Here is a 56,911-nt window from a genome sequence, read left to right on the forward strand (position 1 = left end):
GACCTGGGTGGGGGCTTGGGACTGGGGCGCGTTCACCAGGTGAACTCCTCTTCGCTGACGGGCTGCGGCGCGGTCGGCGCCATTGGGACGGAAATGGTGGGTGAGGGGGACAGGTTAGCGGTTGGGCGGCGCTTTGCCACGGGTGGGCTCTTGCGCGCTGCAGCATCGCCGGAGCCGGCGGCGGCCGGGTCGGCCGCGCTGGCCGCCCCGTCCGTGCGCCGGCGCGGTTTGCGCGGCGGCCGCGGCCGCACCTCCGAGAGCAGGGTGGCCAGGGTGGCGGCGTCGATGTTCCCGCCGGAGACCACCGCGCACTTGCGCTTGCCGGCCACCCGGCGGCCGGCGGCCAGGGCCAGGGCGCCGGCGCCCTCGGCGATCAGGTTCTCCTCCAGCGCCAGCCGCACCAGGGTCTCGCGCAGCTCGGCCTCGCGCACGATGACCACGTCGTCGAGCAGGCGCGCGCACAGGCGGCGGGTGATGAAGCCCGGCACCTTGACCCGCACGCCGTCGGCCAGCGAGCTGGCCGGGGCGATCTCGCGGACGTCGCCCTTGATCGCGCGCGCCATGGAGTCCACGCCCTCGACCTGGGCGCCGACCACGCGCACGCGCTGGCCGCCGAAGCCCTGGCTGCCGGACAGGGTCGACAGCGCCAGGGCCACGCCCGAGGCCAGGCCCCCGCCGCCGATCGGGACGATCACCACGTCCGGCGCGTACGGGGCGATCTCCATGCCGATGGTGCCCTGGCCGGCGATCACGTCCGGGTCGTCGAACGCGGAGAGGAAGCGGTAGTCGTTCTGCTCGGCCAGCTGGCGGGCGAAGGCGTAGGCCTCGTCGTAGCTGTCGCCGTGCTGGCGCACGGTGGCGCCCCAGTGGGCGACCCCGGCGATCTTGGTCTCCGGCGCGCCGTGCGGCATCACCGTGATCGCCTGCACGCCCAGGCGGTAGGCGGCCCAGGCCACGCCCTGGGCGTGGTTGCCGGCCGAGGCGCAGATCACCGGGCGGCGGTCGCCGCGCTCCTGCGCGGCCAGCATCGCGTTGAGCGCGCCGCGGACCTTGTAGGAACCGGTGCGCTGCAAATTCTCCAGCTTCAGCATCACCCCGAAGCGCTCGGCGAAATGCATCGGCGTCACCGGCAGGTAGCGGCGCAGCCGCGACTGCGCGGCCAGCACGTCGGCGACCTCGACCGCGCGCCCGACGTCGCCGACGTCCGGCTCCTGGGCGCTGGCGCGGCCCGAATCAGGCATCGCGGCGGGCCTGCGGGCGATGGCGAAGAAGGCACCTCCGCACCGTCGCCTGCGCCGAGGCGGCGGCAACGGTGGCAGCGGCGGCGGTGCGCGGGTCCATCACGCCGCCTCCAGCGGAGTGTCGTCCAAGGGCACGATCTCGACCGACTCGCAGTCGTAGACCTTCTGCAGCTGGCGCTTGAGGGTCTCGGCCGGGCGGCCGCCATCGACCACCAGCTGCAGCTTCCAGCGGCCGTCGCCGTCGCCGGCGCCGCCGCTGATCGCGCGCGGCGCGAAGCCGCGGCGCTCGGTCATGCCGATCACGCGCACCAGTGCGCCCTCCACGGGCTTCAGCACCAGGTCAAGCCGGTAGCGCATGCGCGGACTCCGCCTTCGGTTCGTTGGGATTGGACTCGAGCATGTGGCTGTTGGCCGTGTTCGGCGGCACCAAAGGCCAGACGTTGGCGCGGGCGTCGATCTTCACGTGCAGCAGGGCCGGGCCGGGCGAGGCCAGCAGCTCGACCAGGGCGTCCTCGACCTGCGCGCGCTGCTCGATCCGGGTCGCGGGGATGCCGCAGACCTGGGCCAAGGCGGCGAAGTCCGGGTTGTCGGACAGGTCGATCTCGCTGTAGCGCTTGTCGAAGAACAGCTCCTGCCACTGCCGGACCATGCCCAGCGCGCTGTTGTCCAGCAGGATCATCTTCACTGGCAGCTTGCAGCGGGCGATGGTCACCAGCTCCTGCACGTTCATCATGAAGCCGCCGTCGCCGTTGACCAGCACCACCGGCCGGTCCGGGCAGGCGAACTGGGCGCCCATCGCCGCCGGCAGGCCGAAGCCCATGGTGCCCAGGGCGCCGGAGGTCAGGTGGTTGCGCGGATGGCTGAAGCGGCAGTGCTGGGCCACCCACATCTGGTGCTGGCCGACGTCGGCGGTGATCACCGCGTCGGGCGACAGCTCGCTCAGGCGCTTGAGCAGGGCCGGGGCGTAGATGTCCTGGCCGGGAGCGTCGTAGCGGGCGGCGTGCTTCTCGCGGTTCTTGGCGCAGCGCTGGCGCCAGCCGTCGCAGTCGCTGCGCGCAGCCGCCAGCGCGCGCAGGCCGGCGCCCAGGTCGCCCGGCAGGGCGATGTCGGCACCGCGCAGCTTGGAGATCTCGTAGGCGTCGGCGTCCAGGTGGATCACCCGGGCGAACGGCGCGAACTCGGCCAGCTTGCCGGTGGCGCGGTCGTCGAAGCGGGCGCCGACCACGATCAGCAGGTCGGACTCCTGCACCGCGATGTTCGCCGCGCGGGTGCCGTGCATGCCCAGCATGCCCAGGAACTGCGGGTGGTGGCCGGGCAGGGCGCCCAGGCCGCGCAGGGTCAGCACGGTCGGGATCGCGGTGGCCTCGACGAAGCGGCGAAAATCCTCCACCGCCTCGCCGATGCCGATCCCGCCGCCGCCGTAGACCACCGGCTTCTCGGCCGCGGCAATGGCGGCGATGGCCTCGGCCAGGGCCGCGTCGGCCGGAGCCGGGGTGGGCTCGACCTCGGCCGGCGCGTGCGCCGGCAGGTGCGCGGCCGGGCCGACCTGCACGTCCTTGGGCAGGTCGATCAGGACCGGCCCGGGTCGGCCCTCGCGGGCCAGGCGGAAGGCCTCGGCCAGCACGTTCGGCAGTTCGTCCACGCTGCGCACCAGGAAGCTGTGCTTGACGATCGGCATGGTCATGCCGAACACGTCCAGTTCCTGGAACGCGTCGGTCCCCAACAGCGCGGTGGCGACCTGGCCGGTGATGCAGACCATCGGCACCGAGTCCAGCAGGGCGTCGGCGATGCCGGTCACCAGGTTGGACGCGCCCGGCCCGGAGGTGGCCACGCAGACGCCGACCTTGCCGCTGGCGCGGGCGTAGCCGTTGGCGGCCAGGGCCGCGCCCTGTTCGTGGCGGACCAGGATGTGGCGCAGGTTCGAGTCCACCAGGGCGTCGTAGAACGGCATGATCGCGCCGCCCGGGTAGCCGAAGATGGTGTCCACACCCTCGGCCTCCAGCGCGTGCGCGACCCAGGCCGCGCCATTGCGCAGCCCGGCCGGCGTCGCTGTCGGGGATTTGGCGTTCATGCGGCGGCGGTCTTGTCGTCGGTGTCGGGCTGGGACGCGTTGGCCTGCAGCCACACCATCTTGGCGCGCAGCTGCTTGCCGACCTGCTCGATCGGGTGGTCCTTGTCGGCCTGCTGGAACTTCTTGTAGTTCGGCAGGCCGGCGTCGTACTCGGCCTGCCAGTTGCGGGTGAATGTGCCGTTCTGGATGTCGGTCAGCACGTCCTTCATCCGCGCCTTGACCGAGGCGTCGATGACCCGCGGGCCGCTGACGAAGTCGCCGTACTGGGCGGTCTCGGAGATGAACTCCAGCATGCGGGTGATGCCGCCTTCGTAGAACAGGTCGACGATCAGCTTCAGCTCGTGCAGGACCTCGTAGTAGGCGATCTCCGGCTGGTAGCCGGCCTCGACCAGGGTCTCGAAGCCGGCCTGGACCAGCGAGGAGGCGCCGCCGCACAGCACGGCCTGCTCGCCGAACAGGTCGGTCTCGGTCTCTTCCTTGAAGGTGGTCTTGATGATGTTGGCGCGGGCGCCGCCCAGGCCGCCGGCGTACTCCAGGGCCAGCTGCTCGGCCTTGCCGGACTTGTCCTGGTAGACGGCGTAGATGCAGGGCACGCCGCGGCCGATCTCGTACTCGCGGCGGACCAGGGCGCCCGGGCCCTTGGGCGCGACCAGGACCACGTCCAGATCCTCGCGCGGCTTGATCATGTCGAAGTGCACGTTCAGGCCGTGGGCGAACAGCAGGCAGGCGCCGGGCTTCATGTTCGGGCCGACGGCCTCCTCGTAGACCTTCTTCTGGACCATGTCCGGGGTCAGGATCGCGACCAGGTCGGCGTCCTTGACCGCCTCGGCCGGGGCCTTGACCACGAAGCCGTCGGCCTGGGCCTTGGCCTCGGTCGGACCGCCCGGACGCAGGCCGATGGTCACGTCGAAGCCGGAGTCGCGCAGGTTCAGCGCGTGCGCGCGGCCCTGGCTGCCGTAGCCGACGATCGCGACGCTCTTGATAAGCGCGGGGAGGGAGGTGCTGCTGGTCATGAGGGCGGTCCTGTGCGGTTGCGTTGGAGTGGGTGGTGCGATGGAAGGGGGTGGAATGTGCCGTAAACCGATCGTTTCTGCTGTTAGCGTCTGCGGCGATCGCGGCCAACAAAAAACCCCGCGCCTTTCGGTGCGGGGTTTTGCGAATCTGGCGTTTGTTTCTGCTTACGCGCCGGTTCGTCCCGCACCTGTTGGCGAGGTAATAAGGACGACGACAAGGACCGGCGCCACGCCATGCGGCGCGTCGGCGGAGGTCATCGGGGGCGTGTGGCGATGCAACATGGCCCGTAGGGAAGCACGCCCGTTAACGGCTTGTCAAGCACGGCCCGCGCGCGCTCTACTGTTGCACCTGCAACGGTGAAAACGCAGCACAATCCGTGCCTTCCCGCGGCCCGCGCGCAACATGGGCCGTCGTCCCCCGCATCTGCCCACGCCAGCCTCGCGCCAGCGGCCTCCGACCATGCCCGAATACCGCTCCAAGACCTCCACCCACGGCCGCAACATGGCCGGCGCCCGCGCCCTGTGGCGCGCCACCGGCATGAAGGACGACGACTTCCACAAGCCGATCGTCGCCATCGCCAATTCCTTCACCCAGTTCGTGCCCGGCCACGTGCACCTCAAGGACCTCGGCCAGCTGGTGGCGCGCGAGATCGAGCGCGTCGGCGGCGTGGCCAAGGAGTTCAACACGATCGCGGTGGACGACGGCATCGCCATGGGCCACGACGGCATGCTGTATTCGCTGCCCAGCCGCGAGCTGATCGCCGACGCGGTCGAGTACATGGCCAACGCCCACTGCGCCGACGCGCTGGTGTGCATCTCCAACTGCGACAAGATCACCCCGGGGATGCTGATGGCCGCCCTGCGGCTGAACATCCCGACCGTGTTCGTCTCCGGCGGGCCGATGGAGGCGGGCAAGACCCGTCTTGCGGACCACAAGCTGGACCTGATCGACGCCATGGTGATGGCCGCCGACCCCAGCGCCAGCGACGAGCAGGTCGCCGCGGTGGAGCGCAGCGCCTGCCCGACCTGCGGTTCGTGCAGCGGCATGTTCACCGCCAACTCGATGAACTGCCTGACCGAGGCCCTGGGCCTGTCCCTGCCGGGCAACGGCACGGTGCTGGCCACCCATGCCGACCGCGAGGCACTGTTCAAGAAGGCCGGGGTGACCGCGGTGGAGCTGTGCCACCGCTGGTACGGGGCCGAGGACGCCAGCGCGCTGCCGCGCGGCATCGCCACCTTCGCCGCGTTCGAGAACGCGATGACCCTGGACATCGCGATGGGCGGCTCGACCAACACCATCCTGCACCTGCTCGCCGCCGCGCAGGAGGCCGAAGTGCCGTTCGGCATGCGCGACATCGACCGCCTGTCCAAGCGCGTACCGCAGCTGTGCAAGGTCGCGCCCAACACACAGAAGTACCACATCGAGGACGTGCACCGCGCCGGCGGGATCATGGCGATCCTGTCCGAGCTCGCGCGCGGCGGCCTGCTCGACACCTCGGTGTCCACGGTGCACGAGAAGACCCTGGGCGACGCCTTGGCCAAGTGGGATGTCACCGCCACCGCCGACGAGGCGGTGCACACCTTCTTCAAGGCCGGCCCGGCGGGAATCCCGACCCAGGTCGCCTTCAGCCAGGCCACCCGCTGGCCGAGCCTGGACGTCGACCGCGCCGAGGGCTGCATCCGCGACATGGACCACGCCTTCTCCCGGGAGGGCGGCCTGGCCGTGCTCCACGGCAACATCGCCCTGGACGGCTGCGTGGTGAAGACCGCCGGCGTGGACGAGTCGATCCACGTGTTCGAGGGCAACGCCCGGGTCTACGAGAGCCAGGATGCGGCGGTGAAGGGCATCCTCGGCGACGAGGTGGTGGCCGGCGACGTGGTGGTGATCCGCTACGAAGGCCCCAAGGGCGGCCCGGGCATGCAGGAGATGCTGTACCCGACCAGCTACCTGAAGTCCAAGGGCCTGGGCAAGCAGTGCGCCCTGCTGACCGACGGCCGCTTCTCCGGCGGCACCTCGGGCCTGTCGATCGGCCATGCCTCGCCCGAGGCCGCGGCCGGTGGCGCGATCGGCCTGGTCCGCGACGGCGACCGCATCCGGATCGACATCCCGGCCCGGACCATCGACCTGCTGGTCCCCGAGGCCGAGCTGGCCGCGCGCCGCGCCGAACAGGACGCCAGGGGCTGGAAGCCGGCGCAGCCGCGCCCGCGCAAGGTCAGCACCGCGCTCAAGGCCTACGCCCTGCTGGCGACCAGCGCCGACAAGGGCGCGGTCCGCGACCGGGCCTTGCTGGACGGCTGATCCCACCTGGTGAAAACCGCGTGATGGGTTTCCGATGCTTTTCCCGGTATCCCCTATGGGGGATGCGGATGGCGCTTCCCCCGGTCCGTCACTCCAGGGGGAAGCCATGCAGCGTTCGATTCTTGCCCACGCCACCGCCGCGCCGGTGCCGCCCATCCGCCTGCTCGGGGCGCGCCGGCTGGGGGCCGGCACCCGCGAGGCCACGCTCCAGTACCGCAAGGGCTGGGCGCTGCTGGCCTACCTGGCGGTGGAGCGGCAAAGGCATCCGCGCGCGCGGCTGGCCGCCATGTTCTGGCCGGAGCTGGGCGAGACCGCGGCGCTGACCAACCTGCGCCAGGTGCTGTCCGACCTCAACCGCGCGATGGGGATCGCCGTGGGCGAGGGCGTGCTCCTGATCGACCGCGAATCGGTGCGGCTGTGCCCGGTCGCCTCGACCGGGCTGTTCGACGTCGACCTGCTCGACGCGGGCGCCGGCGCGAACGCAGGGGGCGGACCGGGGGATGCCCAAGGCTGGCTGGCCGATGCCGGCGAGCTGCTGGAAGGCCTGTCGCTGGACGCATGCGCCGCGTTCTCCGACTGGCTGGCCTGCACCCGCGAATGGGCCGCCCGGCGGGTGGCCGCGGGCATGGCCCAGCTGCGCGACGCCGCCACGGCCCGCGGCGAACGCCGCCTGGCCCTGGTCCTGGCCCGGCGCCTGGTCGCCCAGGACCCGTGGAACGAATTGCACCAGCGCGCGCTGATGCGCCTGCACGCGCAGGCCGGCGAGCCGGGCATGGCCCTGGCCGCCTACCAACAGCTGGTCCACCGCCTGAAGGCGGACCTGGGCGAGGCGCCCTCGCGCGAGACCGCCGAGCTGGCCGAGAGCATCCGCACCGCCGGCAGGCGCCAGGCGGTGGCGTCCTGGCGCGGCGGGATGGAGCGGATGGCGGCGCGGCCGGTGCTGGCGCTGGGGATGTAGGACCGGTCACCCGGTCCGGCTCCGGTCCCGGACGGGGTCGCCCCCGGTCGAGCGCTGCCACTCATGGAGTGGCGGTCGCCGCGCCGGGGTCGAAGCGGACCGCGCTGTCGCGTACGGCCGCGTCGGGGAACAGGCCGAGCATGTCCGCGCGACGGGCCTCGGTGGTGACGGCTTCTTCCAGCACTCCGGCCAGGCTCGGATAGTTGTCGGTGGTGGAGAACTCCTGCAGCAGGTCCCTGGAGCGGTTCTTGTAGGTGGTGGCATAGGCCTTCATGACCCCGGCGGCGACCATGCCGCCGACCGCCGAGCCGATGCCGACCGTGGCCACCGCCACGCGCCAGTTCCAGGCGCCGTAGGTCTCGAAGGTCTCGCCGATGGTGTCGAGCACGCCGGCGGTGGCGCTGGTGATCTGCGCGGCGGCGGCGACCAGGCCCGCATCGGCGCTGAGGTCGTTGGCCACGGCCAGGTCGTACATGATCGCCAGCTGCTCCTGGTAGTCGTGCATGGCCGGAGTGGCCAGGCGCGCGGCCACCGCCACGTTGGCATGGGCGTAGATGGCTGCGCCGTAGCTCTCGCCGCAGCGCAGCCGGGTCCAGAGCTGGTCCAGGCCGACGGCGCGGACCTTGTCGTGGTAGTCCCCGGCCGAGGGGCGGCGCGGCGAATGGAACGCCAGCGAGCCGCCGACGTGCTGCGGGGAGGGCGCCAGGCGATCGGTCATGGCCAGGGCATAGGCGACGTTGCCCGCCATCGCCGTCGGCGCATCCTCCTGCAGCGTGTGCAGGAAGCCGCTGCTGGCCGGCAGCAGCGAGGCGTCGCGGATCGCCTCGCAGAAGTCCAGGCCGTTGTCGCGCAGCTGCGGCAGGTCGTCGCAGGTGGGCGCATCGGCGGACAGGCGGTCGCAGTTGTCGTAGGACTGCACCCGGGCCGCGGCCCGGATGTCCTTGGAGTTGGCGATCACCTGCAGGGTCTGGGCGCGGTCGACGATGTGGGCCAGATCCGCATCCACGGCCTTGCTGGAGGTCTTGTCGTCCCACTCCGGCACGGTGAGGGTGCCGGTCCGCCGCAGCACGCCGTAGCGGATCGCGGTGGCGCGCCGGTCGGGCAGGCCGAGGGTGACGTAGGGCAGGCTGCCCACCGCCAGCGTACCGGCGCAGTCCTCGCGGCCGTCGGCATCGGCGTCGGGGCAGGGCAGGCGCGACTGGATCGCGGCGAAGCCCATCACTGCATCGTCGGCGCGCTGCAGCAGGTCGCGCTGCACGACCTGTTCCCGCTCGCTGGACTGGAGCTGGATCCAGCGCACCAGCAGGACCCCGATGATGCCCAGGATCACCAGGGCCACGGTGAGCTCGAGCAGGGAGAATCCGCCCTGGCGCCGGGCGTGGGGCCCGGCGTCTTGCTGGCGCGTGTCGCCTGGCATCGTCATTGCTCCACTCCCGCCTTGTCCAGCCTGATCGCGTTGAGGCTTGCGCTGGTGTAAAGGGCTTCCACCCTGGATTGCGAGGTCTCGGCCCGGTCCAGGTTGTCGTTGGCGTCGGTGATGCCCTGTTCGGCGCTTTTCAGGTCGTCGTCGGCGAGCTTGACCTGGTAGGCGGCAAAACCGATGGAGGCCAGGGCGACGACGTGCTCGCCGATGCCGATGGCGATGGCCAGGCCCTCGGGCGGCCATCCCGCCGCCGTCAGGGTGATGGCGATGGCCTCGTCGGCGATCGCCATCGCCAGCGCCACCGCGGCGAACGCCATGCCGGTCCTGGCCTGGTCCAGGGTCAGTTCGGCGACCTTGACGTCGAACCGGCGGAACTTCAGGTTGAAATCGGACATGCGCTTGGCGCTGTATCCGGCCAGCGCGCTCTGCGCGTTGCCCTGGGCGCGGGCCAGCCGGTCGGGACAGGCCAGGCGCGCGGCGAATTCGCCGGGACCCGCGGCGGCCAGCGCCACCGTCTCCGTCGTGGCACTGCCGGGAAGGGCCTGGACCGTAGCGTTCCAGGCCGCATCGGCGTCGGCGCGGTCCTGGCCGCTGCCGCCGGAATGGGCCAGGTAGTAGGCCACCGGCATCCCCAGTCCCGCCATGGGCGTGCCGCTGCGCTGGTCCAGCAGCAGGCGCATGCAGAAATCCAGGCCATTGACGGTGCCCGCGGTCTGGACGTCGTAGTCGGGCGAGAGCAGTGGCCGGAACAGGTCGGTCGGCGCCAGCAGCAGGTGCGGCTGCACCTGGTAGCGGATGCGCATGCGCGAGGACAGCGCCAGGTCGTGGACCGGCAACCATCCTTCCGCGCTACCGTCGGCCTTGCCGTCGCCGTCGCCGTCGGCGGCGGGCAGCTGCGAATGCGCGCGGGCGTAGCCCAGCAGGGCTTCCTCGGCCTGGGCCAGTTCCCGCTCCTGGTGTTCGCGGTCGAGGATCCTGCTGCCCAGCGGCAGCAGGGTGACCAGCAGCACCGTCAGCAGCGCGGCGATGACCAGGCCGACGGCCAGCTCGACCAGCGACCAGCCGTGCGGCCGCCCGGCGAACGCGGGGACGCGGCTCATGGCGTGGTCGCCTCGACGGGCCGCGGGCCGACCGAGCCACGCGCATCCGCGCGCTCCAGCGCCGCCTCGGCGCCGAAGCTGACGGGACTGGTGACCGCGCCGTCCGGACCCGCCAGCGCGGTATTGCGCAGCGCGTTGTACTCCCGTTCCAGGTTGTCGAACTCTCTGCGCAGGTCGTCGTAGGTCTTCTTGGCGGCGTCGGTGGCCTCCTGGGCGCGGATCCAGTCCTCGTAGGCGCGGCTGTACGGATAGCGCTGGCAGTAGATGCCATGGCGGTAGGCATCGCCCCAGCCCAGGTTCCAGGTGCCGTTGAAGAACTGGCAGAGCTCCTTGTTGTAGATCTCCAGGCTGGAGGTCACCAGCAGCGGAGGCGCGCCGAAGCCGTTGTAGGGTTCCGGTGCGTAGTAGGGCAGGGTCCGTTCGCGGTTCTCGTAGGCAGGCGGATCCAACGCCGCGTTCCAGTACAGGTAGGGCTCCTTGCGGGTGGAGGTCAGCCAGTCGTAGCGGATCGGGTTGCCGTCGGCGTCCTCGATGATCTCGATCGCCTGGTGGAACCAGGCCGACGGGTAGCGCATGATCGGCGCCGGCGCGCTCCCATAGGCGGTGGCCGCTCCGTCGCGGGCATCGACGCTGGCCTGCTTCTCGGCCTTGGTCGCCGCCAGCTTCTCGGCCATGCGCGGCTTGCAGGAGGCTTCCGGCCGGGTGTCTTCGACCATGATCTTGTTGCCCGTGGCCTGGTCGATGCCATCGGAGCGGATGCAGGTCTCGACGTAGGTGACGCCTTCTTTCGCGTTGTCGCACTTCTGCTTGTTGATCTGGTCGCCTTGCGGCAGCGCGCAGTGCTCGTCGCGCTCCTTCTTCATGCCGGTCAGGATCGCCTCGACCTGGCTGGTGCCGACGAACCACTGGTCCCAGTTGTCCTGCAGCTCCTCGATCTCGCGGTCGATCTCTCCCACGCGGAGGCTGCCCTTGGCCCATTGTTCGGCGAGCGTGCGCTTGACGATGGCCTCGGCGATGGCCTTGTCCCAATCGAACTCGTAGCGCTTCTCCTCGCGCCGGTCATACGCACCGTTCTTGACCGTGCTTTTGGTGCCATCCGGGGAGGTGACCTCGCTGCTGCCGACATGGACGCAGCTGCCGCTCTGCAGATCGTACTCGCCGTTGTTGGCGCCCACGTTGTCGCAGAACACGTCGATCACTTCCTTCCTGTAGCGCCCGCCGGACTGGTCCAGGTTGTAGCTGTCGGGCTGGATCCGGTCCTTGATGTGGTCGTTGTCCCAAGGGGTGATCCGGTTGTCGAGCAGCAGGGCGGAGTGGTGCTGGAGCGCCTCCCACTGGGCCTTGGCATCGTCGCGCTTATCGTCCAGGCCGGGCGGATCGCTGTCGGCCTCGTACTCGTACTCGTACAGCGGCACGCCGTTGGTGTCGAACAGCTGCCTGCCGTCCGCGTCGCGCTTGGGGATCGGATAGCCCTGCGCGTCAAGTTTCTTCACCGGCAGACCGTCGCTGCCGATCTTGACCTTGCTTTCGTTCTTGCAGGGGTTGTAGCCGAGGTCGGGAGGATCGATCCCGTACAGCTTGCAGGCCATCTCGTCGATCGCGCTCTTCAGGTCGGCCGGCTTCTCCTCGGCCGCCTTGGCGGCGCGGTCGCGGGCATCGATGGTCTCGGCCAGCGCCATCGCCGTGGGGATCAGGGCGCCGGCCTTGAGGCCGAGGGCGACCGCGTTGGTCGCCACCGAGCCGATCGACAGGCCGAGCGCGGTGGCCTTCAGCGGCACCTCGGCGCAGGTGGCGCCCAGAGAGGCGATGCAGGTGGCGACGGCGCGGACCAGGCTGGTCGCGGCGGTGACCATGGTCGAGACCGCATCGGTGACCTGGCCGGCCGCGAGCACGATCGCGGCGATCGATACCGCCTGGGCGAAGGCGGCCGCGGTCACCGAGGCGTTGGTGTTGCCGACGTTGTTTTCCTGCAGGGAGGCCAGCGTGTCGTGCATGGTGACGGCGGCGGCGAGCATGTCCATCGCCGCCAGCGAGACGTCGTAACCGGACGTTCCGGCGACGGTCGACGCCGCGGCGGCAGCGAAGGGCGCAGCCGCGGCCGCGGCGGAGGTGTTGCCGGTGCCGATCGCGAGCTGGCGGCAACCGAGCATCTGGCCGACGGCATCGAAGCTGCGGATACGGACCCTGTCGTCGTATCCGGAGCTCCATTCGCGCCAGGGCGCCTCCAGGTTGCCGGTGGCGTTGCCGTCGTCCAGCCTGGAAGCGGAGCCGGCCCGGGGGCCGGCCGCGGCGATCCCGTAGGCCACGTTGACCGGCAACCCGGTTCGCGCCTGCACGCTGGACAGGTCCGCATCGGGACTGGCGTCGATGGCCAGGGCCAGGGTGCGGCACAGGTCCAGGCCGTTGATGGCGGCGAACTCGCGGGTGACGTCCGGGTCGGTGCCGGTGCCCTTGGTGACCACGATCTCGCGGCTGTTGCCGTCCAGGCCCGCAGGCTGATAGGCATTGCCGGTCGCCGCGAGGTCGAGATGGTTGTCTGCATCGCCGCGGTAGACCATGTAGGCCATCGGCCCGACCTGCGGTCCGTTGCCGGTCGCGCCGACCAGGCTGCGCCACGGCAGCCAGCCCCTGGCGTGGTCGGGATCGCAGTCTTCGTAGCCGTTGGCGACCTGGGCGGGGCAGGGCAGCCGCGAGTTCGCCGCCGCGAACGCGGTGATCGCTTCGTCGGCCCAGCGCAGGCTCTGCTCCTGGGTCACCGCCTGGGTCGGCTCCGTCCTGGACTGCAGCAGGACGGCGGCGGCCCCAAGCGTGGCGGCGACCAGCAGCAGGATCAGCATCACCTGGACCAGGCCGATGCCGGACTGGCGGGGCGGACAGGCGCGCGCACGACGGAGAGGGCGCGCGGGTGGCTGCTGCGTGCTCATGGCGGGTGTCCTTGCGCTGACGGGCATGGCGGTGCAGTCGGATTACTGGTTCATCTTGAGATAGGCGGTCATCGTCTCGACCTGGCCATCGGGCCTTCCATCGCGGGTGTCGAGGTCGTCCTTGCTCCAGGGGTTGGGCGAGGGCGGGCTGCCGATGCTGCTGGTGTCGTCGTACTGGCTGTCTTCGCGCAGGCGGCCGAAGCGGGCGTCCACCCGGCCATCGATCCGGTTGTCGAGCTGGCGGGCGAGCTCGGGGGTCAGGCCTTCCAGGCGCATCACGTTGCGCGGGCGCCCGGTATAGCTGCTGCCGCTGGCCGGCTCGGCCCAGTCGACCAGGGTCAGGAAGCACACCCGGATCTCCTGCGGCAGGCCATTGGCGTCCTGGTAGGCGTAGCGGGACTCCATGCCTTCGGCACGCCCGGAAGGCAGGGAGATGCCGTGTTCCAGCATCTCGTCGCGCAGCTCCTGGGCACCGGTGGTGTCGCAAAGTTCGTTGCCGGTACCCTTGATCCGGCCGGTGGGATTGGACAGTGAGTCGCCGGGCACCGTGCCGACCTGGGCCACGTAGCGGTCGTAGGCGACGATCCAGGCCTGGACGAACTCGGTGCTGATGCGCTCGGCCACCGCGCTGCGGTAGACGTCGCGGCCGATGCTGACCGCACCGATGATCAGCGCGATCACCACCAGCACCACCGACATCTCCAGGATGGTGAAGCCGCCCTGGCGGCGCCGCGGTCGGAGGACTGCCATGGAATCTCCCTCGCTCATAGTTTCGGCCCGGTGATGGCCTGCTGGACCAGGTCGTACACCGGCAGCAGCAGGGCCACGATCAGGAACACGAACATGCCGCCGGCCAGCAGGACCACGACCGGCTTGATGATTTCCGACAGGTTGGTGATCAGCCGCTGCAGGCGCAGGCTGTACTCGGCCGACAGCCGGGCGAACTGCGAATCGAGCGTGCCGGTCTCCTCGCCCACGCCGATCATGCGCACCATCATCGAGGGGAAGCCGCCGACCTGGCGCATCGCCGAGGACACCCGGTCGCCGCGCTCGAGCACCTGGCGGATGGCGATGATGCGGTCGCGGTAGTACTCGTCGCGCATCGCCCGTTCCATCACCTGCAGGCTGCTGACCATGTCCACGCCGGCCTTGATCAGCAGCGACATGTACTCGGTGAAGAACGCCAGGCCCGAGGAGAACATGATCGTCTTGGCGATCGGCAGCTTGTGCAGGGTGTAGTGGATCGCGCGGCGGAAACTGCGGCTGTAGCGCCAGGTCACCCAGAACACGAACACGGCCAGCACCAGCCCGGCCAGGATCCAGGCGATGTGCGCGATCAGCCATTCCGAGCCGGCCATCACCGCGATGGTCAGCGGCGGCAGCTTGGCGTTCATCTGCTTGAACAGGTCGGCCAGGTTCGGGATCACGTAGTAGATCCAGAAGCCGCCGGCGGCGAAGATCGCCGAGAACACGAACGCCGGATAGATCAGCGCCTGGCGGGTGTCGGCGGTCATCTTGGAGATGCGCTCGATATGGTCGGCGGCCTCGCCCAGCATCCGGTCCATGGTGCCGGTCTCGTCGCCGATCATCACCAGGTTGCGCACCGTTTCCGGGAACGCGTCCGGGTAGCGCGAGAACGCGTCGCTGAGCGAGGCGCCGGCGTCCAGCTCCTCCAGCAGGCGCCGGGCCAGGCGAGCGGCGTTGGAGGGCCGGCCGGCGCCGACCTCGTTGGCCACCGCGCGCAGGGCCTCCAGCACCGGGATGCCGGCGCTGGTCATCACCGCCAGGTCGCGGAGCATGCCGGCCAGTTCCACCGGGCGGATGCTGGGCTTGACCAGGTGGCTGATCGAGCGCTGGGTCTCGGCCAGCCAGCCGGGCAGGCGGTACAGGGACAGCACCACCGCGTCGAAGTTCTTCTCCAGCCACATCCGCGCCGAGGCGTCGCGCTCGACCGACAGCTGGGTGATGCCGCTGCGCACGCGGCCGCTGGAGAGCAGCAGGCGGTAGTAGTAGACGTTCATGGCGCCGGCCCCACGCCGACCACGCGCAGCACTTCCTCGGAGGTGGTCTGGCCGGCGATCACGCGGTTGCGGGCGACCTGTTCGATGCCGCGGAAGCCGGCGTTCTGGGCCAGTGAGCGCAGGGCCTCGCGGCCGACGTCGTCGGCGATGCCGTTGGCCAGGGCGTCGTCGACCATCATGATGTCGTACACCGGAAGGCGGCCGTAGTAGCCGCTGCCGCGGCAGCGCTCGCAGCCCTTGCCGCGGCGGCCGCAGGTGCCGGGCGGCAGGTCCAGCCAGCGCAGCTCCTGCTCGGTGAACGCCGATTCCTCGCTGCAGAACGGGCAGTTCTGTCGGACCAGGCGCTGGTTGACTACCGCCAGCAGGTTGTCGGCGATCATCTGCGCCTCCAGCCCCAGCGGGCGCAGGCGCGGGACCACGCCGAACACGCTGGTCACGTGCAGGGTCGACAGCACCAGGTGGCCGGTGGCCGCCGCCTCCAGCGCGGCCTGCGCGGTCTCGGCGTCGCGCATCTCGCCCAGCAGGATCACGTCAGGATCGTGGCGCAGGAAGTGGCGCAGGGCCGAGCCGAACTCGTAGCCGGCGCGGCGGTTGACCTCGGTCTGGCCGGCGCCGGGCACCCGGTACTCGATCGGGTCCTCCACGGTGAGCACGTTGCGCTCGATCAGCGACTGCATGCGCAGGGCGGCGTGCAGCGAAGAGCTCTTGCCCGAACCGGTCGGGCCGGTGATCAGGATCAGCCCGGCCGGCTTGGCGAACAGCCGCTCCAGCGCGTTCACGTCCTCCTCGAAGAAGCCCAGTTCCTTCAGTCCGTCCAGGTCGCTGTGCTCGGGCAAAAGGCGCATGACCACGCGTTCGCCGGCATCGGTGATCAGGGTCGAGATGCGCACCGTCAGCGCCGAGTCCAGCACCGTGGCGCGGAAGCTGCCGTCCTGCGGCCGCCTCTGCTCGGAGATGTCCATCTCCGCGGCCAGCTTGATGTAGCCCAGCAGGCGGGTGAGGGTCGGCGGCATGGCGAACATCGGCCGCAGCACGCCGTCCACGCGGAACAGCACGTGCAGGCTGTTCTCGGATGGGGCGATGTGGATGTCGGTGGTACGCTCGCGCACCGCGTAGTGCAGCAGGTAGTCGAGCAGGCGCTCGGGGCTGTAGGCGTGGTCGCTGTCGGAGGACAGGCGCTTGATCTCGCGCTCGAGCAGGCTCTCGACCGGGTTCTGGGCGAAGTAGTAGGTGTGCCGGATCAGCCGGGTGACCTTGCCGTACTCGCCCTGGACGAAGCGGCAGCGCAGGCCGCAGCGCTGCAGCACCAGCTGCGCCACCGCCGGCGGATCGGCGTCGCCCAGCAGGACCTCCAGCGCGTCCTCGGTCCGGCGCAGCGGCAGGAACTGGCGCAGCTGGCACAGCTCGCGGTTGAACAGCGCCAGCACCTGCGGGTCGGGCACCGGCAGGGTGTCGACCTGGACGTATTCCACGCCCTGCAGCTCGGCCTGGGTGCGGACGATGTCCGACTCGTTGGCCAGGCCGTGCTGGATCAGCAGGCGGCCGAAGCTCTTCTGCTCGACCTGGTTCTTCTGCCGGGCGTAGAGCAGCTGGGCCGAGTCGAGCATGCCGCGTTCGTGCAGCAGTTCGCCCAGCCGCGACTGTTCGCGGCCGGCCGGGGCCGGCGCGGCGGGTCGTTCGGTCCGGGGATCAACCGTGGCCATGGTGCGTGGATTCCGTGGGAGTGGGAGAGGAGGCGGAGATGGTTGCGGGCGCGGACAGGCGCAGTTCCAGCAGCCAGAGGGTGGCCGGGTCCGGCGCGCCGGTGGCCGGCAGGCCCTGGTCGGCCTGGAAGCGGGCCAGCGCCTGGCGGGTGCGCGGGCCGTAGCGGCCGTCGAGCTCGCCGTCGTAGAGGCCGTCGCCGAGCAGCAAGGCCTGCACTTCGCGTACGCGCGCATCCTGGCCACCGGTGAGGAAGTGCTCGGCGCGCAGGGTCACCGGCCAGGCGGCGGTCCAGCCGTCGCCCTCGCGGCGCAGGCAGACGTCGTCGCGCCCTTGCAGGCGCTGCGCCCAGGCCTCGCTGACCGGCTGCAGGTGGGCCTGGTCGTGGGCGAAGCGCTGCAGGCAGGCCTGCCAGTGGGCGGCGATGGCATCCGTTGCCGGCGCGGCACCCGTACTGGCCGAAGCGGGAGTCGCCGTGGCGGTCGCTGCCGCGATCTCGGCACGCGAATCCGGGCTGCGCAGCGCCAGCCCGGCCAGGACCAGGCAGGCGACCACGCCGATCGAGGCCACCGCGGCCAGCGGCAGGGGCTTGCGCCGGCGTGCGGGCAGCGCCCCGGCCTCGGCGGCCGCGGCGCGGACCAGGCCTGCGCCGATCCGGCGGCGGCCGGCCGGCTGCGCGTACAGGCCGTACAGGCAGCGGTCCATGACCAGGTGGATCCGGCGCGGATTGCCGCCGCTGGCGCGGTGCAGCTCGGCGGCCGCGTCCGGCTCCAGCACGATGCCGTCGCCGGCGCCCGAGGCGGCCAGGCGGAAGGCGACGTAGCGGCCGACCTGGGCCGCATCCATGGGCTCCAGGCGCACGTGCTTGCAGATCCGGCTGGTGAGCTGGCGGATCCGCGGCTGGTCCAGCGCCTCGCGCAGTTCCGGCTGCCCGGACAGCACGATCTGCAGCAGCTTCTCCTGGCCGGTCTCCAGGCCGGTGAGCAGGCGCAGCAGTTCCAGGCTCTCCACGGTCAGGTTCTGGGCGTCGTCGATCACCAGCACGCAGGTGGCCTGCTTCTGCCAGCGCTCGACCAGGAAGCGGTTGAGCCGCTCGATGTCGGCGGCCGGGTTGCCCAGCGGCTCCAGGCCGAAGTCGCGCAGGACCGCGGCCAGCAGGTCGGCGCCCTGGAGGAAGGTGTTGAACACCAGCGACACCGCCACGCCCTCGCTTTCCAGCGAATGCAGCAGGCGGCGCAGGAAGGTGCTCTTGCCGGTGCCGACCTCGCCGGTCAGCAGGACGAAGCCGGCGCGGGTGCGCAGGGCATGCGCGGCCTCGACCAGCTCGCGTTCCAGCTGCGGGGTCTGGAAATACGCGGCCGCGTCCGGCGTGGGCGGGAACGGCGCGCGCTCCAGGCCCAGGGTCTGCAGGTGGCGGGCGAGCGCCGGGTTCATCGCCGGGCCGCGTCCAGTTCGGCCAGCGCCTGCACGATCTGCGGCGAGCGGGCGTTGCGCGCGGCCATCCGGTCCAGGCGCGCGCGGGCCTCGGCCATCTCGCCGCGGCGGGCGTCGAGCAGGGCCAGGTTGACCCCGGCGTGTTCGTCGTCGGGCACCCGGTCCAGGATCGCCCGGTACAGCTGTTCGGCGCGGGGATAATCGCCTTGGCCGTGCGCGGCCCAGGCGCGGGCGCGCAGCAGGGTCAGGCTTTCTGCCGGCAGCAGCGCCTGCAGGCGCGCGATCGCGGCGGCGGTGGCCTCGGCGTCGTGTTCGCCGACCGCGGCGTTGAGCTCGGCCATGGCGCCGCGCACGGCGTTGGCGTCGGCCTCCTCGCTTGCGGCGGCGCGGGTGCTGGCATCGGCCTTGCGCACGGAAAGCTGGATCTGCGAGGCGACCACCTGCACGTCGGTGCGCGCCGGCGCCTGGGCGGCGGGAATGGCGGCGGCTGCCGGCGCGGCGCTGGCGGCGACCGGCACCTGCGGCGATGCGGCCGCGGCGGTGATGCCGGGTCCTGGCGCCATGATGCCGCCTTCGGCTGCAGGCGCCGGCAAGCCGGCGACCGCCATGTCGGGCGTGATGCCGGTGGCCGCAGATGCCGTACCTGCTTCCGTCGCGGGCTGCGCCGGCAGGGCTGCAGTCGTGGCGGCAGGATTCGATGCCACGGGTGCCGAGGCTGCTCCGGCATCGATGGCGGGCACCTCCAGCGCGTTGCCGGTCGTCGATGGCATGGCCGTGTCGATCGCCGCGATGGTTGCCGGGATCGCCGGCACCGGCGCGCGCCCGGCTTCCTTCGCAGCGTCCGCATCCGCACCGACCTCCGCATCGGCGATCGTTTCCACCGCCGTATCCGCTGCCGGCCGCGACAGCAGGAACCCGACCGGCCCAGCCACCAGCATCCCGCACAGCAGCCACAGCGCCGGCCGGCGGTAGCCGGCCAGGGCCTGGGTCCAGGGCGCGGCGGCCTGCGGCGGCAGGCTGCCGGCGGCGACGACCGCGGCGTCCGTCGCCGGCTGGCGCAGCGCGTCGTAGACCAGGCTCATCAGATCACCTTCACCCGCAGCACCAGCACCAGTTCGCGGGTGTTGTGGGTCTTGCCGCGCGAGCCGAACAGCTTGCCCAGGCCGGGTACGTCGGACAGGCCGGGGATGCCGTTGTCGGTGGTGCTGCTGTTCTGGTCGATCAGGCCGCCGAGCATCACCGTGTCGCCGTCCCTGAGGTTGAGTGTGGTGGTGATGCCCTTGACGTTGATCCTGGGCAGGGTGACCGCGTTGCCGTTGGGGAACTGCTGCAGGACCAGGCTGTCCGGGTCGACCTGGGTCTGCATCGGATGCACCAGCAGCTCGACCGAGCCGTTCTCGTGGATCATCGGCGCCACGCCGATCACCACCCCGGAGAACAGCGAGTCGGTCTGGATGTCGGAGGAGGTGTTGAAGCCGTTGCCGCCGCTGGAGACGTTGGTGGTGGACTTGGTGACGTAGCGGATGTTGGTGCCCACGCTCAGGTAGGCCGGGCTGCCGTTGCGCACCCGCACCGAGGGGTTGGACAGGATCTTGACGTTGCCGAACCCGCGCAGCACGTTCAGCGCCGCCGAGAAGGTGTCGCTGACGTAGCTCAGGCCGGCGGCGCGGCCGAGGGTCGAGCCCAGGCTCTGGTTGGGGAACACGATCTGGCGGGCCTGGTCGCCATAGCGGCCGTAGCGCTGGTAGGGCAGCAGGTTCGGGTCGGCGGGGATGCCCAGGTCCGGGTCGCCCTCGGTGCCCGGGAACGGCAGGATGGTCGCCGGGTCGTTGCCGTACAGGCCGGCCACGCGGTTGCGCAGCAGCTGCCAGTCCACGCCTTAGTTGGAGTTGTCGTTGAGCGAGACGTCCAGGATCTGGGCCTCGACCAGCACCTGCCGGCGCAGCTTCTTCTTGCTGTGCTCGATCAGGTCCTCGACCGCGCGCATCTGCGAGGGCCGTGCACGCACGTACAGGGTGCCGCTGCCGGCGTCCAGGTTGAAGCGCGCGGTTTCCGGCGGCGGCGGGTCGTTCGGGCCGCGGGCCACGGCGGCCGCGCCCTTGTCGGCGCCGAGGATGGTCTCCAGCGCGGTGCCCAGCTGCTTGTAGGGATCGTTGTCCTTGCCCACCGTGCCGGACATGGTCAGGGTGCCGCGCAGCTGCTGGCCGCCGCCACCGCCGCCGCTCTGCATGCCGGCGCCGAACACGTCGCCGCCGGTGGACAGGTCCAGCGAGGTGTTGGAGTCGAGCATGTCGACGTTGAAGATGCGCTCGCTCATCTGCGACACCACCAGCGCGCCGCCGCGGACCTCGCCGTGCAGGTCGAAGCCCTCGAGGATGTGGTTGTAGACCTCGCGCGCGCTGACGTTGCTCAGGTGCAGGCTGGCGCGCTGGCGCTGCTCGAGCACCCGCGGGTCGACGATCAGGTTCATCTTCAGCTCGCCGGCCAGGGCCCACAGCAGCTGGCCGACGTCGGCGTCGTACATGCTGATACTGACCACGCTGTTCTCCAGCGGGTCGTATGCCGGAGCCACCGGCGCGGCGATCGCGGCCGGGGCGGCGAGCTTCTCGACGCTGGCGCGCACGCTGTCCTGCTGCGCCAGCAGCTTGGCCGATTCCTCGGCCACCGCGGTGGCGGTGCGCTCCAGCGCCTTGTACTCGGTCGGCGGCAGGTCCTTCACGCTGCGCGGCGGCATGTTGCTGCACGAGGCCAGCAGCAGGCCGCCGGCGGCGCCGGCGAGCAGCCGGAGCACGGGACGGCGGGAGTGCGGGGCGGTGGGGCGAAGGATCATGTCGGTGGGCCTTGGAGGAATGCGGGAAGGGCGGATCGGTCTTTCGGTCGGATCAGCGGGAGACGGTGGTGAGCCAGCCAAGCAGGGCGGTGCTGCTCTCGGCCACCACCACGTCGTCGTAGGCGGCCGTGGCGGGGCGCGTCGGCGCCGCCACGCAGGTGTCGGTGCCTTCGGCGAAGCCGCGGTTGGGGGCGTCGAAGCCGGTATGGGTGCCGCCGCTGAGGTCGCGGTCGGTCGCCGGGGCCACCAGCACGAAGGCAGGGTTGACCAGGTCGGTGCCGCTGCAGGCCGTCGAGGCGGCGGTGGCGGAACTGGCGGCGTAATAGGGCGATGCCGCGGACGGCGCGGCGGTGGCGGCCTTGGCCAGCGCCGTGGACAGGCCGGCCAGGCCCTCCAGGTCCGGACCTTCGACCGCGCCCGGCACCGGCGCGACGAGGTCGGCGCCGCTGCCGCGGTACACGCCGTAGCGCAGCCGTTGCGCGCGGACCGGGACCTGCAGGCCCAGGCTCTCGTACGGCAGCCAGCCCACGCCCAAAGTGCCCGGGCAGGCGCTTGCGCCATCGGCCTCGCGGCCACGGTCGCCATACAGGCTGCCGTCGGGGCAGGGCAGGCGCTTGTTGCGCAACAGGAAGTGACGCAATGCCTGGCGCGCGGCTTCGGCGTGCGCCTGGGCGTTGTTCCGCTCGCGCGCCTGGCCCATGCCTTCGAAGGCCGAGGTCATGGTCAGCGCCAGCAGGCCGAGGATGCCCGCCACCACGGCCACTTCGACCAGGGTGAATCCGGCATGGCGACGGCGCGGCGGACGGCGCATCTCATCGGCTCCCGCCGGACGGGGCGGGCGCGGCGCCGGGGCCGCCGACGTCGTAGCGCAGCTGCGACTGCAGCTGCTGCAGTTCGCGGGGGATGTCCTGGATGCGCTGTTCGCGGCCCGCCGTCTCGGGCTTCTGGGTCAGCTCGGCCACCTCGCGCGCCAATGCCTGCGCCCGCTTGGACACCAGCAGGTTGTTGCGGAGGGCATCCAGGTTGACGCCGGGCGGCGCCTGGCCGCTGGCCTTCATCGCATCGATCTGGCGCAGCAGTTCGTCGGCATTGCGCTCGTTGCGGGCCGCCTGTTCGCGGACCTGGACCACCGCCTGCGCGACCGTGGCGGCGTCGGGCGCGGGCTGGCCCGCGGCCTGGCCGGTGCGCGCGGCCGCATTCGGGCCCTGGGCGCCGGCAGGCGCCGCAGCCATCCAGGGAGGCGTGTCGGTCGCCGCCGCGGCCGCGGCGGGCTGTGGCGGCGAGCTGGCCGGGACGGCGTCCGCCGTCGTTGCCGGCGCCTGCGCGGCGCCGGCAGCGTCAGGTTCGGTGGTGCCACGCACCAGCGCGATCAGCAGCACCCCGGCGAGGACGATCGCGCCCAGCCACAGCAACGGTTTGGCGGCTTCCAGGCGTGTTTTCATCGCGGGCCGCCCGAGTTTTCGGGAGCGAGCGGATCGCGCACGCGATAGGTCTGGCGGCCGCCGGCCGGATCGTCGATGCGTACCCAGTCGGCGCCGATGGCACTGACCCGCGCACCGTCGGCCAGGCGCGAGCCGGCCCGGATCTGCTCGCCATTGACGACCGCGGTGCGGCGTCCGTCGGTGACCAGCACCAGCGATACCGCATACGTCGCCGGCCCCGTGGCGGCGCCGACCGCGGCTCCACGCAGGCGGTTGGCCGCCACGCTGCCATCGGGATTGAGCGTGGGCGCCGGCATCGCCACCGGCAATGCGACCACCGGAGCGGCGCCGGCGTACGGCATCGCCGCCACTCCGCGCAGCGCTTCCATGCCTTCCATCGCCTTGCGGTTGCGGGCGATCGCGTTGCGCAGCTCGGCCATGGCGGCGCTGTCCTCGGCCTGGTTGCCCAGGCGCAGCACGGCGGGCTTGGCGATCACCATGCTCGCCAGCCAGGCGGCGACCAGCAGCCAGGCCGCCAGGGCGAAGGCGGCGGTGAACTTCATCTTCATGGGGTGGCTCCGGCGACCGCGGCAAGTTCCGCTGCGTTGCCGGCGACCGGCACGGCGGGCATGGCGGCGGTCGCCGCGGGGGCTGGCGCTGCGCGCTTGAGCAGGTAGGAGAAGAAACCGCCGGCCGAACGCGAGGCGGCGGCGTTCTGCGGGTCCAGCGAGACCGGATCGAAGCCGGCCCGGCGTAGGCGCTCGACGAAGGTGGGGATCTGCATGCCCGGGGTGCCGCGGCCGGCATCGACCACCGCGTCCACCCGCAAGGTGGGCTCGCGCAGGTCGGGAACCCCGCCGGTCGGCACCGGTGCACCCGGTGCCACCGGCTCCTCGACCCGCACCCGCAGGATCCGCACCTGGCCGGCGGCCGCGGCCTGGACCAGGCCCATGCCGGCCACCGGGTCGATGCCCTGCTGCAGGGTCCGGGCGCGGTCGATGAACTGCAGTACCTGGCCGAAGCGGTCGGGGACTGTCGCCTCGGCGGCCGTGGCCTGGACGTGTGTGTCGATCTGGCCGATCTGCGCGTCGATCGCCTCGGCGCGCTGGTTGGCTTCGTGCGCACTGAGGGTCCAGCGCGCACCCAGGGCGCCGAGGACCAGGGCGAACACCAGCGAGGCGGCGCTGGCCCAGGGCAGGGCCCATTCGGCCAGGTAGGCGATGCGGCTGCCGCCAGGGTTGACCGAGATGCCCGCGCTGGCGGCGCGCTCCATCCAGGCCGCGCCGCTGCGGTACTCGCGGCCTTCGCCGTCCAGCACCCGCCGCACCGGCACGGTGGCCACCGCCAGGCCGCTGCGCGCGGAGAAGATCTCGCGCAGGGTGTCGTCCAGCCAGGGCTGGCCTTCGCCGGGGTGGCTGACCAGCAGCGGGCACCACTTCACGTCCAGCGGTTCGAGGTTGTCCTCGCCGCGGGCCAGGTCGTCGGCCACCTGCTCGGCCAGCGCGCCGGCGGTCATCGCCAGGTCGTCCGGGTCGTCGCTGTAGGCCAGCGAGCTGCGGTAGACCATGTCGTGCTTGAGCATGGCCAGCACGCTGAGCTGGCGGCCGGACTGCAGGACCACCGCCTGGCCCGGCTTGAGCGCGTTGAACAGCAGCGAGGTGATCGGCACCAGCAGGCAGTGGTCCGGCTGGGCCTCGGCCCAGGCGTAGGTCTGCTGCCAGGTTTCCAGCGGCACCGCGGTGTACAGGGTCTGGTAGCCGGCGCCGACGGTGCGGGTCTTGTGGATCAGGACCTTGGCTTCGCCGTCGACCAGGCCGTCCGAGCGCAGCCGCCTTTCGATCAGGGCCACCGCGTGCGCGGGGCTGCCCTCCAGGGAGATGACGTTGCTGACGGCGCCTTCGAAGTCGGCCACCGCCATCGCCGCGCGCTGCAGCCGCGGGCGTACGTCGCTGCGGCTGACGTGGCCGCCGTCGAAGGTCAGCCAGGTGTGCTGCTGCTGGACCGCGAATAGCAGGCTCATGGGGCGGCTCCGGTGAGCAGGGCCGCATCGCCGGCGGTCGCGGTGGCGGTGCGGAACAGGATGGCGCCGCGCAGGGTCAGCGACAGCGGCGCGGGCGCGCGGTCGCTGGGCGGCGGGGCGTCGAACAGGCCCTCTTCCGGATGGGTGACCGACAGCTCGAACGCCTCGGCGCCGAACATGCGCTCGCTGCTGCGGGTGACCGCGCCGAGCAGGCTGGCCGCGTCCTCGCGGCCCATCTGGCTCTGGCGCAGGTTGATCAGGCGTTCGCCCCAGGCGTCCGGCTGCAGGCCGTGGGCCTGGGCGGCGGTGAGCAGGTCGCGCGCCGAGCGGGCGTATTCCACCCGCAGTTGCGCCTCCTGCTCGCGCACCTGCGCCTCGGCCAGGGCCTGGTTGCGGTCGCCCAGGCGGGCGTAGGCCTCGGCCAGCGAGGCGCGCGCGCTGATGAACCACGCCGCGGTGACCACCAGGGCCGCCAGGGTGATGGCGAAGACCGTCAGCGACGTGCGTCGTGACTGGCGCAGTCGTGCGAGCAGGGGGGACGCGTTCATGGCGTTACTGGTTCATCTTGTAGCTGGCGACCAGGGTCATCACCTGGGCGTCGTCGGTGGCGGTGCCGAAGGTCTCGTCGCTGGTGACGGCGGCGGCCATCGAGCCGGTGTTGTTGCCGCCCCACTCGGCGCCGATCGCGCCGGCGGTGGTCGCGCCGCCGGCGGCGGTGATCGGGCGGGTGGTGATGCCGACCTGGCGGAAGGCGCCGTTGGAGGCGTCGGCCTTGCCGTCGACCATCTGGTCCAGGGCGCGTGCCAGGTCCGGGGTCAGACCGGTGATGTACATCGAGTTGCCCGAGCCCCACAGCGTGCCGGGCTTGTTCCAGCCGAAGCAGATGCGGATTTCCTGCGGGTTGCCGTTGGTGTCCAGGTAGGCGTAACGGTCTTCCTTGCCCTCGCCGCGGCCCGGCGGCAGGGTGATGCCGGCGCGCTTGACCAGGTCGCGCAGGTCGAAGCCGGCCGAACCCTCCTTGGTGCGGCTCAGGCCGCCGGAGCTGGGCAGGGCGTCGGTGCCCGAGCAGATCAGGCCCGGCTCGGTGGCGCCGGTCATGTCGCCGCCGGAGAAGCCGGAGGTGAAGTTGGCGCCGTTGACCATCAGCTGCGGCGCGGCCTGGTTGTCGCCGATCGGCGCGCCGTAGCGCTGCGAGTAGCTGTTGTAGGTGACCACCCACTGGTCGATGAACTTCTGCTTGATCCGGGTGTATTCGGCGTTGCGCTGGACGTCGCGGCCGATCATGACCGCACCGATGATGACGCCGATGATGACCAGGACCACGGCCATCTCGACCAGGGTGAAGCCGCCCTGCTGGCGGCGGTTGCGACGAGCTTGCATATTCGGAATCCCCGTGTGCGCGGAAGGTGCGGAACGTCTGCCGGCCGACCCCTCGGCGCGGTGAACGCAGGCTTGATACCGCGGGCGCGTAAGCGGACCGTAAGAGCCCGTAAGAGCCGGGTTCCTTTGTAGGAGCCGGTCTTACCGGCGACCGCCATGCGGATGCGTCTGCGTGAAACCGGATGTCATTGGCGCGTCCGCCTGCACGGTCGCCGGCAAGACCGGCTCCTACAGGGGGCATCGGCTGGCAGAATCCCGGCATCTCCTGTCCAGCTGCCATCGCCGATGAGAACCCTCCGCCTCCTGCTCGCCGCCGCCCTGGCCCTGCCGGCCGCCGCCTCCGCCGCCGACCGGGTCACCGGCCACGCCTTCGCCACCCGCTCGGAGGTGATCGCTCCGCACGCGATGGCCGCCACCTCGCACCCGCTGGCCACCCAGGTCGCGCTGGACGTGATGAAGCAGGGCGGCTCGGCGGTGGACGCGGCGATCGCCGCCAATGCCGCGCTGGGGCTGATGGAGCCCACCGGCAACGGCATCGGCGGCGACCTGTTCGCCATCGTCTGGGACCCGAAGACCGGGAAGCTGCACGGCTACAACGGCTCGGGCCGCTCGCCGCGATCGCTGACCCTGGCCGAGTTCCGCCGCCGCGGGCTGGAGGAGATCCCGCCGACCGGGCCGTTGCCGGTGTCGGTGCCCGGCGCGGTCGACGGCTGGTTCGCCCTGCACGGGCGCTTCGGCCGCCTGCCGATGCGCGACGACCTGGCCCCGGCGATCCGCTACGCCCGAGAAGGCCATCCGGTGCACGAGGTGATCGCCTACTACTGGGACCGTTCGGTGCCGCGGCTGTCGCAATACCCCGGTTTCGCCGAGCAGTTCACCCTCGATGGCCGCGCCCCGCGCAAGGGCGAGCTGTGGAGGAACCCGAACCTGGCCGACACCCTGCAGAAGATCGCCGATGGCGGCCGCGACGCGTTCTACAAGGGCGAGATCGCCCGCACCATCGACGCCTACTTCAAGGCCAACGGCGGCTTCCTGTCCTACGCGGACCTGGCCGCGCACCGGGGCGAGTGGGTGGAGCCGGTGTCGACCCGCTACCGCGGCTACGACGTCTGGGAGCTGCCGCCCAACGGCCAGGGCATCGCCGCCCTGCAGATGCTCAACATCCTGGAAGGCTACGACTTCTCGAGGATCGCGTTCGGCTCGCCCGAGCACCTGCACCTGTTCGTCGAGGCCAAGAAGCTGGCCTTCGCCGACCGCGCGCGCTTCTACGCGGACCCTGCGTTCCAGCCGGCGCCGGTGGCGAGGCTCGTCTCCAAGGACTACGCGGCGCAGCGGCGTGCGCTGATCTCGCCCGACCAGGCCCTGCGCGAAGTCCAGCCGGGCACGCCGAAGCAGCTGGAGGAAGGCGACACCATCTACATGACCGTGGCCGACGCCGACGGGATGATGGTCTCGCTGATCCAGTCCAACTACCGCGGCATGGGCAGCGGCATGGCGCCGCCGGGGCTGGGCTTCATCCTCCAGGACCGCGGCGAGATGTTCGTGCTGGCCGGCTGCGAGCGGCAGCCCGCGCACCCGAACTGCTACGCGCCGGGCAAGCGCCCGTTCCAGACCATCATCCCGGCCTTCATCACCCGCGACGGCAAGCCCTGGGTGAGTTTCGGGGTGATGGGCGGGGCGATGCAGCCGCAGGGCCATGTCCAGATCGTGATGAACCTGGTCGACTTCGGCATGAACCTGCAGGAGGCCGGCGATGCGCCGCGGATCCAGCACGACGGTTCCACCGAGCCGACCGGGCAGGCCACGGCGATGAGCGACGGCGGCGAGGTCAACCTGGAGACGGGCTTCTCCTGGGAGACGGTGCGCGCGCTGATGCGCAAGGGCCACCGGGTGACCTTCGCCGACGGCCCCTACGGCGGCTACCAGGCGATCGCCCGCGATCCGGACAGCGGCGTGTACTACGGGGCCTCGGAGAGCCGCAAGGACGGGCAGGCGGCGGGGTATTGAAGGCATCCGTACCGCGGATGTGCAGATGCAGCATGATCCCCCGCCCGCATCCGGGTTCTAATGCGGCGTCCTGCCGAGGAGTGATTCCGCATGCTTGAGATATCGTTACCTTCGCTTCCGCGCCGCTGCCTGGCGGTCGCGCCCCTGCTGCTGGCCTGTGCATTGGCGGCCTGCTCCGGGAAGCCCGGCTCCGCGGATGCCGCCGCACCGGATGCGCAGGCATCCGCTGCGGCCGCCGCCACCGCGAACCCGGCCGAGCCGGTGCGTCAGTCCGGCTTCGTCCAGGTCCAGGGCACGCATTTCGTGCTCGACGGCAAGCCGTACCGGTTCGCCGGGGCCAACTTCTGGTACGGCGCTTATCTGGGCGCGCCGGACGGGGTGGGCGACCGCGAGCGCCTGCGCGCCGAGCTGGACCAGCTCAAGGCCGCCGGGGTGGACAACCTGCGGGTGCTGGCGATGTCCGAAGCCAGCGACTTCAAGCGCGGCGTGCGCCCGGCGATCATGGGCCAGCCGGGCCAGTACGACGAACAGATGCTGCAGGGCCTGGACTACCTGCTGGCGGAAATGGCCAGCCGCGACATGAAGGCCGTGCTCTACCTCAACAACTTCTGGCAATGGTCCGGCGGCATGTCGCAGTACGTGGCCTGGGCCACCGGCGGTTCGGTGTCCGAACACGACCCGGACCTGACCGGCGACTGGGACGGTTTCATGCAGAACTCAGCGCGCTTCTACGCGATCCCCGAGGCCCAGGCCTGGTACCGCGACGCGATCCGCACCGTGATCGGCCGCACCAACAGCATCACCGGCGTGGCCTACGTCGACGACCCGACGGTGATGTCCTGGCAGTTGGCCAACGAGCCGCGCCCGGGCAGCGACAAGGACGGCCACGCCAACGCCGAGGTCTACGTGAAGTGGATCGACGAGACCGCCGGCTTCATCCGCGGCCTGGCGCCGAAGCAGCTGGTCAGCACCGGCAGCGAGGGCGAGAAGGGTTCGGCGGCGGACATGGACCTGTACGTGCGCGCGCACTCCACCCCGAACGTCGATTACCTGACCTTCCACCTGTGGCCGTCGAACTGGAGCTGGATCGACCACAAGGATCCGGCTGCGCGGCTGGAGTCCGGCCTGGCGACCTCGCTGGACTACATCGACCGCCACATCGACGTGGCCGGCAGGTTGGGCAAGCCGATCGTGCTGTCGGAGTTCGGCCTTAACCGCGACCAGGGCTCGTTCGACCCGGCCTCCGGCGTGCAGGCCCGCGACCGCTTCTACCAGGCGATCTACGACCGCCTCCTGCAGCGGATGCAGGCCGGCGACGCGATCGCCGGCTCGAACTTCTGGGCCTGGGGCGGCCGCGGCCGCACCGCCAACGCCGACTGGATGTGGAAGGCGGGCGACCCGTTCACCGGCGACCCGCCGCAGGAGGCGCAGGGGCTGTTCTCGCTGTTCGACAGCGATGCCTCGACCCTGGGGATCGTGTCGGAGCACGCCCGAGCGGTCCACGCCGTGAAGTAAGGCGGTCCGACCGCGGCATGTCGGTCCGCCGCCGGGCGGTGGACCGCGGCGCTTCAGATCCCCGCCGTCGCGGCCGCTACCTCCCTTACTTGGAGCGACGGGAGGAACGCCCATGTCGATCATCGGGACAGAGGCGGCGGCCGCGGTCGAGACGCCGGACGCGGTGGGAACGTCGTCGTCCGTCGGCCTGCCCGACGCGCCGGTCGCCTTGCTGCGGTTGGCCGACGACGGCCGCCTGCTGGCGGCCAACCGTGCCGCCCGCGACCTGTTGGGGCTGGAGCCGGAACGGCTCCCAGCCGCCGTCGGCGACTTCCTGTGGGGCCTGGACCCGGCTGTGCTGGCCGGCGAGGAAGGCGTCTGGGCCGCGCCCGGCGACGACCCGGCCCGCCGCGTGCGCTACCAGCGCGAGGCCGGCGACGGCTGGCTGCTGTCTTTGCCGCATGCGGAAACCGCCGCGCTGCTGCGCGAAAGCGCGCGCCTGGCCGATGGCGACCTGTCGCAGGCCACCCATCCCCTGCTGTGGCCGCTGGTCCGCCGCCTGGCCGAGGCCGGCGGCGAGCGCGAGCTGCTGGCCCTGGCCAACGACGCCCTGGCCGGCTGCGACCTCGGCCTGGAGCTGCCGCCGCAACACGCCGACACGCCCGCCGGAAGGCGCCTGGTCGCCGGCTTCGGCAACCTGGCCGAGGCCATCCGCCAGGCGGTGGCGCTGTCGGCGCGGATCGCCGCCGAGGTGCCCAAGGTGGTCGGCGAGAACGACGACCTGGCGCGCCAGTCGCAGGCCCAGGCCCAGGCGCTGGAATCGGTACTGGCCGCGACCCGGCGCCTGCTCCAGGACCTGAAGGATGTGCGTGGCGAACTGGACGAGGTCCGCGCCGCCGCCGGCCGCGCCGACGAGGACGCGCGCCTGGGCGGCGAGGCCGCCCGCGCCCTGGCCGAGGCGATGGCCGCGGTGGAGCAGCGTTCGGCCCGCGCCGGCGAGGTGATCGAGGTGATCGACTCGGTCGCGTTCCAGACCAACATCCTGTCGATCAACGCCGGGATCGAGGCCGCCCACGCCGGCGAGGCCGGGCGCGGGTTCGCGGTGGTCGCGGCCGAGATCCGGCGCCTGGCCGAGCGCGCCGCCAGCGCCGCGCGCGACGTGCGCGCGATCATCGGCGGCACGGTCGAGGCCCTGGGCCAGAGCGCCGAATCGGCGCGCCGCACGAGCGAAGTGCTGGGCGGCATCGGCCAGTCGCTGGGCCGTGCCGGCGCGGCGATGGAGTCGGTGGCCGGGCGCATCGTCGCCCAGGGCGAGGAGGTGGCGGCGATCGACCGCGCCGTCGCCGACGTGGTCGCCCTCGGCCACAGCAACCTGGAACACGCCGCGCACGTGGCCGAACTGAGCGAGGCCCTGGGCCAGGGCGTGGCCACCTTGAGCGACTGCGTCGGCCTGTTCCGGCTGCCGCCCGACCCGATGCGCGAGCCGCGCCACGCCCGCGTGCGTGCCCTGGCCGAAGCCGGCGCCGCCCAGGTCGGACAGGCCCTGGCGCAGGCGGTGGCCCGGCGCGAGATCGATGCCAAGGCGCTGTTTTCGCGCGAATACACCCCGATCCCGGGCGTGGATCCGCCCAAGCACGGCACCGCCTTCGACGCCCTCTGCGACCAGCTGCTGCCGGCGGTGCAGGAACCGCTGGCCGCGGCCGAGCCGTGGATCGTGTTCGCCATCAGCGCCAACCCCGACGGTTACGTGCCCACCCACAACCTGCGCTTCAGCCAGCCGCTGACCGGCGACAAGGCCAGGGACCTGATCGGCAACCGGACCAAGCGGATCTTCTCCGACCGGGTCGGCCGCAGCGTCGGCGCCCACACCGATCCCTACCGGCTGCAGGTCTACCGCCGCGACACCGGCCAGATCATGTTCGACCTGTCGGTGCCGGTGTACGTGGACGGCCGCCACTGGGGCGGCTTCCGGATCGGCTACTCGCTGGGGTAGGGCGGGCGGCGGCGCGGATGCTGGCGCCGCCGTCCGTTTGCCTGTCTAATGCCGCCATGAAGCGGGGGTACCCGCGGCCTTGCCGGCCGCCGGGTTGAGACAGTCCCTTCGAACCTGACGCGGTTGATACCGCCGTAGGGAAGCTTCGCGACCCGGGTCGTGGCGCCGTTCGTGCGCGCGACCGGGGCATGCGCCGCCGCTTCGTCCCCGTGATGCGAATCCCTCGCGAACGCCCGCACTCCCGTGCGGAACGAAAAGGACGAAGACCATGAACGCAGTCCCCGCCTCGCTGATCCAGCAGACCGAGCAGCTCTCCGAATCCGTCACCCGGCCGATTCCCGGCTCGCGCAAGATCCACGTCGAAGGCTCGCGCCCGGACATCCGGGTGCCGATGCGCGAGATCGCCCTGACCCGCACCCCGACCGTGTTCGGCGGCGAGGACAACCCGCCGGTCACCGTCTACGACACCTCCGGCCCGTACACCGATCCGGACGCGCGGATCGACCTGGCCGCCGGCCTGCCGGCGCTGCGCGCGCGCTGGATCGCCGAGCGCGGCGACACCGAGGCCCTGCCGGGCCTGAGCTCGGAGTTCGGCCGCGCCCGCGAGCACGACCCGAAGCTGGCCGCGGTGCGCTTTCCCGGCCGGATCCTGCCGCGCCGGGCCAAGGCCGGCGCCAACGTCACCCAGATGCACTACGCCCGCCGCGGCATCGTCACCCCCGAGATGGAGTACGTGGCGATCCGCGAGAACCAGCGGCTCGAGATGGTGCGCGACGCCGGCCTGCTGGCCCAGCACCCGGGCGAGGCGTTCGGCGCCTCGATCCAGAAGCTCATCACCCCGGAATTCGTACGCGACGAGATCGCCCGCGGCCGCGCGATCCTGCCCAACAACATCAACCACCCGGAAAGCGAGCCGATGATCATCGGCCGCAACTTCCTGACCAAGATCAACGCCAACATCGGCAACTCGGCGGTGTCCTCGGGCATCGCGGAAGAAGTGGAGAAACTGGTCTGGGCGATCCGCTGGGGCGGCGACACGGTGATGGACCTGTCCACCGGCAAGCACATCCACGAGACCCGCGAGTGGATCGTACGCAACTCGCCGGTGCCGATCGGCACCGTGCCGATCTACCAGGCGCTGGAAAAGGTCGACGGCCGCGCCGAGGAGCTGACCTGGGAGATCTTCCGCGACACCCTGATCGAGCAGGCCGAGCAGGGCGTGGACTACTTCACCATCCACGCCGGCGTGCTGCTGCGCTACGTGCCGCTGACGGCGAAGCGGGTCACCGGAATTGTTTCCCGCGGCGGCTCGATCCTGGCCAAGTGGTGCCTGGCGCACCACAGGGAGAACTTCCTCTACACCCACTTCGAGGACATCTGCGAGATCATGAAGGCCTACGACGTGGCCTTCTCGCTGGGCGACGGCCTGCGCCCGGGCTGTATCGCAGATGCCAATGACGCGGCCCAGTTCGGCGAACTGGAGACGCTGGGCGAACTGACGAAGATCGCCTGGAAGCACGACGTCCAGACCATGATCGAAGGCCCCGGCCACGTGCCGATGCAGCTGATCAAGGACAACATGGACAAGCAGCTGCGCGAGTGCGGCGAGGCGCCGTTCTACACCCTCGGCCCGCTGACCACCGACATCGCGCCCGGCTACGACCACATCACCAGCGCGATCGGCGCGGCGATGATCGGCTGGTTCGGCACCGCGATGCTGTGCTACGTCACCCCGAAGGAGCACCTTGGCCTGCCCAACCGCCAGGACGTGCGCGACGGGATCATGGCCTACCGCATCGCCGCCCACGCCGCCGACCTGGCCAAGGGCCACCCGGGTGCGCAGGTGCGCGACAACGCGTTGAGCAAGGCCCGATTCGAGTTCCGCTGGGAAGACCAGTTCCACCTCGGCCTGGATCCGGAGAAGGCCAAGGAATTCCACGACGAGACCCTGCCCAAGGACGCGCACAAGCTGGCGCACTTCTGCTCGATGTGCGGCCCGCACTTCTGCTCGATGAAGATCACCCAGGACGTGCGCGACTACGCGGCCGAACACGGGGTCGAGGAAGGCCGGGCGCTGGAGGCGGGGATGGCGCAAAAGTCGGCGCAGTTCCTGGCCGAGGGCGCGGAGGTCTACCGCCAGGGCTGACCCGCGCTCCTACAGGGCGTTCACACGGGGCGGCGGATGATCCCGCCAGCTGCCGCGGAGCAGCGCCAGGAGCACCGCCATGACCGCCTTCGTCCCTGCTGTTTCCGGTCCCGGCCGCCGGCCGGGACGGTTCGTGGCCGCGACCCTGCTGGCCGGCCTGTTCCTGCTGCTGTCGGCCTGCGCCAGCAGCCCGCGGATCAGCAGCGAGGTCGACCCGTCGGCCGACTTCTCCCGCTACCGCAGCTTCGCGTTCTACGCGCCGCTGGCGATCGAGTCGCAGGGCTATGCCACCCCCACCAGCCGCCGCATCCGCGATGCGGCGCGGGCGCAGATGGAGGCGCGCGGCTACGTCTACGACGAGTCCGCGCCGGACCTGTGGGTCAACCTCAACGCCTACCTGCAGGAACGCACCGACGTCACCACCATCCCCGACGTCGACTACGACTTCTATTACAGCTACCGCGCCCGCAGCTACGTGGCCGTGCCGTACTGGCGCGACCGCACCGAGATGCGCCGCTACACCGAAGGCACGCTCAACGTGGACCTGGTCGATGCCCGGCAGAAGCGGCTGGTATGGACCGGGGTGGCGGTGGGCCGGGTCGGGCGGGCCACGCCGGAAGAGCGCGGCGCGAAGATCGATGCGGCCATGGCCGAGATCTTCGCCCGCTATCCGCATCGGGCCGCGGGACGCTGACCGGCCCCGTTCCGGCCCGGCGGCGATGCGCTATCGTGCCGGCACCGGACACGCGAAGGAGGGGCGGATGGGCAAGGACAGGGGCGCGGGCGTCGCCCGGGCGGGCATCGGCTTCGGCTCGGCGCTTGCGATCGCCATCTCGTGGACGGCCAACAAGTCGCTGCTGTGGGCGATCGTCCACGGCATCCTCGGCTGGCTCTACGTGGGCTACTACGCGCTGGTCTACCACTTCCGCTGATGCACCTGTTCCAGGGCCTGCGCTGGCTGGTCACCGCCCGCCGCCATCCGTCGGCCCTGCTGCTGGCGGTGCAGCTGCTGGGCGTGATGCTGTACCCGGCGATGGACCAGCTCGACTGGGGCCGGGCGCTGTTCGGCGCCTTCGGCATCGTCGTGCTGCTGCTGGCGGTGTGGGTGGTCAAGCGCAGCCCGGCGCTGGGCTGGGTAGCGTGGTGCCTGGCGATGCCGGCGGTGATGCTGTCGATCGCCGCGGCGATCCTCGGCCAGCCGGTGCTGGCGGCGATGTCGCAGGCGCTGGAAAGCCTGCTGTACTTCTATACCGCGGGCAGCCTGATCGCCTACATGCTCGAGGACCACGAGGTCACCCGCGACGAGCTGTTCGCCGCCGGCGCGACCTTCACCCTGCTGGCCTGGGCGTTCGCCTTCTCCTTCTCGGTCTGCCAGATCCTGATCCCCGGCAGCTTCCTGGCCGCGACCGAAACCCCGCAGCGCAGCTGGATGGAGCTGTTGTACCTGAGCTTCAGCCTGCTCTCGGGGGTGGGCCTGAGCGACGTGGTGCCGGTGCTGCCGCTGGCGCGGGGGCTGGTGATGATCGCCCAGTTCGCCGGGGTGATGTACATCGCCCTGGTGGTGTCGCGGCTGATCGGGCTGTCGATCGTGCGCCGGGACCGGGAGCCGCGCCGGTAGGGATCGCCCATCGGGCGACGAGGCGGCGTCCTCAGCCTGCGACCGCCGGAGCCGTCAGCGATTCGGCCAGCTCGCGCCATTCCGGCAGGCGGCCGATCACGCCGGTGCGGGTCAGGTAGGCCTCGTCAGGTTCCTCGCCGGCGGCCAGGGCCATGGCGGTGTGGACCGCGCCGGTGACCCAGAAACTGCGGGTGCTCGAGCGCGACGGCATGCGGTGGAAGGCCACCGCCTCGATGATCGGCATCGGCAGGCCCCACAGGCCCAGCAGGTAGGCGCCGGCCTCGGCGTGGCCCGGGCGGTCGTCGCCCTCGGCCAGCGGCTGGCGCTCGTCGCGCACGCCGGGCAGCAGCAGGCCGATGTCGGCCAGCAGCGCGGCGGTGGCGCCGAGGTCGGCGCTGGACTCGGGCAGCATGCGCTTGGCCAGGCGCGCGGCCAGCAGCGAGCGCTGCTGCAGGGCGGCGCGGTCGACCCCGGCCGCGGCCGGCAGCGAGAACACTTCGCTGGCCAGGACCAGGTCGCGCAGGGTGGCGATGCCCAGCCGGGTCACGGCTGAGCGCAGGTCGGTGATGGTGCGGCCGTTGGAGAAATAGGCCGAGTTGCACAGCTGCAGCACCTTGGCCGCGATCGCCGGGTCGCCGGCGACCAGGGTGGCGATCTGGGTGGCGCTGGCGTTGTCGTCGTTCTCCAGCGCGCTCATCAGTCGCAGGTACAGCTGCGGCGGCGAGGGCAGTTGCTCGACCCGGCCGATGCGGCGGCGCAGCTCGGGGTTGTCGAGCAGCTCGCGCAGTTCCTCCAGGCTGCCGATGGCCTCCAGCAGCAGTTCCGGCGCCAGCGGGGTGGGCAGGAAGCGGTGGGCCAGGCCGATGATCCGGGCCGGCGGGGTCTGGCCGCCGTCCACCACCGCGATCCGCGAGGTCTCCGGGCGCAGGGCGCGCAGCTGGCCCAGCAGCATCGCCGGCGGCAGGTCGCTCAGGGTCGGGGCGACCAGGACCACGTCCAGCGCCGCGCTGGCGATCCGGTTCATGGCCGCGTCCGCGTCGGCGCAGCGCTCGACCTCCCAGTCGATCCCCATCGCCGACACCAGTTCGACCAGGTCGACCGGGAACACGGCCTCATCGCCGACGAACAGAATGCGCACGGAAACCTCCCTGGTGACTGGATTCGGGTACTGGCCGGCTTGCGGAAGGCCGGGCATCACGTATCCGGTATCGGACGGCCGGTCCGGAAATTGAGCCGGCCGGCAGCCTACGCGGGGATGGTAATGCGGAACTGTGCGGGAGTTCGCGTTTGTGAAGGGCGGCACCGGGATCGCCGGTGCCGCGGCGCGGCCTCAGGCCTTGCCTGCGCGCTCGATCGACTGCAGCAGGATCTGCTTGGCCTCGGCGGCGTTGCCCCAGCCGTCGAGCTTGACCCATTTGCCCTTCTCCAGGTCCTTGTAGTGCTCGAAGAAGTGGCCGATGCGCTCGAGCCAGTGCGGCGAGACCTGGTCGATGTCCTCGACGTGGGCGTAGCCGTTGAAGATCTTGCTGACCGGCACGGCCAGGATCTTCTCGTCGCCGCCGGCCTCGTCGGTCATCTTCAGCACGCCGACCGGGCGGCAGCGGACCACGGAGCCGGGCACCAGCGGCAGCGGCAGTACCACCAGCACGTCGGCCGGGTCGCCGTCGCCGCACAGGGTGTTGGGGACGTAGCCGTAGTTGCAGGGGTAGCGCATCGGGGTGGAGAGGATGCGGTCGACGAAGATCGCGCCGCTTTCCTTGTCCACTTCGTACTTCACCGGCTCGGAGTCCTTGGGGATCTCGATGATGACGTTGATTTCCTCGGGCGGGTTGCGCCCGGAATTGACCTGGTCGAGGCCCATCTGCTGCTCCGTTGGGGATGGCTGGGTGGCGAAGGGCGGCCATTTTACGCGCTTGGCTGCTGCGGCGCACAAACCGCGGGGTGGGCGGTTCAGCGGGGCGGTCGAGCCCGGAACCGGCACCTTTGTCCTCGGCGGCACAAATGCGAAGCCCCGGCCGGAACCGGGGCTTCGCAGGTGGAACTCCGCCGACGCCTTACAGCAACGGCACCAGCAGCAGGGCGACGATGTTGATGATCTTGATCAGCGGGTTGATCGCCGGGCCGGCGGTGTCCTTGTAGGGGTCGCCGACCGTGTCGCCGGTCACCGCCGCCTTGTGCGCCTCGCTACCCTTGCCGCCGAAGTGGCCGTCCTCGATGTACTTCTTGGCGTTGTCCCAGGCACCGCCGCCGGTGGTCATCGAGATCGCCACGAACAGGCCGGTCACGATCGTGCCGATCAGCAGCCCGCCCAGCGCCTTCGGCCCCAGCAGCAGGCCCACGACAATGGGCACCACCACCGGCAGCAGCGACGGCAGGATCATCTCCTTGATCGCCGAGCGGGTGAGCATGTCCACCGCCCGGTCGTACTGCGGCTTGCCGGTGCCGTCGAGGATCCCGGCGATCTCCCGGAACTGCCGCCGCACCTCCTCCACCACCGCACCGGCCGCGCGGCCCACCGCCTCCATCGCCATCGCCCCGAACAGGTAGGGGATCAGGCCGCCGATCAGCAGGCCGATGATCACGGTGTGGTCGGACAGGTCGAAGACGAACACCTCCCCCGGGTTGGCTGCCTGCAGGTTGTGGGTGTAGTCGGCGAACAGCACGAGTGCGGCAAGGGCGGCCGAGCCGATCGCGTAGCCCTTGGTCACCGCCTTGGTGGTGTTGCCGACCGCGTCCAGCGGATCGGTGACGTTCCGCACCTCCGGCGGCAGTTCGGCCATCTCGGCGATGCCGCCGGCGTTGTCGGTGATCGGGCCGTAGGCGTCCAGGGCCACGATCATGCCGGCCATCGACAGCATCGCGGTGGCGGCGATGGCGATGCCGTACAGGCCGCCGTGCAGGTAGGCGAACCAGATCGCCGCGCACACCGCCACCACGGGCAGGGCGGTCGACTTCATCGACACGCCCAGGCCGGCGATGATGTTGGTGCCATGGCCGGTGGTCGAGGCCTGGGCCACGTGCTGCACCGGCTTGTACTGGGTGCCGGTGTAGTACTCGGTGATCCACACGATCAGGCCGGTCAGGACCAGGCCGATGAGTGCGCAGATGTACAGGTTCATCGCGCCGTGCGCGTTGTCGGCCATCAGCGCGGTGGTGATCGGCCAGAACGCGATCGCCGCCAGCACACCGGACACGATCACGCCCTTGTACAGCGCGCCCATGATCGAGCCGCCCGCCCGGACCTTGACGAAGAACGCGCCGACGATCGAGGCCACGATCGAGACCCCGCCGAGCACCAGCGGGTACAGCACCGCGTTGCGGCCGACCTCGTCGATCATCAGTCCGCCCAGCAGCATGGTCGCGATCACCGTGACCGCGTAGGTCTCGAACAGGTCGGCGGCCATGCCGGCGCAGTCGCCGACGTTGTCGCCGACGTTGTCGGCGATCACCGCCGGATTGCGCGGGTCGTCCTCGGGGATCCCGGCCTCGACCTTGCCGACCAGGTCGGCGCCCACGTCCGCGCCCTTGGTGAAGATGCCGCCACCCAGGCGGGCGAAGATCGAAATCAGCGAGGAGCCGAAGGCCAGGCCGACCAGTGCGTGCAGGTTGTCGGCCTGGCTCAGGCCCAGTCTTTGCAGCAGCCAGTAGTAGCCGGCCACGCCGAGCAGGCCCAGGCCGACCACCAGCATCCCGGTGATCGCGCCGCCGCGGAAGGCCACGTCCATCGCCGGGCCCAGGCCCCGGCGCGCGGCCTCGGCGGTGCGCACGTTGGCCCGCACCGACACGTTCATGCCGATGTAGCCGGCCAGGCCGGAAAGCACCGCGCCGATCGCGAAGCCGATCGCGGTGTACCAGTTGAGGAACAGGCCGACCAGCACGAACAGGACCACGCCGGCCACGGCGATGGTCAGGTACTGGCGGTTGAGGTAGGCGCGGGCGCCTTCCTGGATGGCGGCAGCGATCTGCTGCATGCGCTCGTTGCCCGCCGGCTGGGCCAGGATCCAGCGCGCGGACACGATGCCGTAGAGGATTGCGAGGACAGCGCAGAGCAGTGCCAGCGCCAAACCGTAGTGTTCCAGCATGAACCCCTCCCAAGGTTGATGGATGCCGTCCGACGGGGGACGAACCGGGGAGACGCACGCCGGGCGAGCCATGAAGCACTGGAACGGACCCGTGACCGAGACGCGTCGTACCGTGTTCGACTTTCCGTGGAGCGGCCCGAGTATGACCGCAGCGGCGGGGGCAAGGCCACACGGCGTTCATCCAGGGGGTGACAGGCTGGTGTCCCCCACGGCTGCCCCTACGCCCGATGACCCCGATCCGGCCCCCTTCCTCCCCGCGCTGCCGTCCCGAGGCCGGCGCTGCCCCCAGCCAGGCCGAAGCCTTCCGCCAGGGCGTGCTGCTGGCGCTGCTGGCGGCCGCCATCGCGGTAGCCGCGCCCCTGCGGGCCCAGCCGGACGCGCCAGCCGAGCCCGGCCCGCGCCACGAGCGCCCGATCGGCGCGCCGCAGGCGATCGGCGCGGTGCATACCCTGCGCCAGATCCCCGAGGCCTGTACCCGCCTGGAAGGCGTGTTCACCGGCGAGCCGGGCCAGCCCTACCGGATGCGGGCGGTGCCGACCGCGCCGAACTGCCAGCCGCGGGCGCGTTATCTCGCTGCGGCGCAGGCGGCGCCGTCGCAGGCCGGCGGCTGGATCCTCGACGACCTGGTCCGGGTGCCGGACGCCGGCTGCCCCTCGCGCCAGGCGGCGGTCCAGGTGTGGCGCAAGCCGGGCGCCGCCGCGCCGGAACGCGACGGCCAGGGCCAGACCCGGGTCTACCTGGAGGAAGCCAGGCGCCAGGCTGCCGCCGGCGGTGCAGGCACCCCGGCGCTGCCGCAGTTCACCGCGGTGCTGGAACTGAAGGGCGGCAGCGGCTGCCGTTGACCCCGTCGTCCCGGCGCACGCCCGGACCCAGTGCCTTCGCGTTCGCTTCGCTCCGGCCTCAGCCCTCCCAGGCCGGCAGCGTCTTCTTCACCGCCACGTTCTTCAGGCTCACGTACTTTGGCAGGCCGTCGCGGCCCCAGGGCAGGGGCGCCTCGCCGCGGACCAGCGGTTCCAGGTAGTCGCGCGCCTTGGCGGTGATGCCGAAACCGTCCTTGCGGATGAAGCCGGCCGGCATGGTCTTCTCGTGGTTGGCGACCTTGTGCAAGGGCGCCGGCTCGATCTTCCAGCGGTACGGCGCCGAGGAAGCGCGCACGATCACCGGCATCACCGCGTTCATGCCCTTGAGCGCGTAGTCGACCGCAGCCCTGCCCACGGCCTGGGCCTGTTCCCAGTCGGTCTTCGAAGCCACGTGCCGGGCCGAGCGCTGCAGGTAGTCGGGCAGGGTCCAGTGCACCTTGTAGCCGAGGCTGTCCTTGACCTTGCCGGCCAGGTAGGACGAGACCCCGCCGAGCTGGGTATGGCCGAACGCGTCCTTGCCGCCGCCGGCATCGGCGACGAACCTCCCGTCCTTGTCGCGGATGCCCTCGCTGGCCACCACCACGCACCAGCCGACCTTCTTCACCACCTTGTCGACCTGGGCCAGGAACGCGGCCTCGTCGTAGGCGCGTTCGGGGAACAGGATGATCTGCGGCGCCTCGTCGGCCGACTGCCCGGCCAGGCCGGCGGCGGCGGCCAGCCAGCCGGCGTGGCGGCCCATGGCCTCGTACACGAACACCTTGGTCGAGGTCTCGGCCATCGCGGCCACGTCCAGCGCGGCCTCGCGCACCGACACGGCGGTGTACTTGGCGGCCGAGCCGAAGCCCGGGCAGGTGTCGGTCACCGCCAGGTCGTTGTCGATGGTCTTGGGCACACCGATACAGGTCAGCGGATAGCCGAACTCCGCCGCCAGCTGCGAGACCTTCCACGCGGTATCGGCCGAGTCGTTGCCGCCGTTGTAGAGGAAGTAGCGCACGTCGTGGGCCTTGAGCACGTCCAGCAGGCGCTCGTAGCGGGCGCGGTCGGCCTCGAGCGACTTGAGCTTGTAGCGGCAGGAACCGAACGCGCCGCCCGGGGTGTGGGCCAGGCCGGCGATGGCCGCGGCCGACTCCCTCGAGGTGTCCACCAGTTCCTCGCGCAGGGCGCCGAGGATGCCGTTGCGGGCGGCCAGCACCTTGACCCCGCGCGCCCGCGCCTGGCTGATTACTCCGCTGGCGGTGGCGTTGATGACGGCGGTGACGCCGCCGGACTGGGCGTAGAGCAGGGTGCCTTGCGGCTTGGCCTTGGCCATGGAGATGGGCTCCTGGGAGGGGACATTTTGGGACAGTCCGGCCGGATGCGGTAAGCTGCCGGGCGATGGTGCGGCGCAATGTGGCGCGAGACGGAAGTCTAGCGCCCCGTGCCGCCACGGAACATTTCTCCCTGGGAGCGATCGATGCGACTGGTACTTCTGGGCCCTCCGGGCTCGGGCAAGGGAACGCAGGCCGCGCGCCTGAAGGACACGCTGGGCGTGCCGCACATCTCCACCGGCGACCTGCTGCGCGCCGAGGTGGCCGCCGGCACGCCGCTGGGGGTGCAGGCCAAGGAAGTGATGGCGCGCGGGGACCTGGTCTCCGACGAGATCCTGCTGGGCATGCTGGAATCGCGCCTGGGCCGCGACGACGTGGAGCGCGGCTTCATCCTCGACGGCTATCCGCGCAACCTGGTCCAGGCCGGCGCGCTGGATGGGCTCCTGGCCAAGATCGGCCAGCCGCTGGACGCGGTGGTGCAGCTGGACGTGGGCACCGACCTGCTGGTCGAGCGCATCGCCGGCCGGGCGCAGGCGGAAGGCCGCGCCGACGACAATCCCGAGTCAGTGCGCAAGCGCCTGCAGGTCTACAACGATTCGACCGCACCGGTGATCGGCTTCTACGAGAACCGCGGCACCCTGACCCGGGTCGACGGGGTCGGGACGATGGACGAGATCACCGCACGGATCCTGGCGGGCCTGAAGAAGGCCTGAGGCCCGGATCGAGCCGGCCTGAAGCGCGCGTCGTCCCCGTGGCGGCGCGCGCTTTTTCGTGGGTGCGGCGAGGGCAACCGCAAAGGCAACGGCATTGGGTTTGGCTGGCTTCGGGCTGAGCCGCGGCGAACCGGCCGTGTCGTGGCCGCTCGGGCGCACATCCGTGTGCGCACTCGCTACCGCGGCCATCCCTGGCCGCTGCCACAACACAACCGGTTCGCCGCGTCTTCTGCGCGCTGGAAGTTCAGGGCTTCTATCAACCGTCGTCCCGGCGAACGCCGGGACCCTGCGCCTTGCTTCCTCGCTTCGCAGTGCTGCTTCAAGACACTGGGTCCCGGCGTTCGCCGGGACGACGGGAGTGGGGAAAAGGCGCAGCAAAGCCTGAAGAGCAGAAGTGCCCGAAGCGGTGAACCTCACGTTCGCAGAGGCCGTCGTGCCTTGGGTCTGCGGGGCAAGTGGCACAGGGACGTGCCACGGCCGCGAGTTGCGGGCAGGATGCCCGCCCGAGCGGTGCACCGCAGACCCAAGGCACGGCGGCCCCGGCCGAAGCCAGCACTTTTGCGCCAACCCTCCGAATCGGCCCCGCTCCCGCGCTTCAAAAAGCGCCGGCCCACGGCCACAATCCCCCCATGAGCACGATCCACATCCTCGGCATCGCCGGGACCTTCATGGGCGGCGTGGCCGCGCTGGCGCGCGAACTGGGCTTCACCGTCGAGGGCAGCGACCAGGCCGTCTACCCGCCGATGTCCACCCAGCTCGAACAGCTGGGCATCGCCCTCAAGCAGGGCTACCACCCCGGGCACATCTCCGCCGATGCGGAGGAAGTGATCGTCGGCAACGCCCTCTCGCGCGGCAACCCGGCGGTGGAACAGGTGCTCGACGACGGCCGCCGCTACACCTCCGGCGCGCAATGGCTGGCCGAACGCGTGCTGCCCGGGCGCACCACCCTGGCGGTGGCCGGCACCCACGGCAAGACCACCACCACCACCATCCTCACCTTCCTGCTGCAGGCGGCCGGACGCGACCCGGGCTTCCTCGTCGGCGGCGTGGCCGAGGACTTCGGCACATCCGCGCGCCTGGGCGGCGGCGCCGAGTTCGTGGTCGAGGCCGACGAGTACGACACCGCCTTCTTCGACAAGCGCAGCAAGTTCGTCCACTACCGGCCGAAGGTGGCGATCCTCAACAACCTCGAATACGACCACGCCGACATCTTCCCCGACCTGGCCGCGATCCAGCGCCAGTTCCACCACCTGGTGCGCACCGTGCCGCGCAGCGGGCGGCTGCTGGTCAATGGCGAGGACGCGCACCTGGCGCAGGTGCTGGCGATGGGCTGCTGGACCCCGGTGGAGACCTTCGGCCTGGACGAGGGCATCGTGGCGATCGCGCGCGCCGACGGCGGCCCCGGCTTCGACTGGAGCGCGCGCCTGGTCGAGGCCGACGGCAGCGCCTTCGTGGTCCTGCACCGCGGCGCCGAGGTCGGCACCCTGCGCTGGCCGCTGCTCGGCCGCCACAACGTGATGAACGCGCTGGCCGCGCTGGCCGCCGCGCACGCGGTGGGCGTGCCGCCGGCGCAGGTGATCGCGGCGCTGGCCGGCTTCCGCAGCGTCAAGCGCCGGCTGGAGGTGCTGGGCACCCGCGCCGGGGTCACCGTGTACGACGATTTCGCCCACCATCCCACCGCCATCCGCACCACGCTCGAGGGCCTGCGGGCCCGGGTCGGCCAGGCGCGGATCGTGGTGGCGATGGAGCCGCGCAGCAATTCGATGCGGCTGGGCGCGCACGCCGAGGCGCTGGCGCCGTCGCTGGACCTGGCCGACGCGGTGGTGTTCCTGCACCGGCCGGAACTGGCCTGGGACGCCGGCAAGGTGGTGGCCGCGGTCCGCGGCGAGGCGACCACCGCCACCGACACCGATGCGCTGCTGGCCGCCCTGCAGGCGCAGGCGAGGTTGGGCGACCATGTGGTGTTCATGTCCAACGGCGGCTTCGACGGTGCGCCGCGCCGGTTCGTGGCCATGCTCGATGCCGCGTCCCCCGGCGAAGGATCGTGACGCAGCCGTGACATCGCCGCTCCCGCACGGCGCTACCCTCTCCGCATGCCGTCGGCTTCGCCCGTGACCGCCACCGAGACCCTGCCGCTGTTCCCCCTGCACGCCGTGCTGCTGCCCGGTGCGCCGCTGGGCCTGCGGGTGTTCGAACCCCGCTACCTGGACCTGGTGGCCGAATGCGGCCGCCTGGGCCGCGGCTTCGGCGTGTGCATGATCCTGGAGGGCGAGGAGATCGGCGCGCCGGCCACGCCGGCCGCGTTCGGGGTGGAAGCGATGGTCGAGGATTTCGGCACCAGCCGCGAAGGCCTGCTGACCCTGCAGGTGCGCGGCGCCCGGCGCTTCCGGGTGGCCCGCACCCGGGTGCGCGACAACGGTCTTTTGCTGGGCGAGGTGCGCTGGTGCGAGGAAAGCGCGGCGGCCCTGCGGCCGCAGCACGCGGCCGTGGCCACCCTGCTGGCCGAATTGCTGGACAAGATCGGCGGCGAACATCCCGATCTGGGGCATGCCAGCGCCAATCGGCGCCTGCTCGAGCAGGCCGGCTGGGTCGGCTGGCGCCTGGCCGAACTGCTGCCGCTCAGCGACGACCAGCGCTTGGCGCTGCTGCAGGAGGACGATCCGCACCTGCGCCTGGACCGCCTGCTGCACTGGATGGACGAGGACTAGGACCGGGCGCGGCCCCGGCGGCGGGCACGGTCGGGATTGGACCGTCGGTACGCACCCGCAGCACTGGCAGGGCCGAACCCGGATGCGGGGCCAGCGCATGCGGCAGGTCGCGCAGGGAGGCCAGCACCTGCTCCAGCGCCGGGTCCGCGCCGCGCTGCGGCCGCCAGGTCGCCACCAGGCCGAAGCTCTGGGTGAAATGCAGGGTCTGTGCGGTGCCGATCCACAGAGGCACGTCGCCCGGCTGCAGCCGCACCGGCCCGGCCCACAGCCGCAGGGCGTGGCGCTGGCCGGGCATGGCCCCCTCGCGGACCATCAGCAGGACTTCGGTGCGCGCGTCCAGGGTCGCCGGCAGCACCGGCACCTGGTCGGGCTCGGCATCGGTGTCGAACAGGTTCAGCGCCTGCGCCCACTTGGCCTGCGGCTGCACCCGCCAGCCGTCGGCCTGCAGCCGCGCGCGCAGCGGCGCCAGCGGGCCGGCGACCTGGACGTCCAGGGGCCAGCGCAGTTCGTCGTCGAACTCGTTGCGCCGCGCCGGCTGCTGCATCCAGTCTTCGCGCCACCAGGCCTGCAGGTCCTGCAGCTGCGGCAAGGGCGGCGGCGGCTCGAACTTGGCCAGCTTGGCTTCCAGGTTGCGCGGCGCGTACCACAGCGCGGCGGCGGCGAAGGCGGCGTAGAACAGCCAGGCCACCGGCTTGATCCAGAACGAGCGGGTCACCCGGCGGCGGTAGGCGATCCCCAACACCAGCAGCCAGACGATCCCCAGCAGCATCCCGCCGATGACGTCGCTGAGCCAGTGCGCGCCCAGGTACAGCCGGGCGAAACCAATGACCGCCACCACCAGCCCGGAGACCAGGTAGGGCCAGACCCGGTCGCGGCCGGGCATCTCGCGCGCGATCAGCACCGCGAAGAAGCCGAAGGCGATCGTGGACATCGTCACCGCGATCGAGGGGAAGCCGAAGCCGCTGCTGGCGCCGGGCGGCCGGACCACGTCCACGGTGTCGCCCAGCAGCCAGGTCAGGGCCAGGCCGAAGGCCAGCGCCGCCAGCCAGTGCGCGGCCGCCATCCAGCGCTGGCGCCAGATGAAGTAGCCCAGCACCAGGGCGCAGGCCGGCGCCAGCACTGGCCAGTCGCCGAGCGAGGCCAGCGCCGCCATCGGGTAGTCGGCCAGCGGGTTGCGCAGGGCCAGCATCATCTGGTGCACCGCCAGGTCCACGCCCAGCGGCTCGCCATGGCCCAGCACCGTCAGCAGAAGCGCGAACCAGGCCCAGCCGATGCCCATCAGCAGCACCCCCAGCAGGGCCAGCGACACCGACTCGCGCCTCTGCGGATCGAACACCGCCATCGAATGCCGGCCCAGCACCGGGTGCCGGTGCGACCAGTCCAGGGCGCGCGCCAGCAGCGAGTCGGCATGGTCGGCGAACCAGCGGTAGGTGTAGAGCACCGCCGCCCAGGCCAGGGCCAGCACTGCCACCAGCAGGGCCAGCACCGTGACCAGGTGGCCGGCGACCGCGGCCACCGCGTCGTAGGCGTTGCCGAGGACCCAGCCCGGCAACAGGAACAGCACGCCCCAGGACAGGCAGGCCGCGCCGCTGGCCAGGGCGTAGCGCCGCAGCGGCATGTGCGACATCCCGGCGATGGCCGGCACGAACGGCCGCACCGCGCCGACGTAGCGCGCGATGAAGATGCTCTTGAGCGCGTTGCGCCGGAACAGCAGCTCGCCGCGGTCCAGCAGCTGCGGATAGCGGCGGAACGGCCACACCGTGCGCAGGTGGGTGCCCCAGCGCCGCCCGATCCAGTAGCTGCTGGCGTCGCCGAGGAAGGCGCCCAGGGTCGCGCAGGCCACCGCGTAGGGGCCGGAGATCTCGCCCAGGCCGATCAGCATGCCCACCGCGAACAGCAGCGGCAGGGCCGGCACGATCGCGCCGACGATGATCAGGGCGTCGCAGAAGGCGATGGCGAAGATCACCGCGCCGGCCAGCACCGGGTTCTGCCCGATCCAGGCCAGCAGGCTTTCCATCCAGGAAGGATTCATCGGCGGATTATAGGAGCGGCATCCCGGCGCCAGCCTTAAAGGCTGAGGGTGCCGGCGCTCAGATCTCCATCATCTCGAAGTCGTCCTTGGTCACCCCGCAGTCCGGGCAGGTCCAGGTGTCCGGGATGTCCTCCCAGCGCGTGCCCGGGGCGATGCCCTCCTCGGGCAGGCCGTCGGCTTCGTGGTAGATGAAGCCGCAGACCACGCACATCCAACTGCGATAGGGGGCGGTATCGGTGTCGCTCATCGGATAATGCGGGCTTGGGGCTGGCGCGGGAGCGCATTGTCCCACCGCCGCCGCCGCACCGGAAACCCCGCATGAACCCGTCTTCCCAGGATCGTCCCGAGATTGCGCCGCCGCTCCCCACCGGCCCGCGCGGCCTGTACCTGGTCACCCCGGACGAGGCCGACACCGCGCGCCTGCTGGCCCGGGTCGAGCCGCTGCTGGGCGAGGGCGTGGCGTGGCTGCAGTACCGCAACAAGGGCGCCGATGCGGCTTTGCGCCGCGAGCAGGCCGGAGCCCTGCAGGCGCTGTGCCAGCGCGCCGGCCTGCCCTTGTTGGTGAACGACGACGTCGCCCTGGCCGAGGCGGTCGGCGCGGCCGGCGCCCACCTGGGCGAGGACGACGGCGACATCGCCGCCGCGCGCGCGCGCCTGGGGCCGAACGCGATCCTCGGCGCCTCCTGCTACGACAGCCTGGAACTGGCCCGGCGCGCGGTGGCCGCCGGCGCCGGCTACGTGGCCTTCGGCGCGTTCTTCCCGACCGCGACCAAGGCGACCCCCCGCCGCGCCGCGCCGGAACTGCTGCGCCAGGCCGCGTCGCTGGGCGTGCCCCGGGTGGCCATCGGCGGCATCACCCCGGACAACGCCGGCCCGCTGGTGGCCGCGGGCGCCGACCTGGTCGCGGTGATCGGCGGGGTGTTCGACGCGCCCGATCCGGTGGCGGCGGTGCGTGCCTACAACCGCTGCTTCCTGTAGGAGCCGGTCTTGCCGGCGACCGCCATGGCGGAAGCGTCTGCGTGAAACCGGGCACCAACGATGCGTCCGCCTCCACGGTCGCCGGCAAGACCGGCTCCTACAACGGGCGGTGCGGCGTGATGCCCGGTCGCTACCCGCCTTCTACAATGCGCGTTTTCCCGCCGGACCCGCACGCCATGAACCACGACCGCTCCCACCAGCTGTTCACCCGCGCCCAGCAGCTGCTGCCGGGGGGCGTCAACTCGCCGGTGCGCGCGTTCAAGTCGGTGGGCGGCGAGCCGTTCTTCGTCCAGCGCGCCGACGGTCCGTACCTGTATGACGTCGACGGCAACCACTACATCGACTACGTCGGCTCCTGGGGCCCGATGATCGTCGGCCACAACCACCCGGCGGTGCGCGAGGCCGTGCAGAAGGCGATCGCCGACGGCCTGTCGTTCGGCGCGCCGTGCCCGGCCGAGGTGACCATGGCCGAGACCCTCACCCGGCTGGTGCCGTCCTGCGAGATGGTGCGCATGGTCAATTCCGGCACCGAGGCCACCCTGTCGGCGATCCGCCTGGCGCGCGGTGCCACCGGGCGCTCGAAGATCGTCAAGTTCGAGGGCTGCTACCACGGCCACGGCGACTCGTTCCTGGTCAAGGCCGGCAGCGGCATGCTGACCCTGGGCGTGCCGACCTCGCCGGGCGTGCCGGCCGGCCTGAGCGAACTGACCCTGACCCTGCCGTACAACGATTTCGACGCCGCCACCGCGCTGTTCGAGCAGCAGGGCGGGGAGATCGCGGGCCTGATCATCGAGCCGGTGGTCGGCAACGCGAACTGCATCCCGCCGCGCGAGGGCTACCTGCAGCACCTGCGCGAACTGTGCACCCGGCACGGCGCCCTGCTGATCTTCGACGAGGTGATGACCGGCTTCCGGGTCGCCCTCGGCGGCGCCCAGGCGCACTACGGCATCGTCCCGGACCTGACCACCTTCGGCAAGATCATCGGCGGCGGCATGCCGGTGGGCGCCTATGGCGGCCGCCGCGAGCTGATGTCGCAGATCGCCCCGGCCGGCCCGATCTACCAGGCCGGCACCCTCAGCGGCAATCCGGTGGCGATGGCCGCCGGCCTGGCGATGCTGGAGCTGGTCCAGGCGCCGGGCTTCCACGCGCGCCTGGCGGCGGCCACCGCCGCGCTGTGCGAGGGCCTGGAAGCGGCCGCGCGCGAAGCCGGGGTGGCCGTCACCACCAACCGTGTCGGCGCGATGTTCGGCCTGTTCTTCACCGACCGGAAGGTGGAGACCTACGCCGAGGCCACCGCCTGCGACATCCCCGCTTTCAACCGCTTCTTCCACGCCATGCTCGAGCGCGGCGTATTCCTGGCGCCGTCGGCGTACGAGGCCGGCTTCCTCTCCAGCGCGCACGACGAGGCGGTAATCGCGGCCACGATCGAGGCGGCGCGCGCAGCGTTCCGGGTGGTCGCCGCCGGGTGAGGCCGCGGATCGGCCAGCTGCTGCTCGACTTCGACGGCGTGCTGGCCCGCTACCGGCGCGAGCGCCGGATCGCGCACCTGGCCGCGCATGCGGGCGCCGGTTTCGACCGGGTGCATGCCGCGCTCTACGGGTCGGGGCTGGAGGCGCGCTACGACGCCGGCGCGATCGATACTGGCGACTACCTGCGCGCTTTGGGCGAAGGCATCGGTGCGCCGGTCGACGAGGACGCATGGCTGGCCGCGCGCCTGGCCGCCACCGAGGCCGATCCGCAGGCACTGGCGCGGGTATTGGCGCTCGACGGCGGGTTGCCGCTGGCGATCCTGACCAACAATGGCGCATTGATGGCCCGCGCGATCCCGCGGATCGTCGCGTCTTTGCTGCCGCGGCTGGAAGGACGGGTGCTGTGCAGCGGCCCGCTCGGCGGCCGCAAGCCCGACCCGCAGGTGTTCGGCCGTGCGCTCGACCGGCTGGGCTGGAACCCGGCCACCACGCTGTTCGTCGACGACCTGTTCGTGAACGTGCAGGGCGCGCGGGCCGCCGGCCTGCACGCCGACAGTGTGCGCGATGCACGCGCGCTGGGGCGCGTGCTCGGCCGCTACGGCCTGGCCTGATCGTGCTGGGCATCCGCACCCGGGCGGTCGGAGGCCGGACGCAAGTGCCGGCATGCCCGGTTGCGGTGGCCGGGTCCGTCTAGTATGAAGTCGGGGTAGGGGCGTCCGGCATCCGCCATCCGGCCGGCGCCCCGCATCACAGGGGACAACGTGTGCTGCATACCCGGTCGCGTACTTCGCTGATCCAGCGACTGTCGTCCAGCATCTGGGCCCTGTTCCTCGCTTTGCTCCTGCTGCTGTCCGCGCTGGGCTACCTGGCCATGCGCCTGGCGGCCGACCGCTTCGTGCCGGTGGTGGCCCAGCACACGGTCAAACTGCGCGCCAACGCCAGCGAGGGCCTGTTCCTGCAGGCCGAGCAGAGCGTGGGCCGGCTGCAGCAGGAACTGCTGTGGCGGCTGGACCATGCCGACCGGGACGCCAGCCTGGCCCGCTTCGACGAACTGTTCGCGCGCAGCGCCGACGGGCTGTGGCGGCTGCGCCCGGAGCGGGTGGCCCCCGATCGCGCGCCCACCCTGTATCTGCACCAGCCCGAACAGGGCCTGGACGCGTCGGCGCGCCTGCGCGCGGTGGCCAGCTACGACCTGCTGCGCGAGCAGGGCCCGGCGCTGGTGCCGCCGTTCTTCTCGGCCTACATGGACTTCGTCGAGGACGGGCTGATGGTCTACGCCCGCGGCGTGGACTGGGGCGCCGGTGCCGATGCCAGCGCCACCAACAGCGGCTACCCGACCATGCTCGGCTCCGACCCACGCCGCAACCCGCAGCGCCGGGTGTTCTGGACGCCGGTGTACTTCGACCGCCAGGCCGACACCTGGATGGTGTCGGTGATCAAGCCGCTGGACTGGCAGGGACGGTGGGCCGGCACCCTCGGCCACGACGTGTCCATCCAGACCCTGATCGACCGCATCGCCGACGGCGGCGAGGGCGACGGGGTCCAGCTGATCATGAGCGCCGACGGCGACCTGATCGCCCACCCGCAGCTGCGCCAGCGCATCGCCGCCGCCGACGGCCAGCTGAAGCTGTCGAGCCTGGGCGATCCCCTGCTGGAACAGGTGCACGGCATGATCGCCGCCACCGGCCGGGACAGCGGCGCCGGGCGCACGCCCGACGGCAGCCATTGGGTGGCCTGGGCGCGGATCCATGGCCCGGGCTGGTACCAGATCCACCTGATGCCGCAGTCGCGGATCAACCACCTGCTGATGTGGGGCCTGGTGGCGCTCGCGGGGTTGGGCGTCATCGCCCTGCTGCCGGCGATGTGGCTTTTGCGGCGCCGGGTGCACCAGCTGGTCACGGTGCCGCTGCAGCGCCTGACCCAGGCGGTGGACGAGTTCGGCCAGGGCAACCAGCCCAGGCCGATCGCCATGCGCAGCGAGGACGAGCTCGGGCGCCTGGCCGGCGCGTTCGACGCGATGGTGGCCGAACTGGTGCAGCAGCACGGCCTGCAACTCGCGCAGGCCCGGGAACTGCAGGCGGAGGTGGACGAGCGCCGCCGCTTCATGACCCACCTGGAGGAGGAGCGCGCGCGCCTGCTCGCGCTGCTGGGGGCGATGGACCTGGGCATCCTGTTCGTCAGCGCCGAGGACCGGGTGACCTACTGCAACGCGGCTTTCCTGGCGATGTGGTCGATCCCGCGCGAGGTCGAGCTGGTCGGCGGCGGAACCCGCGACGTCCTGCGCGTGGCCAGGAGCGAGATGGCCGATCCGGACGGGGTCCTGCGCCGCTACGAGCAGGCCAGCAGCCGGCCCGACGCGCCCAGCCACCAGGAGATCGTCCTGCGCGATGGCCGCATCGTCCTGCACTACGCCTACCCGGTGTGCGATGCCCAGGGCCGCCACATCGGCCGGCTCTGGGTGCAGGAGGACGTGACCCAGGCGCGCCGCAGCGCGCAGCAGCTGGTGTACCTGGCCGAGCACGACGCCCTGACCGGGCTTTACAACCGCCGCCGCTTCGAGGACGAGCTGGCCCGCCTGTTCGGCGACGGCGCGCCGGCGCAGCTGAGCCTGCTGTTCTTCGATCTGGACGAGTTCAAGTATATCAACGACACCTTCGGCCACCGCGCCGGCGACGAGGTGCTCAACCGGGTGGCGATCGAGGCCAGGACCCTGGTGCCGGGCGAGGAGGCCCTGTTCCGGCTCGGCGGCGACGAGTTCGCCGTGCTCATGCCGGAGGCGAGCCCGGAGGAGGCCCAGCGCCTGGCCGAGGCGATCGTGCGCCGGGTCTCGCAGACCCCGCTGAGCCTGCACGAGCAGACCGTGCGGCTCACCACCAGCCTGGGCATCGCCCACTACCCCACCCATGCGGACAATCCCGAGGACCTCGTCGCGCATGCCGACACCGCGATGTACCAGGCCAAGCAGGTCGGCAAGGGCCGCTGGAGCGTGTACAGCCCGGGCAACGACACCGGCAAGCTGATGGTCGAGCGCCTGGCCTGGAACGACCGCATCGCCCGGGCGCTGGAGAACGACCTGCTGCGCCTGCACTTCCAGGGCGTCTACCACGCCGGCAGCGGCGGGCTGGCGCACCTGGAGGCGCTGGTGCGGATCGAGGACGAGGCCAATCCCGGCCGGCTGATCATGCCCGGGCAGTTCATCGGCCATGCCGAGAAGGGCGGCAAGATCCTGGAGATCGACCGCTGGGTGGTCCGCCGCAGCATCCAGCTGCTGGCCGAGCATCCGCGGTTGCCGGCGATCGCGGTCAACCTGTCCGGGCGTTCGTTCGACGATCCCGAGCTGCCGGCCTACATCGCCGCCGAGCTGCGCAGGCAGCAGGTCGCGCCGCGGCGCCTGCTGGTGGAGCTGACCGAGACCTCGGCGGTCTCGGACATGTGCGACGCGGCGCGCTTCATCGCCGCCCTGCGCGACACCGGCTGCAGCATCTGCCTGGACGACTTCGGCACCGGCTTCTCGTCCTTCGCCTACCTCAAGAACCTGCGCGCGGACGTGCTCAAGATCGACGGCATGTTCATCCGCGACCTGCCGTCCGAGCGCGGCAACCAGGCCTTCGTGCGCGCGATCATCGAGGTCGCCCGCGGCATGGGCAAGCTGACCGTGGCCGAGTTCGTGGAGGACGGCACCACCCTGGTGATGCTGCGCGAGATGGGCGTGGACATGGTCCAGGGCTATTTCCTGGACCGGCCGGTGGCCGATCACCCGGCGCTGCGCGACGCCTGACCGGGGCGTTCCCGCCCCGGCGCACCGGACAGGCCCGCTCAGCCGCGGCCGAGGAAGTCCGCCACCGCCGCGCGCAGGCGCGCCAGGCCTTCGGCCACATCGGCGTCGGTGAGGTTCAGCGCCGGCACCAGGCGCAGCACGTCCGGGCCGGCCTGCAGCAAAAGCAGGCCGTGGGCGGCGGCGTGGTCGAGGATCTCGCCGGCGCGTCCGGCGAACGCCGGCGCGAGCACCGCGCCGAGCATCAGCCCGCGGCCGCGGACCTGGGCGAACAGCCCGGACTCCGCGCCGATCGCCGTCAGCCCGTCGCGCAGCGCCTGCGACTGCCGCGAGACATTGGCCGCGATCTGCGGCGAGGCCAGCTTGCGCAGGGCCACCCGCGCCACCGCGGCGGCCAGCGGGTTGCCGCCGAAGGTGGTGCCGTGCGCGCCGAACTGCATGACCTCGGCGACCTTGGGCCCGGCCAGCATCGCCCCGATCGGGAAACCGCCGCCCAGCGCCTTGGCCAGGGTGACGATGTCCGGGACCACGCCGTCCTGCCAGTGCGCGAACAGGCTGCCGGTGCGGCCCATGCCGGACTGGATCTCGTCCAGCACCAGCAAAGCGCCGTGGCGATCGCACAGCGCCCGCACCTGCTGCAGGAAGCCCGAGGCGGCGGGCGTCACCCCGCCCTCGCCCTGGATCGGCTCGAGCATCACCGCGGCCACGTCGCCGGCGGCCATCGCCGTCTCCAGCTGGACGATGTCGTTGAAGTCGACGTAGCGGAAGCCGCCGGGCAAGGGCTCGTAGCCTTCCTGGTATTTGGGCTGGGCCGTGGCGGTGACCGCGGCCAAGGTGCGGCCGTGGAAGCTGCCGCGGAAGGTGACGATCACCCTCTGCTGCGGCGGCCGGCCCTGGGCGGCGGCCCACTTGCGCACCAGCTTGATCGCGAGCTCGTTGGCTTCGGTGCCGGAGTTGCACAGGAACACGCGCCGGGCGAAGCGTGAGGCGGCGACCAGCTCCTCGGCCAGGCGCAGCGGCGGCTCGCTGTAGAAGACGTTGCTGGTGTGCCACAGCTTGCCGGCCTGCTCGACCAGGGCCGCGTGCAGGTCCGGGTCGTTGTGGCCCAGGCCGCAGACCGCGATGCCCGCGGCCAGGTCCACGTACTCGCGGCCCTCGCTGTCCCACAGGCGCGCGCCCTGGCCTCGCTCCAGCACCAGCTCGCGCGGGCGGTAGACGGGCAGGTAGTACTGGCGGCCGAGGTCGAGCAGCGCGGCGGTATCGCCGGCGGGCAGCGTAGTGGCGTTCATGGCGTGCGGTGGTATCCGTGGGAGGCGCCGGTGGCTGCCGGCCGGGGCATTATCGGTGCGCGCCGTCCCCGCCGCCACGGGCGGTCGCGTCGCCGGCCGGGCGTAATATCGGCGTTCGTGCGTGCGCCGTCGCAGGCGCCCGCGTCCTCCCGCCCACCGTCCCGGTCACCATGTCCCGCATCGAAACCCTCGCCGCCCGCGCCGGCAGCAGCCCCGACCCGTCCAGCGGCGCGCTGTCGCCGCCGCTGCAGCTGGCCACCACCTTCGAGCACACGCCCGACGCGCAGCTGCCGCACGGCTTCCTCTACCAGCGCTACGACAACCCGACCCAGCAAGAGACCGAGCAGGTGCTGGCGGCGCTGGACGGCGCGGCGCGCTCCCTGCTGTTCCCCACCGGCATGGCCGCCGGCGCCGTCGCCCTGCAGGCCCTGCCGGCCGGCAGCCACGTGCTGCTGTGCGACGACAGCTATTTCTCGTTCCGGGTGCTGGCCCGCGACTGGTTCCCGCGCTGGGGCCTGGAATGCAGCATCGTCGACTTTACCGACCTGGACGCGGTGCGCGCGGCGCTGCGGCCGCAGACCGCCTTGCTGTGGGCGGAAACCCCGTCCAACCCGCTGCTCAAGGTCAGCGACATCGCCGCCCTGGCGCAGATCGCCCACGCCGGCGGCGCACGCCTGCTGGTGGACGGCACCTTCGCCCCGCCGGTGCTGCAAAGGCCGCTGGAGCTGGGCGCGGACATCGTCATGCATTCGGCGACCAAGTACCTGGGCGGGCATGGCGACGTGATGGGCGGGGTGCTCGCGTTCCGCGAGGACGGCGGGCATGCGGCGGCCTGCCATGGCCTGCGTGTGCTCGGCGGCGCCACCGCCTCGCCGTTCGCCGCCTGGATGATCCTGCGTGGGGTTAGGACCCTGGCCGCGCGCATGGACTGGCACTGCCGCAACGCGCTGGCGCTGGCGCGGTTCCTGGCCGGCCACCCGCGGGTGGCCCGGGTGCACTACCCGGGCCTGGACACCCATCCGCAGCACGCGGTGGCGGCGCGGCAGATGCGCGGCTTCGGCGGCATGCTCTCGTTCGAGGCCGAAGGCGGGCGCGAGGCGGCGCTGGCGGTGGCCGGACGGATGCGGCTGTTCACCAACGCCACCTCGCTGGGTTCGACCGAGTCGCTGGTCGAGCATCGCGCCTCGATCGAAGGGCCGCTGTCGACCACGCCGGGCGGGCTGCTGCGGCTGTCGGTGGGCCTGGAGCACGCCGACGACCTGCTGGCCGACCTGGAACAGGCGCTGGGGTGACGCGGCGGGCTACCAGCTGCCGGTATTGCCCATCGACACCCACGGTTCGGCCGGCGGCAGCGCGCCGCCCTTCTGCAGAAGCTCGATCGAGATCAGGTCCGGGCTACGGACGAAGGCCATGCGGCCGTCGCGCGGCGGGCGGTTGATGGTGATGCCCAGCGACTGCAGGTGGGCGCAGGTCGCGTAGATGTCGTCGACCTCGAAGGCCAGGTGGCCGAAGTTGCGGGCGCTGCCGTAGTCCTCCGGCGGCGAGCCGTCCTGCGGCGGCCAGTTGTACGTCAGCTCGACCTCGGCCTCGGGATTCTCCGGCGCGCCGAAGTAGACCAGGGTGAACCGGCCGGCCTCGTGGTCCATGCGCCGGGTCTGCCTCAGCCCCAGGCCTTCGGTGAAGAAGCGGCTGGTCGCCTCCAGGTCGTGGACGCGGATCATCGCGTGCAGGTATTTCATTTCGTTTCCTTCACTCCAGGAACAGGTCCGGCAGCAGGGGCTGCGAGGGATCGACCGCGTAGCCGGACAGGTCGTGCACGCCGGCCTGCGCCAGCACCTCGTCGTCGATCAGGAAGCGGCCGCTGAAGCCGGCCGCCGGCCGCACCAGCACCGCGTGCGCGGCGTCGGCCATGATCTCCGGGCGGCGGCCGTTGGCGGTGCCCACGCCCGGGATCATGTTCAGCGCATCGGTGGCGATCAGGGTCCGCGGCCACAAGGCGTTGACCGCCACGCCCTGCGGCCCGAACTCGGCGGCCAGGCCCAGGGTGACGAAGCTCATGCCCATCTTGGCCAGGGTGTAGCCGGTGTGCGGGCCCCACCACTTCGGCTCCAGCGACGGCGGCGGCGCCAGGGTGAGGATGTGCGGATTGGGCGCGGCCAGCAGGTGCGGCAGGCAGGCCTGGGCGCAGAGGAAACTGCCGCGAGCGTTGACCTGCTGCATCAGGTCGAAGCGCTTCATCGGCGTGTCCAGGGTGCCGCGCAGCCAGATCGCGCTGGCGTTATTGACCAGGATGTCGATCCCGCCGAACGCGTCCACGGTGGCCGCGACCGCGGCGCGGACCTGGTCCTCCTCGCGGATGTCGCACTTCAGCGCCAGGCCCTGACCACCGGCGGCGGTCACCGCCTCGGCGGCCTGGTGGATGGTGCCGGGCAGCTTGGGATTGGGCACCGACGACTTGGCGGCGATGGCGATGTTGGCGCCGTCGCGCGCCGCGCGCAGGGCGATGGCCAGGCCGATGCCGCGCGAGGCGCCGGTGATGAACAGGGTCTTGCCGGCGAGGGTGGTCATGGCCTGGGTCCGGTCCGGGGGAAGGGCGGGCACCCG

Annotated in this window: 46 protein-coding genes, 1 pseudogene and 1 riboswitch; of the genes and pseudogenes, 18 read left to right on the top strand and 29 right to left on the bottom strand. The window is 71.6% G+C overall.

The annotated features are described in order from the left end of the window. Positions 1-32: 32 nt before the first annotated feature. The 4 genes from CSC62_RS03575 to ilvC form a co-directional block, all read right to left on the bottom strand. The gene (locus tag CSC62_RS03575) at positions 33-1,241 is read right to left on the bottom strand and encodes a threonine dehydratase (RefSeq protein WP_162404804.1); all 1,209 of its coding nucleotides are present in this window, start codon (positions 1,239-1,241) and stop codon (positions 33-35) included. A gap of 99 nt (positions 1,242-1,340) precedes the next feature. After that, on the bottom strand, positions 1,341-1,598 hold the full coding sequence (locus tag CSC62_RS03580) for an ACT domain-containing protein (protein WP_162404805.1): 258 nt from the start codon (positions 1,596-1,598) through the stop codon (positions 1,341-1,343). Beyond that, complete coding sequence (ilvG, locus tag CSC62_RS03585) at positions 1,582-3,312, bottom strand: acetolactate synthase 2 catalytic subunit (RefSeq protein ID WP_162404806.1); 1,731 nt, start codon at positions 3,310-3,312, stop codon at positions 1,582-1,584. The genes CSC62_RS03580 and ilvG overlap by 17 nt, the downstream gene beginning before the upstream one ends. After that, the gene (ilvC, locus tag CSC62_RS03590; RefSeq protein ID WP_162404807.1) at positions 3,309-4,325 is read right to left on the bottom strand and encodes a ketol-acid reductoisomerase; all 1,017 of its coding nucleotides are present in this window, start codon (positions 4,323-4,325) and stop codon (positions 3,309-3,311) included. The genes ilvG and ilvC overlap by 4 nt, the downstream gene beginning before the upstream one ends. Positions 4,326-4,785: 460 nt before the next feature. Between ilvC and ilvD the strand changes: the two genes are divergently transcribed. After that, positions 4,786-6,624: a dihydroxy-acid dehydratase gene (gene ilvD / locus CSC62_RS03595; RefSeq protein WP_162404808.1), complete on the top strand. Its 1,839-nt coding sequence runs from the start codon at positions 4,786-4,788 to the stop codon at positions 6,622-6,624. Positions 6,625-6,730: 106 nt separating this feature from the next. Continuing rightward, a complete protein-coding gene (locus CSC62_RS03600; RefSeq protein ID WP_162404809.1) occupies positions 6,731-7,582 on the top strand; it encodes an AfsR/SARP family transcriptional regulator in 852 nt (283 codons plus the stop codon). A 61-nt stretch (positions 7,583-7,643) separates the two neighbouring features. On the opposite strand, the gene CSC62_RS03605 is transcribed toward CSC62_RS03600, so the two are convergent. From CSC62_RS03605 to CSC62_RS03680, 16 genes are read right to left on the bottom strand one after another with little or no spacing between them, the layout of a single operon-like run. After that, complete coding sequence (locus tag CSC62_RS03605) at positions 7,644-9,005, bottom strand: type II secretion system protein (protein WP_162404810.1); 1,362 nt, start codon at positions 9,003-9,005, stop codon at positions 7,644-7,646. After that, a complete protein-coding gene (locus CSC62_RS03610; RefSeq protein ID WP_162404811.1) occupies positions 9,002-10,105 on the bottom strand; it encodes a hypothetical protein in 1,104 nt (367 codons plus the stop codon). The genes CSC62_RS03605 and CSC62_RS03610 overlap by 4 nt, the downstream gene beginning before the upstream one ends. Next, complete coding sequence (locus tag CSC62_RS03615; protein WP_162404812.1) at positions 10,102-13,029, bottom strand: hypothetical protein; 2,928 nt, start codon at positions 13,027-13,029, stop codon at positions 10,102-10,104. Before CSC62_RS03615 ends, CSC62_RS03610 begins: the two co-directional genes overlap by 4 nt. Before the next feature lie 42 nt (positions 13,030-13,071). Next, positions 13,072-13,779, bottom strand: a complete 708-nt coding sequence (locus tag CSC62_RS03620; protein WP_162404813.1) for a type II secretion system protein — start codon at positions 13,777-13,779, stop codon at positions 13,072-13,074. Positions 13,780-13,793: 14 nt separating this feature from the next. Beyond that, positions 13,794-15,050: a type II secretion system F family protein gene (locus tag CSC62_RS03625; RefSeq protein WP_162404814.1), complete on the bottom strand. Its 1,257-nt coding sequence runs from the start codon at positions 15,048-15,050 to the stop codon at positions 13,794-13,796. Next, positions 15,047-16,753, bottom strand: coding sequence for a GspE/PulE family protein (locus tag CSC62_RS03630; protein WP_211368920.1), 1,707 nt, complete (start codon positions 16,751-16,753; stop codon positions 15,047-15,049). Before CSC62_RS03630 ends, CSC62_RS03625 begins: the two co-directional genes overlap by 4 nt. Then, the gene (locus CSC62_RS17815) at positions 16,740-18,185 is read right to left on the bottom strand and encodes an ExeA family protein (RefSeq protein WP_211368921.1); all 1,446 of its coding nucleotides are present in this window, start codon (positions 18,183-18,185) and stop codon (positions 16,740-16,742) included. The genes CSC62_RS03630 and CSC62_RS17815 overlap by 14 nt, the downstream gene beginning before the upstream one ends. Beyond that, positions 18,182-19,267, bottom strand: a complete 1,086-nt coding sequence (locus CSC62_RS03645) for a tetratricopeptide repeat protein (protein WP_162404815.1) — start codon at positions 19,265-19,267, stop codon at positions 18,182-18,184. The genes CSC62_RS17815 and CSC62_RS03645 overlap by 4 nt, the downstream gene beginning before the upstream one ends. After that, on the bottom strand, positions 19,267-20,061 hold the full coding sequence (locus tag CSC62_RS17820; RefSeq protein ID WP_211368922.1) for a hypothetical protein: 795 nt from the start codon (positions 20,059-20,061) through the stop codon (positions 19,267-19,269). The genes CSC62_RS03645 and CSC62_RS17820 overlap by 1 nt, the downstream gene beginning before the upstream one ends. Positions 20,062-20,064: 3 nt before the next feature. Further along, a complete protein-coding gene (locus CSC62_RS17825; RefSeq protein WP_211368923.1) occupies positions 20,065-21,015 on the bottom strand; it encodes an STN domain-containing protein in 951 nt (316 codons plus the stop codon). Positions 21,016-21,067: 52 nt separating this feature from the next. Then, on the bottom strand, positions 21,068-21,826 hold the full coding sequence (locus CSC62_RS03655) for a type II secretion system protein (RefSeq protein ID WP_162404816.1): 759 nt from the start codon (positions 21,824-21,826) through the stop codon (positions 21,068-21,070). 1 nt (position 21,827) lies between these two features. Beyond that, positions 21,828-22,457, bottom strand: a complete 630-nt coding sequence (locus CSC62_RS03660) for a hypothetical protein (RefSeq protein WP_162404817.1) — start codon at positions 22,455-22,457, stop codon at positions 21,828-21,830. Beyond that, positions 22,454-23,005, bottom strand: a complete 552-nt coding sequence (locus CSC62_RS03665; protein WP_162404818.1) for a hypothetical protein — start codon at positions 23,003-23,005, stop codon at positions 22,454-22,456. The genes CSC62_RS03660 and CSC62_RS03665 overlap by 4 nt, the downstream gene beginning before the upstream one ends. After that, positions 23,002-24,456, bottom strand: coding sequence for a hypothetical protein (locus CSC62_RS03670; protein ID WP_162404819.1), 1,455 nt, complete (start codon positions 24,454-24,456; stop codon positions 23,002-23,004). The genes CSC62_RS03665 and CSC62_RS03670 overlap by 4 nt, the downstream gene beginning before the upstream one ends. Next, positions 24,453-25,004 (bottom strand): hypothetical protein, encoded by a 552-nt coding sequence (locus CSC62_RS03675; protein WP_162404820.1) that lies wholly within the window; start codon positions 25,002-25,004, stop codon positions 24,453-24,455. Before CSC62_RS03675 ends, CSC62_RS03670 begins: the two co-directional genes overlap by 4 nt. A gap of 4 nt (positions 25,005-25,008) precedes the next feature. Continuing rightward, complete coding sequence (locus CSC62_RS03680; protein WP_162404821.1) at positions 25,009-25,836, bottom strand: prepilin-type N-terminal cleavage/methylation domain-containing protein; 828 nt, start codon at positions 25,834-25,836, stop codon at positions 25,009-25,011. Between the two features lie 285 nt (positions 25,837-26,121). Between CSC62_RS03680 and ggt the strand changes: the two genes are divergently transcribed. From ggt to CSC62_RS03710, 7 genes are all read left to right on the top strand, one after another. Continuing rightward, a complete protein-coding gene (gene ggt / locus CSC62_RS03685) occupies positions 26,122-27,843 on the top strand; it encodes a gamma-glutamyltransferase (protein WP_162404822.1) in 1,722 nt (573 codons plus the stop codon). A gap of 90 nt (positions 27,844-27,933) precedes the next feature. Further along, positions 27,934-29,358: a glycoside hydrolase 5 family protein gene (locus tag CSC62_RS03690; RefSeq protein ID WP_162404823.1), complete on the top strand. Its 1,425-nt coding sequence runs from the start codon at positions 27,934-27,936 to the stop codon at positions 29,356-29,358. A gap of 112 nt (positions 29,359-29,470) precedes the next feature. Further along, entirely contained in the window at positions 29,471-31,330 is a 1,860-nt protein-coding gene (locus CSC62_RS03695; protein ID WP_162404824.1) for a methyl-accepting chemotaxis protein, read from the top strand. Positions 31,331-31,383: 53 nt separating this feature from the next. Continuing rightward, positions 31,384-31,489, top strand: a riboswitch (TPP riboswitch). A 109-nt stretch (positions 31,490-31,598) separates the two neighbouring features. Further along, positions 31,599-33,476 (top strand): phosphomethylpyrimidine synthase ThiC, encoded by a 1,878-nt coding sequence (gene thiC / locus CSC62_RS03700; protein ID WP_162404825.1) that lies wholly within the window; start codon positions 31,599-31,601, stop codon positions 33,474-33,476. Positions 33,477-33,555: 79 nt separating this feature from the next. After that, positions 33,556-34,170 (top strand): DUF4136 domain-containing protein, encoded by a 615-nt coding sequence (locus CSC62_RS03705; protein WP_162404826.1) that lies wholly within the window; start codon positions 33,556-33,558, stop codon positions 34,168-34,170. Between the two features lie 67 nt (positions 34,171-34,237). Beyond that, entirely contained in the window at positions 34,238-34,408 is a 171-nt protein-coding gene (locus CSC62_RS17760; RefSeq protein ID WP_170298351.1) for a hypothetical protein, read from the top strand. After that, positions 34,408-35,094, top strand: a complete 687-nt coding sequence (locus tag CSC62_RS03710; protein ID WP_162404827.1) for an ion channel — start codon at positions 34,408-34,410, stop codon at positions 35,092-35,094. The genes CSC62_RS17760 and CSC62_RS03710 overlap by 1 nt, the downstream gene beginning before the upstream one ends. Before the next feature lie 31 nt (positions 35,095-35,125). Here the strand turns inward: CSC62_RS03710 and CSC62_RS03715 are convergent, their stop codons facing one another. From CSC62_RS03715 to CSC62_RS03725, 3 genes are all read right to left on the bottom strand, one after another. Continuing rightward, on the bottom strand, positions 35,126-36,232 hold the full coding sequence (locus CSC62_RS03715) for an HDOD domain-containing protein (RefSeq protein WP_162404828.1): 1,107 nt from the start codon (positions 36,230-36,232) through the stop codon (positions 35,126-35,128). A 192-nt stretch (positions 36,233-36,424) separates the two neighbouring features. Then, a complete protein-coding gene (ppa, locus tag CSC62_RS03720) occupies positions 36,425-36,955 on the bottom strand; it encodes an inorganic diphosphatase (RefSeq protein WP_162404829.1) in 531 nt (176 codons plus the stop codon). 193 nt (positions 36,956-37,148) lie between these two features. Continuing rightward, positions 37,149-39,176, bottom strand: coding sequence for a sodium-translocating pyrophosphatase (locus CSC62_RS03725; RefSeq protein ID WP_162404830.1), 2,028 nt, complete (start codon positions 39,174-39,176; stop codon positions 37,149-37,151). Positions 39,177-39,502: 326 nt separating this feature from the next. On the opposite strand from CSC62_RS03725, the gene CSC62_RS03730 reads away from it, so the two are divergent. Next, on the top strand, positions 39,503-40,018 hold the full coding sequence (locus CSC62_RS03730) for a hypothetical protein (protein ID WP_425501988.1): 516 nt from the start codon (positions 39,503-39,505) through the stop codon (positions 40,016-40,018). Between the two features lie 58 nt (positions 40,019-40,076). Here CSC62_RS03730 and CSC62_RS03735 read toward each other — a convergent pair whose 3' ends face one another. Next, a complete protein-coding gene (locus CSC62_RS03735) occupies positions 40,077-41,345 on the bottom strand; it encodes a 6-phosphofructokinase (RefSeq protein ID WP_162404831.1) in 1,269 nt (422 codons plus the stop codon). Between the two features lie 144 nt (positions 41,346-41,489). Between CSC62_RS03735 and CSC62_RS03740 the strand changes: the two genes are divergently transcribed. The 3 genes from CSC62_RS03740 (at position 41,490) to CSC62_RS03750 (ending at position 44,764) form a co-directional block, all read left to right on the top strand. Next, positions 41,490-42,056 carry an adenylate kinase gene (locus CSC62_RS03740; RefSeq protein WP_162404832.1) on the top strand — a complete coding sequence of 189 codons (567 nt, stop codon included), beginning with the start codon at positions 41,490-41,492 and terminating at the stop codon, positions 42,054-42,056. A gap of 629 nt (positions 42,057-42,685) precedes the next feature. Further along, the gene (gene mpl / locus CSC62_RS03745; protein WP_162404833.1) at positions 42,686-44,104 is read left to right on the top strand and encodes a UDP-N-acetylmuramate:L-alanyl-gamma-D-glutamyl-meso-diaminopimelate ligase; all 1,419 of its coding nucleotides are present in this window, start codon (positions 42,686-42,688) and stop codon (positions 44,102-44,104) included. A gap of 45 nt (positions 44,105-44,149) precedes the next feature. Further along, positions 44,150-44,764 carry an LON peptidase substrate-binding domain-containing protein gene (locus tag CSC62_RS03750; RefSeq protein WP_162404834.1) on the top strand — a complete coding sequence of 205 codons (615 nt, stop codon included), beginning with the start codon at positions 44,150-44,152 and terminating at the stop codon, positions 44,762-44,764. Here CSC62_RS03750 and CSC62_RS03755 read toward each other — a convergent pair. Together CSC62_RS03755 and CSC62_RS03760 are read right to left on the bottom strand one after the other, a co-directional pair. Continuing rightward, positions 44,676-46,796: a bifunctional DedA family/phosphatase PAP2 family protein gene (locus tag CSC62_RS03755; protein WP_162404835.1), complete on the bottom strand. Its 2,121-nt coding sequence runs from the start codon at positions 46,794-46,796 to the stop codon at positions 44,676-44,678. The two genes, CSC62_RS03750 and CSC62_RS03755, sit on opposite strands and share 89 nt — an antisense overlap. 58 nt (positions 46,797-46,854) lie before the next feature. Beyond that, a pseudogene (locus CSC62_RS03760) lies at positions 46,855-47,102 on the bottom strand (rubredoxin). Positions 47,103-47,114: 12 nt separating this feature from the next. Between CSC62_RS03760 and thiE the strand changes: the two are divergent. The 4 genes from thiE (at position 47,115) to CSC62_RS03780 (ending at position 53,021) form a co-directional block, all read left to right on the top strand. Next, positions 47,115-47,774: a thiamine phosphate synthase gene (gene thiE, locus CSC62_RS03765; RefSeq protein WP_162404837.1), complete on the top strand. Its 660-nt coding sequence runs from the start codon at positions 47,115-47,117 to the stop codon at positions 47,772-47,774. 176 nt (positions 47,775-47,950) lie between these two features. Next, a complete protein-coding gene (gene hemL / locus CSC62_RS03770) occupies positions 47,951-49,243 on the top strand; it encodes a glutamate-1-semialdehyde 2,1-aminomutase (RefSeq protein ID WP_162404838.1) in 1,293 nt (430 codons plus the stop codon). After that, entirely contained in the window at positions 49,240-49,854 is a 615-nt protein-coding gene (locus CSC62_RS03775; RefSeq protein WP_162404839.1) for an HAD-IA family hydrolase, read from the top strand. Before hemL ends, CSC62_RS03775 begins: the two co-directional genes overlap by 4 nt. 152 nt (positions 49,855-50,006) lie before the next feature. Then, entirely contained in the window at positions 50,007-53,021 is a 3,015-nt protein-coding gene (locus CSC62_RS03780; RefSeq protein ID WP_162404840.1) for a bifunctional diguanylate cyclase/phosphodiesterase, read from the top strand. A 38-nt stretch (positions 53,022-53,059) separates the two neighbouring features. Here the strand turns inward: CSC62_RS03780 and CSC62_RS03785 are convergent, their stop codons facing one another. Continuing rightward, complete coding sequence (locus tag CSC62_RS03785; protein ID WP_162404841.1) at positions 53,060-54,307, bottom strand: acetylornithine transaminase; 1,248 nt, start codon at positions 54,305-54,307, stop codon at positions 53,060-53,062. Between the two features lie 170 nt (positions 54,308-54,477). On the opposite strand from CSC62_RS03785, the gene CSC62_RS03790 reads away from it, so the two are divergent. Then, complete coding sequence (locus CSC62_RS03790; RefSeq protein ID WP_162404842.1) at positions 54,478-55,599, top strand: trans-sulfuration enzyme family protein; 1,122 nt, start codon at positions 54,478-54,480, stop codon at positions 55,597-55,599. Positions 55,600-55,608: 9 nt separating this feature from the next. On the opposite strand, the gene CSC62_RS03795 is transcribed toward CSC62_RS03790, so the two are convergent. Further along, entirely contained in the window at positions 55,609-56,046 is a 438-nt protein-coding gene (locus CSC62_RS03795; protein WP_162404843.1) for a VOC family protein, read from the bottom strand. A 10-nt stretch (positions 56,047-56,056) separates the two neighbouring features. Next, positions 56,057-56,875 (bottom strand): SDR family oxidoreductase, encoded by an 819-nt coding sequence (locus tag CSC62_RS03800; protein WP_162404844.1) that lies wholly within the window; start codon positions 56,873-56,875, stop codon positions 56,057-56,059. Between the last annotated feature and the right edge of the window lie 36 nt (positions 56,876-56,911).

The organism is Pseudoxanthomonas jiangsuensis (genome assembly GCF_010093185.1).
In the GTDB taxonomy this organism is placed as follows: Bacteria; Pseudomonadota; Gammaproteobacteria; order Xanthomonadales; family Xanthomonadaceae; genus Pseudoxanthomonas; species Pseudoxanthomonas jiangsuensis.

Bases quoted from the DNA above. Each gene is read 5' to 3' on its own strand.
- CSC62_RS03575 (WP_162404804.1), bottom strand. From the start codon at position 1,241: ATGCCTGATTCGGGCCGCGCCAGCGCCCAGGAGCCGGACGTCGGCGAC.
- CSC62_RS03580 (WP_162404805.1), bottom strand. From the start codon at position 1,598: ATGCGCTACCGGCTTGACCTGGTGCTGAAGCCCGTGGAGGGCGCACTG.
- ilvG (WP_162404806.1), bottom strand. From the start codon at position 3,312: ATGAACGCCAAATCCCCGACAGCGACGCCGGCCGGGCTGCGCAATGGC.
- ilvC (WP_162404807.1), bottom strand. From the start codon at position 4,325: ATGACCAGCAGCACCTCCCTCCCCGCGCTTATCAAGAGCGTCGCGATC.
- ilvD (WP_162404808.1), top strand. From the start codon at position 4,786: ATGCCCGAATACCGCTCCAAGACCTCCACCCACGGCCGCAACATGGCC.
- CSC62_RS03600 (WP_162404809.1), top strand. From the start codon at position 6,731: ATGCAGCGTTCGATTCTTGCCCACGCCACCGCCGCGCCGGTGCCGCCC.
- CSC62_RS03605 (WP_162404810.1), bottom strand. From the start codon at position 9,005: ATGACGATGCCAGGCGACACGCGCCAGCAAGACGCCGGGCCCCACGCC.
- CSC62_RS03610 (WP_162404811.1), bottom strand. From the start codon at position 10,105: ATGAGCCGCGTCCCCGCGTTCGCCGGGCGGCCGCACGGCTGGTCGCTG.
- CSC62_RS03615 (WP_162404812.1), bottom strand. From the start codon at position 13,029: ATGAGCACGCAGCAGCCACCCGCGCGCCCTCTCCGTCGTGCGCGCGCC.
- CSC62_RS03620 (WP_162404813.1), bottom strand. From the start codon at position 13,779: ATGGCAGTCCTCCGACCGCGGCGCCGCCAGGGCGGCTTCACCATCCTG.
- CSC62_RS03625 (WP_162404814.1), bottom strand. From the start codon at position 15,050: ATGAACGTCTACTACTACCGCCTGCTGCTCTCCAGCGGCCGCGTGCGC.
- CSC62_RS03630 (WP_211368920.1), bottom strand. From the start codon at position 16,753: ATGGCCACGGTTGATCCCCGGACCGAACGACCCGCCGCGCCGGCCCCG.
- CSC62_RS17815 (WP_211368921.1), bottom strand. From the start codon at position 18,185: ATGAACCCGGCGCTCGCCCGCCACCTGCAGACCCTGGGCCTGGAGCGC.
- CSC62_RS03645 (WP_162404815.1), bottom strand. From the start codon at position 19,267: ATGAGCCTGGTCTACGACGCGCTGCGCCAGCCGGCGACGGACGCCGCG.
- CSC62_RS17825 (WP_211368923.1), bottom strand. From the start codon at position 21,015: ATGATCCTTCGCCCCACCGCCCCGCACTCCCGCCGTCCCGTGCTCCGG.
- CSC62_RS03655 (WP_162404816.1), bottom strand. From the start codon at position 21,826: ATGCGCCGTCCGCCGCGCCGTCGCCATGCCGGATTCACCCTGGTCGAA.
- CSC62_RS03660 (WP_162404817.1), bottom strand. From the start codon at position 22,457: ATGAAAACACGCCTGGAAGCCGCCAAACCGTTGCTGTGGCTGGGCGCG.
- CSC62_RS03665 (WP_162404818.1), bottom strand. From the start codon at position 23,005: ATGAAGATGAAGTTCACCGCCGCCTTCGCCCTGGCGGCCTGGCTGCTG.
- CSC62_RS03670 (WP_162404819.1), bottom strand. From the start codon at position 24,456: ATGAGCCTGCTATTCGCGGTCCAGCAGCAGCACACCTGGCTGACCTTC.
- CSC62_RS03675 (WP_162404820.1), bottom strand. From the start codon at position 25,004: ATGAACGCGTCCCCCCTGCTCGCACGACTGCGCCAGTCACGACGCACG.
- CSC62_RS03680 (WP_162404821.1), bottom strand. From the start codon at position 25,836: ATGCAAGCTCGTCGCAACCGCCGCCAGCAGGGCGGCTTCACCCTGGTC.
- ggt (WP_162404822.1), top strand. From the start codon at position 26,122: ATGAGAACCCTCCGCCTCCTGCTCGCCGCCGCCCTGGCCCTGCCGGCC.
- CSC62_RS03690 (WP_162404823.1), top strand. From the start codon at position 27,934: ATGCTTGAGATATCGTTACCTTCGCTTCCGCGCCGCTGCCTGGCGGTC.
- CSC62_RS03695 (WP_162404824.1), top strand. From the start codon at position 29,471: ATGTCGATCATCGGGACAGAGGCGGCGGCCGCGGTCGAGACGCCGGAC.
- thiC (WP_162404825.1), top strand. From the start codon at position 31,599: ATGAACGCAGTCCCCGCCTCGCTGATCCAGCAGACCGAGCAGCTCTCC.
- CSC62_RS03705 (WP_162404826.1), top strand. From the start codon at position 33,556: ATGACCGCCTTCGTCCCTGCTGTTTCCGGTCCCGGCCGCCGGCCGGGA.
- CSC62_RS17760 (WP_170298351.1), top strand. From the start codon at position 34,238: ATGGGCAAGGACAGGGGCGCGGGCGTCGCCCGGGCGGGCATCGGCTTC.
- CSC62_RS03710 (WP_162404827.1), top strand. From the start codon at position 34,408: ATGCACCTGTTCCAGGGCCTGCGCTGGCTGGTCACCGCCCGCCGCCAT.
- ppa (WP_162404829.1), bottom strand. From the start codon at position 36,955: ATGGGCCTCGACCAGGTCAATTCCGGGCGCAACCCGCCCGAGGAAATC.
- CSC62_RS03725 (WP_162404830.1), bottom strand. From the start codon at position 39,176: ATGCTGGAACACTACGGTTTGGCGCTGGCACTGCTCTGCGCTGTCCTC.
- CSC62_RS03735 (WP_162404831.1), bottom strand. From the start codon at position 41,345: ATGGCCAAGGCCAAGCCGCAAGGCACCCTGCTCTACGCCCAGTCCGGC.
- CSC62_RS03740 (WP_162404832.1), top strand. From the start codon at position 41,490: ATGCGACTGGTACTTCTGGGCCCTCCGGGCTCGGGCAAGGGAACGCAG.
- mpl (WP_162404833.1), top strand. From the start codon at position 42,686: ATGAGCACGATCCACATCCTCGGCATCGCCGGGACCTTCATGGGCGGC.
- CSC62_RS03750 (WP_162404834.1), top strand. From the start codon at position 44,150: ATGCCGTCGGCTTCGCCCGTGACCGCCACCGAGACCCTGCCGCTGTTC.
- CSC62_RS03755 (WP_162404835.1), bottom strand. From the start codon at position 46,796: ATGAATCCTTCCTGGATGGAAAGCCTGCTGGCCTGGATCGGGCAGAAC.
- thiE (WP_162404837.1), top strand. From the start codon at position 47,115: ATGAACCCGTCTTCCCAGGATCGTCCCGAGATTGCGCCGCCGCTCCCC.
- hemL (WP_162404838.1), top strand. From the start codon at position 47,951: ATGAACCACGACCGCTCCCACCAGCTGTTCACCCGCGCCCAGCAGCTG.
- CSC62_RS03785 (WP_162404841.1), bottom strand. From the start codon at position 54,307: ATGAACGCCACTACGCTGCCCGCCGGCGATACCGCCGCGCTGCTCGAC.
- CSC62_RS03790 (WP_162404842.1), top strand. From the start codon at position 54,478: ATGTCCCGCATCGAAACCCTCGCCGCCCGCGCCGGCAGCAGCCCCGAC.
- CSC62_RS03795 (WP_162404843.1), bottom strand. From the start codon at position 56,046: ATGAAATACCTGCACGCGATGATCCGCGTCCACGACCTGGAGGCGACC.
- CSC62_RS03800 (WP_162404844.1), bottom strand. From the start codon at position 56,875: ATGACCACCCTCGCCGGCAAGACCCTGTTCATCACCGGCGCCTCGCGC.